This is a genomic window from Photobacterium rosenbergii, from assembly GCF_033022775.1.
GTDB classification, from domain to species: Bacteria; Pseudomonadota; Gammaproteobacteria; order Enterobacterales; family Vibrionaceae; genus Photobacterium; species Photobacterium rosenbergii_A.
In genome coordinates, this window is record NZ_JAWJZI010000010.1 from 1 (window position 1) to 57,671 (window position 57,671).

Consider the following 57,671-nt stretch of genomic DNA (forward strand, 5'->3'; position numbering starts at 1 on the left):
GGTCCTGGGTCCTGGGTCCTGGGTCCTGGGTCCTGGGTCCTGGGTCCTGGGTCCTGGGTCCTGGGTCCTGCAAAAGCATTTGCTCGTAGCTAAACGATGTCAAGCTCTTCGCTATTCCCGCTTCTCCTAGGACCTCGTTTTCGCTTTTCCTAGAACCTAGGACCAGCTCTTCCCAGTTCCAGCTCTTTCTATTCAAACATCCCCGCCACTAGCGGCTCTACCCCGTAATGGCTTCGTAGTGCGTCCGATAAAGTTTTGGCTCGGGCTGGCATGCCTTCTTGAAGGTAAACCAACACCTGCTTGCGTACTTTGTTTGTAAACCCTACTCGGTCTGGTTCGCAATTTCCGCTTAGGTTATCACAGCTCACTTGGAAGCGGAAACCACAGCTTGCCGCAAGGATCCATTCGACGGCTTGGGGTTTGATTTCAACCTTTTCGAACTCAGCTTGTACTTCAGCTGTTCGACCATCGGGCTCATACCAATAGCCATAGTCCTCCAACAATCTGCGCTGTGGGCCGGCGATACACCAGTGGGCAATTTCGTGCAGTGCCGAAGCAAAATAGCCACGGGCAAAAATAACCCTATGGTGAGGGTACTGATCATCAGCCGGCAAGTAAATCGGCTCGTCACCACCAAGGATAAGTTCGGTGTTGAAGGAGTCTAAAAATGTTTGGTTGAAGATGTTGATGATGTCGGTGTTTGAATGAACTAACAAAGCAGATCCTAGTGGCTGGGTCCTGGGTCCTGGGTCCTGGGTCCTGGGTCCTGGGTCCTGGGTCCTGGGTCCTGGGTCCTGGGTCCTGGGTCCTGTAGTATTAATTGCGAATGCAGCGATATTATCAAGAACAATCTGCTATTTCTAATCTTGATATTTCTCAGAGATGCCAAACTCAGAGACATCATAAATTCCGCTAGATTCTTTGACTTGCCCACTTCGAAATTTGATTAAACTAGCAATTTTTCGGCTAACAATATTAGCTCTTACTACTAATTCATCGGCTTCATCCTGACCGATATAGCCAAACTCCTTCGCCAACAGTAACTGTGTAACTAACTCACCACATGAGCCTTTAGCGTAATATAAGAAACGGACAGATTCCTTACGTGTTTCTCGTTCTTCGCCTTCTGCGATATTCGAAGGAACAGATACAGAAGACCGACTTATTTGATCTTTGAAGCCAAAATCCTTACATGAAACAAATAATCGATGAACGTCCACCGCTATCTGAAAGCTTTCCTGCCAAATATGAAGTTTTCGGTATTCCATTCCCCCTCCATGGGTACTGGGTACTGGGTACTGGGTACTGGGTACTGGGTACTGGGTACTGGGTACTGGGTACTGCAAGAAGATTCGAGAGAATGTACAGCTTTTCAAGCTCTTTTGCTCTTAATCTTTTCCCAGGAACTAGGGCCATTTTTTCCTAGAACCCTGCTCTCGCTCTCCCTAGGCCCTAGGACCCGCTCTTCCCAGGGCCGCTCTATCTAGGTTCTAGGTTCTCGCACCTGCTATTCCGCATCTATCTCGTCGAGGAAATCATCCAGATACGCTTCGTCTTCCTGCTCTAGCACCTCAATGTTGCCACCGGTGGCGCGGAAGTTTTTGTTCTGGATATAGGCATCTCGGGTAAAGATGTAGGAGTCAGGAGAGTCTCTCAAGATCGCTTCTTGGTTGACCAGTGCCGCCCTGTCTTCCATACCTTCGAAAATCCATTTGCCAAAGCTCTGCCAGAAGTTCAAAGCACTCAACGGCAAGTACAATCCGTCGACAATATCACCGGCACCTTCGCGCAATGTCAGCGGACCGTAAACAGGGAACATGAAGTACGGGCCGTTGGCGACGCCGTATTTGCCCATGGTGTCACCGAACTGTTTGTCGACAGGTTTACGGATATCAGCAGCAGAGGCAATATCAATCAAGCCAAATACACCGAAGGTGGAGTTGATCCAGAAGCGGTTGAAATGGCGCACGGCTTCTTCGCCGTTTAGCATCAAGGCGCTGTTGACCATGCTGGCAGGCTCATCGAGGTTCGCCAGGAAGTTCTTGATACCGGTGCGGATAAATGACGGGGTGTAATCTACGTAGGCCAATGACACCGGACGCGCCAAATACGGGTCAAAGTAGTCGTAGTTCAAGTTCCACATTGCGCGGTTAAAGCCTTCGAAAGGATCGTAAACACCGGGTACCCCATACTCTCCTTCGCCTTGCTCGACTTCTTCAAGCACTGCAGCGAGATCTTCGTCGTACTCTTGATCGTAATCGCCGAACTCATCAATACCGTTGGCTTCAGACGCGACTTCATCCGTTTCTACACCTGAATCAGTACCCGAGCCTGAATCTGTATCCGAGCCTGTCACATCTAGCTCTACCGTGTCATTTTGCTCAATAGATGATTGTTCACGATTAGTGATATCTGACTGTGTTTGTTCTTCCGGCGACTGCGCGCACGCTGTCAGTGTCAATGAAATGGCGATAGCAAGTAGATGTTTTTTCAATGTTCTTTCCATGGCATATCAGGCTGAAACCGCGCTCAATGGTAATATCAGCGCCCTCAAACATCTAGCACTTTTATGCTAAGTGCTCAGACATCAGTCAAATTTATGTATTAACTGACACAGCTTTCTTTATAGCTCAAAAAACAAAAGGCCAGTACTTAATAGTATCCGGCCTTTATTATCTCTACCAGCTCAAGTAATAGATTTTATTGATATTTTGTATTTATCACTACGTTGGTCGAACCGCCTAGTGAAATAACCTCACTTTGACCGTACCAGTCGCCATTGCGAGTCATCACGTTACCATCGGTATCGATACGGGCTTTAATGATCATATCCTGCAATGAGGTCATAGGACGCTCAGGGATCATGCTATCGTTGTCGTCCAGCGTAATAGTGAATGGGAATGCCGACAATGGTACACGGCGCGCAGCCACCGGCATCGGAGCACCATCAGCAGAATGGACAGAGACAAACACTAAGCCCTGCTCAGGCACTTTCACACTTGAATCTAAATCAACGGTCACAGATACCGATGTTGCGGTGTTCTTGCCACGATCAAGCTGAGATTGAGCACGAGCAATACTGCGATCAAGCATTTCGGCACGTGGGTCATCCGAACCGATTAGCTGCTTCATCATGTTCCAGTAGTTAATCGCCTGCTGGAAATCACTGCTTTCAAACGCATCGAAAGCCAGCAGCGACAATGCACGAATATTGGCATGATCGACGCGTAATACACTGCGAAGTAGTACACGGGCACGCTCGCTTTGTGCCGGATCGCCAATCATCATCAGCGTCTGGCCGAAGCTCAACATCACTTCAGGGTTGGTCGGATCAAGGCGGTAGGCACGATTCATCGCATCTTGTGCTGTTTCCGCATCACGGTTAGCCATACCTATCCGGCCCAGCAGAAGCCAACCCGTGGCATCGTTTGGATTGCTGTGCAGACGGGTACGCAGTGCAAGCGTCAGATCTTCCATCTCCTGATCGCTCAGTGGATTGGATTCATCCATCAAGCGCTGAGATAGCTCAGGCAAACGGGCAACCGTGTCGTTCCACGCCTGAACCTTGTCCAAGCTCCCGACTTTCATGTACATACCAAAGCTCACACCGACCAACAGGATCAAGCCTGGGATCAGCATAGTCGTGCTTACTTTAGTTTTGGTCTGTTCAGCATTGGCTGGCACATCATCAAGCAGGGACTGTTGAAGTTCAACAACCAGCTCATCTCTGTTTTCAACCAAACCTTCGCTGCTTTCTTCTTTTAGCTCGTCCATACGATCTTTAAAGAAGGCTTTGTTCAGCTCATCTCGGCTGGCTACTTCATCTTGCTCTTTGCCTTTGTACATTGGCACGACAAAGATAGCCATTGCGATCAGTACCAAGAGGGCGGAAATTACCCAAAACATTGTCATTATTTCACCTTACCGTCTTGGTTAGTCTGCTGTGTGGACTTACTAGCTTCAGACCCATTTTCAGCGCTCATTTCTGACCCTATTTCAGACATGAGCGCTTTCAAACGCGCCTGCTCATCAACTTCCAAGGTTGTATCGGTCACTTTTTCATTGCCTTTGCGTGAGCGCATAACCAGCACTGTAAAACCAGCAACAATGAAGAACAGTGGACCTAACCAAAGGATTAAGGTTGAGGCCATCACCGGCGGGTTGTAGGTCACAAAGTTACCGTAACGGGCAATCATGTAATCCACAACATCCTGCTTGCTCTTACCTTCCTGAAGCAGCTCATAAGTCTTTTGACGCATATCTAGCGCCAAAGCCGCATTGGAGTCAGCGATATTGTTGTTCTGACATTTTGGGCAGCGCAGCGTTGCTGTCAGCTCTTGGAAATCTTTTTCCTGCTGAGCCGACTCGAAGTCATACACATCAGTGAATGCCAAGGCGGGAATTGACGTTGCAAGCAACGCCGTACCACCAAGCATCATCGCCAACGCTAATACTGGGCCCGTAAACAACTGGGCCATTCGACGAGAAATAATCATTTACCCCTGCGCGCCTCCTCAATCAAGGCTTCGTACATTGGTTTTAATGTGTCGTTCCAGTTACGGTCGTTGACATCACCAACATGGCGGTAGCGGATAATACCGTTGGCATCGATAAGGAAAGTTTCCGGTGCACCATAGACGCCCAGATCCATTCCCAACATACCGTTGCCATCAAACAAGCTGTGTAGGTAAGGGTTACCCAGCTCGTTCAACCAGCGAACGGCTTTCAGGCGCTCGTCCTTGTAGTTAAGGCCGATAATTTTCACGCCTTCGCTCGCCAGTTGGTTGAGGTAAGTATGCTCGGCATAACACGTCGGACACCATGTCGCCCAAACGTTAAGCAGTAGCGGTTCGCCCTTGAAAATATCTTGCTCGTAAAGCTTGCCCGCTTCGACCAAGTCTTCCAACTTGAACTGGGGAACAGGTTTACCGACCAATACAGATTCCAACTTGGTTGGATCGTCGCCGTCAGCGTTGCGGCTCAGCTGGATCATGAACATCACCACCAGCCCCAAGAACAGCACCAGAGGGATAAAAAGTAACTTCTTGTTCATTAGTTTGCCTTCGCCTCCTGCTTAGCGACCTTGCCAGCCTGCTCTGTAGACAGTCCCTTTTCCGCTTTCTTGCGGAAACGGTAGCGCTTGTCGCTGATAGCCAATGCACCACCCAGTGCCATCAAGGCAGCACCGAACCAAATCCAGTTAACAAACGGCTTGAAGTAAATACGTACCGCCCAAGCGCCATCACCTAGCTTCTCACCCATCGCCACATATAGGTCACGGGTGACACCGCTGTCGATTGCTGCTTCGGTCATCATCGACCCGGCTACCGAGTAGAAACGCTTTTCAGCGTGCAGCGTAGTGACACGCTTACCGTCACGGGTAATGTTGAAATCAGCAATGTAGCCGTCGTAGTTAGGGCCATCTGCATCGCGCAGACCTGCGAAATGGAAGTCATAACCCTGAACCTGTACGGTTTCACCCGGTGCCATACGCACATCGCGCTCGATATCGTAGTTCGATACCAGTGCAATACCAATGACAGATACAGCCAAGCCCATATGGCCCAGTACCATCGCCCAGTGACTGCGGCCTAGCTTGCCGAGACCCACCCACAAGCTATGACGGTGCGTCGCGCGCTCGTAGAGTTCAAAACCGTGCATCACAATGATCCAAATCGCCATCGCCATACCCAGAACCGCCATTGGCTCAAGGATATCTGTGAACAGCCATACCGACAGGAACGCCAACGGAACAGTGATAATGGCGGAGATAGTCATCTGCTTGCTGATACTAGACAGCTTGTCGCGTTTCCAGCGCACCAGTGGACCGATACCCAGAATAAAGGCAAATGGGATCATCAACCAAGTAAACAAGGTGTTGAAGAACGGCACACCGATAGAGACAGAACCTAAGCCGATTTGTTTGTGAACAAGCGGTAGCAAGGTACCAATCAAAACAACCAACAGCGCGGCAACCAGTAATAGGTTGTTCGCTAGTAGCAAGTTCTCACGAGAGAACAGGCTGTAGTTACCACGAGAGCGGATCTGAGCGCCACGTAGCGCGTAAAGCAACAACGAGCCACCGATAACCACCACAAGGAAACCAAGAATGAACATGCCTCGCGCCGGATCAGACGCAAAGGCGTGTACCGACACCAGTACGCCCGAGCGAACCAGGAAAGTACCCAGCAAGCTCAGTGAGAACGCCGAGATAGCCAGCAGTACGGTCCATGCTTTGAACGTACCGCGTTTTTCAGTCACGGCCAGCGAGTGCATCAGTGCCGTACCGGCAAGCCATGGCATGAAGGAGGCGTTTTCTACTGGATCCCAGAACCACCAGCCGCCCCAGCCAAGTTCGTAGTAAGCCCACCAAGAACCAAGCGCGATACCCAGGGTCAGGAATGCCCATGCCGCGATTGTCCAAGGACGAGACCAACGTGCCCAAGCGGTATCCAAACGGCCGGTCATCAGTGACGCAATCGCAAATGCAAACGCAACCGAGAAGCCTACGTAGCCCATGTAAAGCAGCGGTGGGTGAATGATTAGACCCGGGTCTTGCAGCAGTGGGTTAAGGTCACGGCCATCAACAGGGAAGAATGGCAGAGTACGCAGGAACGGGTTTGACGTTGCGATGATAAACAGCAAGAAGCCAATCGCAATCATACCCATCACAGCAAGAACGCGTGCCAGCGATTCTAGCGGCATACCGCGGCTAAATACCGCAACCGCAACGGCCCAACCCGCCTGGATAAGCACCCATAGCAGTAGCGAGCCTTCGTGGCCACCCCAAACAGCTGACAGGCGGTAGTACCACGGCAGCATAGAGTTCGAGTTACTGGCGACATAAACAACCGTAAAATCGTTAATGTAAAATGACCAGCTAAGGATGATAAACGACACTAGGATCATGCCGAAAATACCATAAGTTAGCGGACGGGCCATTCGCATGAGCGCCTGGTTGCCGACGGATGCACCGTACAGCGGATAAATGCTGACTAGGATGGATAATCCCAGTGCAACAATCAGGCTAAAGTTGCCTATTTCTGCAATCATTATTGAGCACTACCCTGCAATTGTTCATCGGTGTACTGAAGCGGCGCGTGTGTTTTCTGCATCGCTTCTGCCACTTCCGGTGGCATGTACTCTTCATCGTGCTTCGCTAATACTTCGTGGGCCTGGATAGTGTTGGCATCTACCAAAACACCCTGAGCAACAATGCCCTGCCCTTCACGGAACAGATCAGGCAGGATACCGTCGTACTTGATGGTTACCGCCGGGCCAATATCAGCCACGTCGAAGGTTACCTGCAAAGACTGGGGATCACGTACAACCGAACCTTCAACCACCATGCCGCCAATACGCAAACGCTGGCCGACTTCTGGCTTAGTACCGTCTTTCTTACCCTGAACCAACTCAGTCGGGGTATAGAACAAATCCATATTCTGGTTCAGTGCATACAGCAGCAACCCGATGGTTGCACCGAGGCCTACTACCAACGCCAATACCAACGTCAGGCGCTTTTTACGTCTCGGGTTCATAATGTGTTCTCCAGTTTTTCCGCATCTTTAATGCGCTTCTCACGCGCAATTTTATTCTTGATCTCGGCCGCTAGGCGGCGTTTGGTATTCAGGCTTGAAATCATCAACCACAGCAAGGCGCCAAAGGAGATACCGTAGGCACTCCATACGTAAGAGGCATACCCGCCCATCGCCAAGAAGTCGCTAAAAGAGTCAAAATGCATAATGGCCTCACTTCATCAGGGCACGCACCCAAGGGCGGTGGCTTTCACGGGCAATAATTTCGTTACGCAGACGCACCATGGTCAACGCACCAAAGAAACAGGCAAAACCGATAATGTTCAACAGCAGTGGCCACAGCATGGTGGTCGCGATTGATGGCTTGGCAAATTTAGTGATCGTGGCACCCTGGTGTAGGGTATTCCACCACTCTACCGAGAAATGGATAATAGGTAGGTTAATCACACCAACAATCGCCAGGATACCGGCCGCTTTACCTGCAGTTTTTTGATCGTCGAAGGCGTTGTAAAGCGCGATCACACCCAGGTAGAGGAAAAGTAGGATCAGTTCAGAGGTCAAACGGGCATCCCATACCCACCATGCGCCCCACATCGGCTTGCCCCAGATAGCGCCGGTCAACAAGGCGATAACCGTAAATACCGCACCGATCGGCGCCATAGCAAGCGCTGCCATGTTCGACAAGCGGATCTGCCATACCAAACCGATAAAGGCAGCGATTGCCATCGACATGTAAGCCCCCATCGACCAGATGGCCGCAGGAACGTGCAGGTAAATGATACGGAAACTGTCACCCTGCTGATAGTCTGTCGGGGCATACATCAACCCCCATACTGTGCCTATCAGGATGGATAACAAAGCGATGATGGAAAACCAAGGCAACAAGGTACCGCACAAACGGTAGCAGTTCTCAGCTTTCGCGTAGGGATGTAACCACTTCCACATATTTCTGCTCTACTCATTTAATATAATAATTACGTATCTAAACAACACTTGGCTCAAATACCTGTCCTGGACCGCCTAAGGTGCTGCTTATCATTCGACGACTTTCTACCTAGGCGAACCTAGGTATAAGCATCTGGTGTCAAAGGGCTTTCTATCACCCCATCATCCAGAATGCCACGCCAACCTAAATACCCCTTAAGGGGTAATGGGTTAGTTATCGTCCGCTTCCTTGTTCTTGCTCAAAATTGTCTCATGAGATCCAATCTCATGAGACAGCACAAATCTTAGTTAATTGTAATCAGTTATTGCACACTAATGCGTAATGAAGCTGCGACAGCAAAGGGAGAAAGTGTTGCAGACGCCACTAACATCGCCCCCATCAGTGCCAGCTGGCCGTTGTAAGGCATACCCAAACTGGCCGCATCTATTGCGGAGGTCGCGAATATAAGCACAGGAATATAGAGCGGCAAAATGAGCAAGCTCAATAAAACCCCACCTTTTCGCAATCCCACCGTCAGGGCAACCCCAATCGCCCCCAGAAAGCTTAACGTCGGTGTCCCGATAAGTAGGGTCAGGACAACCGCCTTCCACGTATCCCACTCCAAGGAGAGCAAAATAGCCAGCAACGGGCTAATCAACAGCAGTGGCAAGCCTGTCAGCATCCAGTGCGCCAGCATTTTGGCAAAGGCCAGAACCGGCAATGGCGTTGGCATCAGCAACATTTGCTCTAGTGAACCATCGACAAAATCGTCACGGAACAAACGCTCCATAGAAAGCAAAGCCGCCAACAACGCAGCGACCCAAACAATGCCCGGCGCAATACGTGCCAACAAGTTTGGCTCAGGACCGACACCGAGTGGAAAAAGCGTGATAACAATAATGAAAAACCACAACGGATTAAAGACCTCAGCCTGGCGGCGGAAGGCTATCAAAAGTTCACGGCGGATCACATGAAAAATCGCACTCATCGTCTATTACTGCCCCAACTTGATTTTTCGTAGCTGATCACTGTCTGTGAACATATCTTGGTGAGTGGTCAATACCACAATTCCACCTCGCTTGGCATGAGCCAGGAACAAACCCTCCAGCACCTTGACCCCTTGCTTATCTATCGCGGTCAGGGGTTCATCCAAAATCCACAGCTTATGGTTACTCAGCCACAGTCTTGCCAGCGCAACCCGGCGTTGCTGACCAGCAGAGAGCTGCCCGGCAGGCACGTCCTCGCGCCCTGCCAAACCCACTTGGGCCAATGCCTGCCATAGGCTGTCTTTGCCTGAGACCTGAGGTTCGCCATTTAAATCTGACTCTTCGTTGCACAGATGCATCGATTGAAAGTAAGCCAAGTTTTCATACGCCGTCAGCTCACGTTTGACCCCTGTCTGGTGGCCGAGGAACAAAAGCTCTTGATGGTAATCTTCCCGTGCTGATTCGATATCTTCGTCAAGCCAGCAAACACGGCCATCATCTGCACGGCCAAGCCCTGCCAGAATACGTAACAAAGTGGTTTTACCGGCACCATTGTGGCCTTCGATCTGAACCAGTTCTCCCGACGAAACCGTGAAATGCAGGTTTTCAAACAATACCCTTTCGTCTCGGGTACAACTTAACTCTTCAACAGACAACATAAAAATGATGCATCCTAGGTGTCACAATTTGACTCGCATAGTACCACAGCGGCCTACCCTGTTGTTAGAGAGCAGAGGCTGTAATTGTGACTTCCATACTGCGCCTAACCCAAGCACTCAGTTTCCAAAATCTACCCATAGCAAAAATGGACAAGCAGACATAAAAAAAGTGCCACAAGAAGCTTTAAAAATAGTAAAAGGTGTAACGGACCGCACACTTTCGTCGCAACTTACTATTTTTTAAGACAAATGCACTTGTTAATGGATGTGAATAGAATGAAAAGAATGGTTACAAGTTAGAAGCAGGCGATGGGCGATGGGCGATGGGCGATGGGCGATGCAAAATTCCCCTCACTTAGGTTAAAGTCAAAGGGAATTATATTGACATTGACTGATAGGCTGTGAGCTCTTGACCACTTGCCTATAGCCAATTGCCCCTCGCCTACCGACGAGAATGATGCATCTGCTGCAGTCGCAGCAGCAACTCGGCTTCGGCTTTTGGCAAGTCGCACTCACGCATCAGCTCGTTGACGTCAGCACCGAGTTCAACCATTTTACTGGCGCGGCTGTACAGACGGCTATCGGGATCCTGCATGGCCAACTCGCCTTGGCGATCGGACAGCTCTTCTAGGTGTCGAGCCATGTCCGCCAATTTTTGGCTCATTCCCATGGTGCCCGCTCGCAGTTCGTTAAACTGTTTAACCAAACTTTCCTGCTGCTGACGGGCATTTTTCAATACCAACTCTGTCGCTGCAAATTTGGTTTCAAGGGCCTGGCGGGCAACACGCTCACGTCTTACCATCAACCATGCGACCACAATCGCCAACAGCGACAAGGCCAGCGGTAACCATTGCAACAACATCTCTAGCATTATAGGTACGCCATCTCGTCCCATTCTTCATCTGATAGTAGCTTATTCAGATCAACCAAGATCAACAGCTGACCATCACGGTTGCTAACCCCCTGAATAAACTTGGCGCTCTCTTCCGTACCGACGCTTGGCGTGCTGTCGATTTCTGAGCTGCGCAGGTAAACGACTTCAGCCACGCTGTCTACCAGAATACCAATCACCTGCTTTTCAGCTTCGATGATCACGATGCGGGTGTTGTCGGAGATCTCGCCCGGCATCAAGCCAAAACGTGAACGGGTATCGATAACGGTCACAACGTTACCACGTAGGTTGATGATACCCAGTACGTAGTCAGGTGCGCCCGGTACGGGTGCGATTTCGGAATAACGCAACACTTCACGTACCTGCATCACGTTAATACCGTAGGTTTCATCTTCCAGCTGGAAAGTTACCCACTGCAGGACTTGATCATTACTGTTTTCTTTTTGTATTTCAGCGACACTCACCTGTGACATGCTGTTTCCTCTTTGATCTATTTTGCTGCATTCAGTTAGCTACCGGATGATACCGCAGCCTTTCATGATTGCCTAAGTTTGGTATTAACATCTAATCCTGCTTTGAGCATGGAAATTAGCTCACTAACATGAATTAGCGCACACATTTTTTCTTTTACCATGCCCGCCAGCCAAGGGCGCTTCCCGGCTTTCTCTCGCCAACGGACACTGTGCTCGGATAGGGTTTCGGTTCCCAGCAAAGCATTGCACGCCAGACCCCATGAACTTTCGCCCAGCACCACTACATACTTGTATTGCTCACGGTAGTCTTCGCCATCGAGCTTATCCGGCATAGCCCAGCAAGCCGTGTCGACCACATCCAGCTGATGCTCACGGCTGCTCATCAGACCGAGATACCAGGGCGGACGCCCAAGCAGGCGGTTAACATCACCCAATTGATGGATCCCACCCAGTTCGGTCAGCGGCACCGCAAAAGTCACCCCGTTGACTTCAAAGAACAGGGCTTGGAACTCATCCCCCTGATGGATTTGCTGTGACCAATTATCAGGCGGTAGATTCTCGGAAGTTTTGGTCTCAAGCTCGTAGCTGACTGCCTGGCCTTGTTCCAAATCTGATTGCTGATGTTGCTCTTGAACAGGCTGAGACTCAGCGACCTCTTCCTCAGGCTGTTCAACGTCAGGAACACTTTCCGAGGTACTTGTCTGCTCGTGAGCCATCACCTGCTGCCAATCATTTGCCAGCTCGGCATCGATAGTCGATGACGGCTCTTGAGCTGAAACCGACGGTTTCTCTTGACTGACCTTATTAACCTGATTCAGCAAACGCTGGACGTTATCCAGCATTGGCGATGGCATACTGCGCGGATTATTGCGAACGTCATCATCCATGCTGGCAAAATCAAACGGCTTGGCGGCCGGCATGGCTGCTTCTGCCCGTTGCACGGTCTCTGCTCGTTGTGGCGCTTCGCTTGATTCAGTTTGAGAAGCATTCACTTCAGCTTCAGGAGCGCTCAGCAGCCCAGCATCTTGAGATAATTGGCAATCTGGCCTGGGCGTCTCTTCACCCAGTTCTGAAGCACCAGAATCGACTACGCCAGACTCTTCAACAGAAGCTTGTATCGCTTGTGCAGACAGCTCGGAATTGGCTTCGTTGCTCGTAGCCGTTCCTGTGCTAGGTTCGCTCTTCGTTTCAGGCTCTGGCTCTGGCTCTGGCTCTAGCAGTAAATCAACAAAATAGTCTTCCAGCGCCTGAGTGCTGGACAAACGGGTATTATCGCTCATCCTGTTGCAGACGCCCCAAATAATTCAATAACGTTTTATACGCAAATACCCCACGGCTACTCCGGGAGTAGAGTGAAGGCGGCATGTGTTTGATACTGGCATCGCGGAATTTCGTATCAATCGGCACGGCTGACGCCCAAACTTGGTCCGGGAAGCGTAACTTCAGCTCCTGCAAGGTCTGCAGCGACGCCCGTGTCCGTTTGTCGTACATCGTCGGTACGATGGTGACTTTAAAGGGTGAACGACGGGACTTTTGCATGATCTGCAACGTGCGCATCATGCGCTCAAGGCCTTTCATCGCCAGAAACTCTGTCTGGACCGGGATCAGGATACGGTCACTGGCCGCCAGTGCATTGACCATCATTACCCCGAGGATCGGCGGACAGTCAATCAGCACATAATCATAATCTTCGGCCAGGCACTGCAGGGCTTTTTTGAGGATCAACCCCATACCACCACGGTTACCCATTACCCTATCCAGCGTTGCCAGCGACATATGGGCAGGGATGATATCAATATTGTTGAACTGGGTACGCAGGATCACCGGTTTCACCGTATCGCGGGTAATCTCGGGTAACTGGAACAGATCAAACAAGCTGGCTGAGACACCATCGGCATCAAAATTAAGATAGGTGGTCAACGACGCATGGGGATCAGTATCGACGAGCAGAACCCGTTTGTTACGCTCACTCAGCAGCCCGGCTAGGGATACCGTAGTTGTGGTCTTACCGACGCCACCTTTCTGGTTGGCAATACTCCAGACTATCAAGGCAAACTCCCTACGCCAGCCCTAGCTCAACCGAGATACGCTCAGCAATTCTTTCCAATGGCAGATCTTCTGAAGAAATCCCTGCCTTGGCTACCGCCTGGGGCATGCCGTAAACCACACAGCTGTCTTCGTCCTGTGCCCAAATGGTCGCACCGCTGTTTTTCAGCATTCGCGCTCCTTCACGGCCATCGGCACCCATACCGGTCAGTACCATCGACAGCACCTTGTCATGGTACACCTTGGCCGCCGAGCCGAAGGTCACATCGACACAAGGCTTGTAATTCATCCGATCACCGCCATCGATAATGCGCAAGCGCACCGAGCCCGGGCGACCATCCAGCATCATCTGCATACCACCGGGCGCAAGATAGGCCATCCCCGGTTTCAAAACATCACCGTCCTGTGCCTCTTTGACGCCAATCTTGCAGAGATTATTCAAGCGGGCAGCGAAAGCCGCGGTGAAAGTCGCCGGCATATGCTGGATCAAGACAATCGGCAGCGGGAAGTTGGCTGGCAATGCCGTTAATATCTTTTGCAGTGCTACCGGGCCACCCGTCGAGGTACCAATTGCCATCAGCTGGTACTTCTTCCCTGATGGCTTGAAGCGAGCAGCCGGTTTTGCCGCTGTCGGCCTCGCAGCAGGCTGGCGCAACGCCGAAACAGGATTGGCTGATTTGAGGTTGGATGTTGATAAGCTCTGACTTCCCACTGCGCTTCTTGCCGCCGACAATGGACGCACAGGCTCAGGGGAGTTATCTCGCGATGCATCACGGAGTGTCGTTGCAGTACGAGCCGGTCGGCGCATAAATACCCGTTTACGGGCAAGTTCTGTCACACGTTTTTGTAGCAGACTTACCGCTTCATCGCGGTTACGCGCAATGTCTTCGAATTTTTTCGGCAGGAAGTCCAACGCTCCGGCGTCGAGGGCATCCAGTGTGGCCTTTGCCCCTTCATGAGTCAGTGAAGAGAACATCAAAATTGGCGTGGGATTGGCCTGCATGATTTCACGGACTGCAGTGATCCCATCCATCACCGGCATTTCAATATCCATGGTGATGACATCAGGCTGCATACGCCCCGCCATCTCGACTGCTTCCTTGCCGTTTACAGCATTGCCGACGACTTCCAACCTTGGATCAGCATTAAGAATTTCGCTCACGCGCCGGCGGAAAAAGCTTGAATCATCCACCACCAATACTTTTACTGCCATGCTATTTCTATCCTATTGATGACAAACCTTGCGCCTTCGGACAGGCTTTTATGAGTTATGGTTTTATTTCGGTCTTAAAGCTATTGCTTTGTGACAACAAAGGCCTCCCGGTTCAAAGGGAAGCCATTGAGGTCTTTGTTGTTTTATTTAGCGACCAGCATAATGCTTGAGCAGGTTAGGCACATCAAGGATCAGCGCAATATGACCATCGCTGGTAATTGTCGCACCTGCCATGCCCGGCGTTCCCTGAAGCAGTTCATCCAATGGCTTTATCACCACTTCTTCCTGACCTATCAGGGTATCGACCACAAAACCAATTCTCTGGTGGCCGATCTGAACAATCACTACATGGCCATGGTCGCGTTCACGCTGCGGCACACCCACACCCGATAACCAATCTTGCAGATAGAACAGCGGAATGGCTTTATCGCGTACGATAATGGTCAGCTGACCGTCAACCGTATTGGTCTTGCGCAGATCCAGATGGAAGATCTCATTCACACTTGCCAGCGGCAGGGCAAACGGCTGTTCAGCCACACCCACCATCAGGGTCGGCAAAATTGCCAGCGTCAGTGGAACCTTAATATCAATACGCGTGCCTTTACCCAATGCCGAGTCAATAGAGATTGAGCCGTTGAGCTGGCTGATACCGGTTTTCACCACATCCATGCCGACACCACGGCCGGAAATATCAGAGATCTCTTTCTTGGTTGAGAAACCTGGGGCAAAAATCAGGTTATAGCATTCGGTATCGGTCAGGCGAGACGCCGCATCGGCGTCCATAACACCACGTTCAACCGCAATGCCACGCAGTTTATCCGGATCCATACCGCCACCATCATCCTCGATGGTCAACAGAATATGGTCACCCTCTTGGGAGGCAGACAACAGGACGGTACCGACACGCGGCTTGCCGGCTTTCTCGCGGGCATCCGGCATTTCAATACCGTGGTCAACCGAGTTGCGTACCAAGTGGATCAATGGATCGGCCAACGCCTCAACCAAGTTCTTGTCCAGATCGGTTTCTTCGCCGCGCATCTCCAACACAATCTCTTTGTTGAGGTTGCGTGCCAAATCGCGAACCACGCGAGGGAAACGGCCAAACACTTTCTTGATTGGCTGCATGCGGGTTTTCATCACCGCGCCCTGCAGATCGGCTGTGACAACATCCAAGTTGGCAACCGCTTTGGACATCTCTTCATCGTTGGTATTAAGACCAAGACTTACCAGGCGGTTTCGCACCAGTACCAGCTCACCGACCATGTTCATGATGGTGTCTAGGGTTGAGGTATCAACACGTACGGTGGCTTCTGCGACTTTACTCTTTTCCTTCGCCGCAGGCTTTGCCTTTCTCTCAGCCGCGGGCTGAGGGGCTGCAGCTGGCTTAGGCGTTGGGGCTGGTGCCGCTTCTTGTTTAGCGTGAACAGGTTCAGGTTGTGCTTGGGCCGAAGTTTGGGCTGTAGGCTGGGACTCTTGCAGCATATCAGCCACTGATTTAGTGGCCATATCCAGCTCGTCTTCAGAGGGTCCTTTGCCAACACCATGCAGCTCATCGAGCAAACGCTCGAATTCATCGTCGGTCATCAGGTCATCATTGCTGCTGTCGGCCGCTGGAGCCGGTGAGGCAGCCGCAGATGGCTCTGGCTGCTGTGGCTCGTTAGCAACTGGCGCACTGTAATCACTGCTGCCCGGGCCTTTACCCGCACCGTGCAGTTCATCGAGCAGGCGCTCAAATTCATCGTCAGTAATGTCACCGCTTTCAGACTGGATCTGATTAACGATATCTGTTTCCGCAACAGGGGAAAGGGAAGCTGGGGCCGGCTCTTGTTCAGATGCCGCAGAAGGCCCACGCCCTTTACCGTGCAGCTCATCTAGCAGGCGGTCAAATTCATCCTGGGTAATATCGTCAACAGAATCACCCGCAATGGCTGAGTCAGCCGAAGTGTCTAAAACAGGCTTAATGTCAGACTCAGGCTGTTTGCCAAAGTCTGGAACAGGCTCAATGCCCGGCGCGGCCATCGCAGTTTCAAGCGCGACTTCAACCACGGTTTCCGGATCGCTCAATGGTGGCGTATTTACCGGTGCCAACTCTTGCTCTGTCGGCGGCTGGCTGAAACGGTGCAACGCTTCAAGCAATGCAGGCTCAGCCGGTTCAACCGGTTCACGGTCCTGCACTTGGCCAAACATGACATTGATGGTGTCCAGCGCTTCTAGGATCACATCCATCAGTTCCGGTGTGACCGTACGTTTGCCGGTTCTCAGCAAATCAAAGATATTCTCGGCGCCGTGACACGCGTCCACCAGCTCAGTTAGGGAAAGGAACCCCGCCCCGCCTTTTACGGTGTGGAAGCCACGAAAAATCGCATTGAGCAGATCCGAGTCTTCCGGACTACGCTCCAGCTCAACCAGCTGCTCGGAAAGCAGCTCGAGGATCTCTCCTGCTTCAATCAAAAAGTCCTGTAGGATATCTTCGTCTAAATCAAAGCTCATATTGTTCCCTTAAAATCCTAGGCTCGACAGCAGGTCGTCGACATCATCCTGATTGGACATGACATCCTCACGCGTGTCGCTGTTGACGATCGGTCCTTCCGGAGAAAGGGTCCGCTCTTCACGCAGCGCATCGGTTCGGTCTTCTTGTTCCATGCCAAACGCTTTGAGAATTTCCACCAATTGGTCTTCAACCTCATGCACCAGTTCGATCACCCGGCGGATAATCTGACCGGTCAGATCCTGGAAGTCCTGAGCCATGAGAATTTCAGTTAACTGGGTGCGCAGTACATTGCTATCACTCTCGACCTGAGTGAGCAACCCGTTGATATCGTGGCAGAGCGACTTAAATTCAGTAAGTGCGATCTGTCCCCCCATCAAACGCTGCCATCTTGGATAAACCTGCTGTAAGGTATCCCCGAGTTGCTCTGCCAGAGGCTGGATACTATCAACAGCATCCATGGTTTTATTGGCGGCGGATTCGGTTTTATCTATGACATAAGTCAACCGGTCGCGAGCATCAGGAATTTCCGTTTTTGCTAAATCGGTAATGCGGGGATCAAGGCGAAAATTAGCCAGCGAATCGTGAAGTTGGCGAGTCAGTTTGCCCACTTCTTCATAGACGGGATCACGACTATCTGACACCAGTCGGGTAAATAGTGTATTTGCTCCATCCTGATCGCCGGATTCAAGCAGACTGACAAGCTGTTTTGCCTGTTCGAGTGTAATCATTGTTATTATTGTCCTTTGATGCCCGATAAGTGTCTTACTGCATACGCTCGAAGATTTTATCAAGTTTCTCTTTCAGCGTTGCTGCAGTAAATGGCTTCACAATGTAACCATTAACACCGGCCTGGGCAGCTTCGATGATCTGCTCGCGCTTGGCTTCCGCAGTGATCATCAGCACTGGCAGGTGCTTAAGTTCGGCATCGGCACGGATATGCTTTAGCAGATCAATCCCCTGCATGCCTGGCATGTTCCAATCTGTAACGACGAAATCAAAACCGCCCTTTTTAAGCATAGGTAGCGCAGTCAATCCATCATCCGCCTCCTGGGTATTGTTAAAGCCCAAGTCACGCAGCAAATTCTTTACGATTCGGCGCATTGTTGAAAAGTCATCAACAATGAGGATTTTCATGTTTTTATTCAAAGTTGCCCCCACTGAATTATCAGTGTCTTATAGTGTGATTATTACGAAGTCCACGCAGTCAACTTGGACCGTAAACGTTGCATCGCCTGACTGTGAATCTGGCAAACTCGGGATTCACTCACCCCGATAACCGCCCCTATCTCTTTGAGGTTTAGCTCCTCGTCATAGTACAGGGACAAAACTAATGCTTCTCTTTCTGGCAGCGTTTTTATCGCTTCTGCCAAGGATTGGCGAAAATTATCATCCACAACCCCCTGAAAGGGAAGATTTTCTTCAACCGATTCTTCATTGGCGACAGCATCTTCCGAGACACCTAGGTCATCCATACCCACTAAACGACCACAATTAACATCATTTAAGGCCTGGTGGTACTGTTCTAGTGTCATTTCGAGATATGCCGCAATTTCCTGATCGTTCGGATCGCGGCCGAGGGTACCCTCAAGGGCTGAAATGGCCTCTGAAATACGTCGGTTGTTTTTGTAAACAGAGCGGGGAACCCAATCCCCGCGGCGGATATCATCCAGCATGGCTCCACGAATACGGATACCGGCAAAGGTTTCGAAACTCGCCCCTTTGGTCGGATCGTAGTTCTGCTGTGCCTCAAGCAGGCCGATCATGCCAGCCTGGATAAGATCTTCCAGCATCACGCTCGGCGGTAGGCGGCCCATAAGATGGTGGGCAATACGCTTTACCAGAGATGAATACCGTTCAATAAATGCCTGTGGGCTTTGCTGGTAGCGCCCATAGGTTAATGCCTTATTCACCGACCGGCACCTCCCGCGGACGACGGTTGTTCACCAACAACCTTTCAACGAAGAATTCCAAGTGACCACCCGGGCTCTGCGGCACCGGCCACATTGCGGCTTTGTTGGCCAGCGCTCCCAAGGCAAGTGCCGCCGGGCTTCGCGGGAAGGCTTCGACCACTAGCTTCTGGCGTTTCACCGACTGGCGAACGCGGTCGTCAAGCGGGATACAGGCGACTAGTTCGAGATTGGCATCAAGAAAGCGCTCGGTCACCCGGGTAAGCTTAATGAACAGCTCTCGCCCTTCGCGGTAACTGCGTACCATGTTGGCAACAATCTTGAAGCGCTGAACGTCATATTCCCGGCTGAGGATTTTGATCAGCGCGTAGGCATCGGTAATAGAAGTCGGCTCGTCACACACCACGACAACGACATCTTGGGCGGCACGTGAAAAGCTCAGTACCATGTCCGAGATCCCTGCCGCCGTGTCGACCAGCAGAACATCAATATCTTCCTCTAGGGTACTGAACGCCCTGATCAGCCCCATATGCTGAGCGGTCGTCAGCTCCGCCATATTCTGGGTACCCGACGCAGCCGGCACAATCTTCACGCCGTACGGGCCTTCGACGATAATGTCTTTGAGCTCGCACATACCAGACAATACATGCGACAAGTTACGCCCTGCTCTCAGGCCCAGCATGACATCGACATTCGCCAGGCCGAGATCGGCATCCAGTACCATCACCCGTTTACCCTGGCGGGCCATAGAAATCGCCATGTTAAGGGTGACGTTGGTTTTACCTACCCCCCCCTTACCGCCTGTTACGGTAATCACTTTGGTTGAAGTTAGCTGTGTCATACGGCGTAAACCGCTAGCTTGATCGTACATGGCGTTCTCAGTCATAAAAGTCTGCCCCCTGGCTCTCAGAGCTTTCGCTACTCCAGAAGTGGGTTTGCTGGCTTAACTCTTGTTCAAGTAATTCATTTGCCCGAGCAACCAAGTAGTTACCCGTGGCGACCTTAATGTCTTCCGGTACCCGCTGGCCATCCGCCAGATAGGCAATCGGCAGTGCGTGCTGAATAGACACACTGATCACCTCTCCCAAGCTCAGTGACTCATCCAGCTTGGTCAGTACACAGCCCGAAAGCGGAATACGGCGGAAGTGCTCAATGGTTTCATGCAGCACCCGGCGCTGCGCGGTGGATGGCAACACCAGGTAACTGCGGATTTGCGAGCCGCTGTTTTGCATCAGGGTATCGAGCTGCTCGGATAGCCTGATATCACGCTGTCCCATACCCGCGGTATCAAGCAGGATCAAACGGCGATGACGCAACTGGTGTAATATATCGGCCAATTCCTCGGCATCTTTAGCCACTCTTACCGGACAGCCCATAATTCGACCATAAGTGGCGAGCTGCTCGTGGGCACCAATACGGAAGGTATCAGTGGTGACCATGGCTATTTGGTCCGGACCAAACTCCATGGCTGCACGTGCCGCCAGCTTGGCTATCGTTGTGGTTTTACCCACCCCGGTCGGCCCCAGCAGCGCAACAACGCCGCCGGTTTCCAAAATACTGTCTTTGGTCGTAATAATCTGATCGGAAAGAAGATTGAGCAATGCCGGCCATGCTTCATTCGCCGGGACATCTTCAGGGATATAGCACGCGAGCTGATCGGCCAGCTCGTCTGACAACCCCATTTTCTTCAATCGCTTGATCATCATCGCCCGCATCGGTTCACGGCGTTCCATTTCCTGCCACATCAAGCCAGAGACTTGGTGCTCAAGCAATCGGCGGATAGAGGCCATTTCATTGCGCATGGCGTCAATTTCATCGGCACTGTGACTGCGCGCTTTCGGGTCGTAGCGACTTGGGTCCAATCGATTCTTAGGCTGTTGCGACGAACCGAACCGTGACTCAGAGCGATGAGGGTCATGACGGCCATCTGCAGAACGGGAAACTTGCAGAGGCTCAGCCTGAGGTACTGATGGACGACGATAATCACCAATATCAAGTTGGTGTCTGCCAGGCTGGCGGCCATTTGGCTGACGTTCGTTTTGCTGGCGCGCCGAGTCATTGAAATACGACTCTGGCTGGCGACGATGCGGTTCCTGTAAGCGGCCACCTCCCAACGAGCTTCGGTCACCATAGCCCCGGGTAGTTGCATGATTGGCAGCATGGTTATTTGACTGCTGAGACTCTTCATGACGGCTATAACGTGGCTCTTCACCATAGTGCTTCGATTGGCGATGCAACAATGCCGACAGTGAATCAGCTTCGTTGCCCTGGCCTCCACCCAGTTCGTTATCGTCAGGGTGACCGGTGAAGTTATTCAGCACTTTGGCAAAACGGCTCGAAGCAGACTGGAGCTGGACTTTATCGTCCGCCAGCTGCCGCTTGGCACTGTCGAACTGGCCGGCGAGCTCTTCGCGTGTCTTGTTCGCCGCAGGCGACAATTGAGCACGCGGCTCCTCGCTGTCGAGCGCGGCCACAATCTCCACCCCACCGGTGACTTTTTTATTCGACATGATAACCGCATCCGCACCCAGTTCTTCCTTAACTTGGGTCAGCGCAGCTCGCATGTCCTTGGCAAAAAAACGTTTAATTTTCAATGTGACCTTCCCGTTATATCAGGCTCATCATCGCCGTAACCGTCATTACGAGTTACCTACTGCATTAACAATACGGATCTGTTTCTCATCAGGAACTTCCTGATAAGACAACACGCGTAATGAAGGAATGGTGTTCTTAACAAATTTCGCGAGCGTCAATCTCAATACACCCGACGTCAACAAGACAGCAGGCTCGCCCTTAAGCTCTTGCTGCTGAGTGGCATCGACCAATGAACGCTGCAGGCGCTCAGCCAGACCCGGCTCAATCCCGGTCGACTCGCCGCCGGAAGACTGCATAGTTTGATGCAAGATCTGCTCCAATTCTGGCACCAAGGTAATGACGGGCAATTCAGGCTCTATGCCATTGATTTCCTGACAAATTAGTCGTTTCAAGCTCACCCTTACAGCCGCTGTCAGGATGTCAGGATCTTGACTCTTGGTCGAATATTCCGCCAATGTCTGAACTATGGTGCGAATATCCCGAATAGGAATTGCCTCGTTAAGCAGGTTCTGCAGCACCTTAACGATAACACCGAGACTAAGCTGATCCGGCACCAAGCCTTCCACCAAGCGAGGGGCAGATTTGCCCAGCAAGTCAAGGAGGTTCTGGACTTCCTCGTAACCGATCAACTGGGCGGCACGGTTAGTCAGAATCTGGCTCAGGTGGGTGGCCAGCACGGTGGCTGAATCAACTACGGTATAGCCCAGTGCTTGGGCATGTTCTCGCTGGGAGTCGTTGATCCATACCGCTTCAAGACCAAAGGCTGGATCGACCGTACGTTCACCGTCGACATTACCAAAGACCTGACCCGGGTTTATTGCCAACTCACGGTTAGGGTGAATATTGGCCTCGCCGCAAGCGACGCCCATCAAGCTGATGCGGTAGGTATTCGGCGGTAGTTCGAGGTTATCGCGGATATGTACCGCTGGGATCAGGAAGCCAAAGTCCTGAGACAGTTTCTTCCGCACTCCCTTAACACGCTCAAGCAGCTCACCACCTTGGTCTTTGTCGACCATAGGGATCAAGCGGTAACCCACTTCCAAGCCGATGACATCGATCGGTTTTACGTCGTCCCAAGACAATTCTTTCGGTAGTTGCGGCGCCACCACATCCGTCGAGGCTTGCTGCTCTTTGGTCTCTGCCGCTTCGCGCTGGGCCTTGATACGCCAGTAGGCCACGGCACCAATAAGCAGGGCCAGCAACAGGAATGGGATATGCGGCATACCCGGCACAATACCCATCACGAATAAAATACCGCCGGTGATGATCAACGCCTGCGGGTTGTTGAACATCTGGAATATCATCTGCTGGCCCATATCCTCGTCAGTATTTTGACGCGTCACCATCATGGCGGCACCGATGGACAGCAACAATGAAGGGATTTGGGCAACCAGACCATCACCGATGGTCAGCAGGCTGTAGATCTCGATGGCTTCACCAAAGCCCAGGCCGTGCTGGCCCATGCCAATCACCAAACCACCGATGATGTTGATGCAAAGAATAAGAATACCGGCGATGGCATCACCTTTTACAAACTTGGATGCACCATCCATCGAGCCGTAAAAGTCGGCTTCCTTGGTCACTTCGAAGCGGCGGGTACGGGCCTGATCCTGATCAATCAAACCGGCATTCAAATCGGCATCAATCGCCATCTGCTTACCAGGCAATGCATCCAACGTAAAGCGGGCACTTACCTCGGAGATACGCCCAGCACCTTTGGTTACCACCATGAAGTTGATAATCATCAAGATCAGGAACACCACCAGGCCAACGGCATAGTTACCGCCAATCACCACCGAGCCAAACGCATCGATCACCTGACCGGCAGCATCCGGGCCTTCATGGCCATAAAGCAAAACAACACGGGTCGAGGCAACATTCAGGGCCAATCGCAGCAAGGTGGCGATCAGCAACACGGTCGGGAAAGCGGCAAAATCTAGCGGGCGGCGGGTATATACCGTCACCAACAGCACCACCAGCGCAAGCGCTATATTGAACGAGAAGGCCATGTCCAACAGCAATGGTGGCATTGGCAAGATCACCATCGCCAAGGTGGCCAGTACCATTACAGGCGCACCTATTGCAGGCATCGACTGCAAACGGGCAGGATTAAACTTATCGGCGAAAGGTAAAGAAAGCTTCATGCAATGTCTGTAATGGTTCCATTCCCGCTAAACCAAGGCACCTTCAATAGAACGCTAACCATCAGGATGCGACACTGTATTGAGTGGGATCTGCGAGGGGTGTTATAAGATTTTCGGCATTATTTTGCCGTTATTGTATCGTTATCACGGTAAACAAAAAGTGACCGACAACAATCATTAATCAAGTTTACAGCGATTATAAAGCAATTATCATGCCTTATTTTTGTGTCATTTTCTTGACACGCTTTGTAAAATATTGAGGTAGGTCATCCTATCCAACGAAATAAATCCAAGAGCGATGAGATTAGTAGCGGAACTCGTTTGGAATATCAGAGGCTTCCTTCGATAACGACGGACGGCGCCCCCGCCCTTTCTGGAACTGTTTGAGCTGATAGATATAAGCCAGCACCTGTGCCACAGCGGCAAATAACCCATCAGGGATCTGCTGCTCGAGCTCGGTTGTGTGATACAAGGCCCTCGCCAGTGGCGGCGCCGGGACAATCTCTATCTCATGTTCATTGGCAATTTCACGAATTTTCAATGCCAGAAAATCCGTTCCCTTAGCAACAACTACCGGGGCCGTATCTATTTTGGAATCGTAGCGCAGCGCGACCGAGAAGTGCTCGGGGTTGGTGATCACCACATCGGCCTGCGGGACATCCGCCATCATCCGGCGCTGTGCCATCTCGCGCTGAAGCATCCGGATACGCCCCTTCACTTCAGGCTTACCTTCCGAATCCTTGAACTCATCTTTCACTTCCTGCTTGGTCATCTTAAGCTGTTCATTGTGCTGCCAAACCTGAAAAGGGATATCGATCGCCACCACTACCAGCAAAGAGCAACTGATCAGCAAGATAAAGTTGAGCAAGATATCGAGCGCATGGACAATATTTTGCGGATACATTTCACGACTGAGTTGGTAAAAATCCGTCAGGCTCGCCTTGAGCAAGAAAAACGCCACACCGACAACCAGCAATACCTTGAGGATGGATTTAACCAACTCTACCAAGCTTTGCTTGCCCACCATTCGCTTGAAACCATTGAGCGGATTCATCTTTGACAGCTTCGGCGCTGCCGCCTGTGACGAAAAGCGGATCCCACCAAGGCCAGTGGCCCCGATAAAGGCAGCAACATAGACAAACAGCAGGAAAGTGAACAGTGGAAACAGCACGTTACCAACCGCTGACATAATCAACGCAAACAGCTTTGATAGGTCAAACACTTCTTCACGGGTCAGGCTGAACAGCCGGGTCATCACCTCGCCCAAGCCACGGCCGATCGCTTCACCAAACCACATGAAGCCGACAGCCCCTGCAACCAGTACAGCAATCGATGCCAGCTCCCTCGATCGGGGAACCTGTCCTTTTTCGCGGGCCTGCTCCCGCCTTCGGGGCGTGGCCTCTTCGGTTCTTTCTTGTCCGTCAGACTCTGCCATAGATAATCCTCAGCAATCCAACCGAATTAAACGACATACCTGCTCGACACCCACCTGCCAAATCGCTTCGTAATGCGGCAAGATCCCACCAATCAAGAACCAGCTGATCACAAAACCAAGTAGCAGAGCAAAGGAAAAGCCGAGCGCAAAAATATTGAGCTGGGGCGCTGCCCGGGTCATCACCCCAAATGACATATTGACCACCAGCAAAGCAACCACACCGGCAATTGCCATACTCAAGGCAAACTTGAACATATGGCCAAACCACAGCGCCATTTGATAGTAATCGCCGGCCTCGAGCATCGACTCACCAACCGGCAAGGTATGAAAACTCATCGCCACCAGTTTCAGCATCATCAAATGCCCATCGCTGGCGAGGAAAATCATCACCACTAGGAACATATAGAACTGGCCCAGCACCGGCGTGTTTTGACCATTGGATGGGTCCACCATGGACGCAAAGCCCAAGCTCGACTGCATACCAAGAATTTGCCCCAATAAAATAAACGTCTGAGTAACGAAAGTGGTCACTGTTCCCATAGCGACACCAATTACCACCTGCTGGCCGGTGGTAATAAAGCCTTGTAGTGACAGCAATGGAATATCGACCGGGGCTGCCGGCAGTACGGGTAACAGGGCAAAAGTGAACAGCAGTGACACATAGAGCCTGATTTTGGGCGCGACATAACGGGCACCGAAAAAGGTCATCACCATCAACATCGATGAAATGCGGGTCAGCGGCCAGAAAACCGTTGCCAACCAATCCAACAACAGAGGCGCTGGATAGTTCATCAGTGCAGCAACCGAGGGATGTAGTCAATCATCTGGTGGAAATAGTCCATCAGCATCTGGGTCATCATGTGGCCGAAAAACATCAGGGCCAGCAAGGTGACAACCAACCTCGGCAAGAAGCTCAGGGTCTGTTCGTTAATCGAGGTCGCCGCCTGGAAAATCGCTACCACCAGGCCGATCAACAGGCCCGGTATAACGATGGCACAGACCATGATCAGTACCATATACAGTGCATCTTGGAAGATTTCGACAAAAAACTCCGGCGTCACGTACCAAAACTCCCCGCCAAGGTCGAAAGGATCAAGTTCCAGCCATCGACCAGCACAAACAACATCAACTTGAACGGCAGCGACACTATCATCGGCGAGAGCATCATCATCCCCATCGCCATCAACACCGATGCCACCACCAGGTCAATGACCAAAAACGGCAAGAACAGCATAAAGCCTATCTGGAAGGCGGTTTTCAGCTCGGACGTCACAAAGGCCGGGATCAATACCGTCATCGGCACTTCCTGCGGATCGGTGGCTGTTGAGCCTGACATCTCAACAAATGTCTCCAAGTCCTTGACCCTTGTTTGCTTGAGCATGAACTGGCGTAGTGGATCTTGTGCCGCTTCCAGCGCTTGCGCTGCGGTCATTTGCTCGTTGATGTAAGGCTGGACGGCCTCGGTATTAATCTTGTCGAGCACCGGCGACATCACGAAAAAGGTCAGGAACATGGCAATACCGATGATCACCTGATTCGACGGCGTCTGCTGCAGGCCCATGGCCTGGCGCAAGATAGACATCACCACCACGATACGGGTGAAGGAGGTCATCAAGATAACGATCGCAGGCAAGAAGCCCAATGCGGTCATCAGGGCGAGGATCTGCAAAGTGACCGAATAGTCCTCGCTGCCATCTGGATTGACAGTAACCGAAAAAGCCGGGATCCCACTGCCACCAGCCTGGGTCAGCGACATCTGGGTCGAGCCTGATTCGTTCTGCATCTCGCTCAGCGTCACACCCGGCGCAGCTATCGCTCCAGCACTGCCGTCTTCTGTTTCAGCTGCTGCAGGTAAAACCAGCAAAAGCGAAAAAGCCGCCAATAAGGCGGCAATGAAATTAGTTCTTAGCATCTTTTCTCAACAGCCTACCCAACTGGCTGGCAAACTCCCCGCCATCCTGGCCCTGCTCTGCAACAATGGGAGAATCGAGTTTTCCGAGCAATGAAATATTGTGTTGTGTCACCCCAACCAGCATCTGCTCTTCGCCGACCTGGAGTAACACAATGCGCTCCCTCTGACCGACAGGTAGCTGGCGCAGGATACGAATCGCACTGTCGCCACCTTGCAGGCCAGGTAACTTCATTCTTTTCATCAGCCATGCCAACAAGACAATCACTGCAATAACAAGAAGCAGTGAGGCCAAGGTGGTGGCTAGGTTTAGTTCTGGCGCCATCATTAACGTAACTTCTTGATGCGCTCAGTCTGGCTGATCACATCAGTCAGACGGATACCGAATTTGTCATTGACCACCACGACTTCACCGTGAGCAATCAAGGTACCGTTGACCATCACATCCAGTGATTCACCGGCCACGCGATCGAGCTCAACCACAGAGCCCTGGTTAAGCTGCAGCAGGTTTCGAATACTGATCTGGGTACGGCCAACTTCCATTGAGATAGTCACCGGAATATCCAAGATGGTATCGAGCTTGCGGCGCTCATCATCACCAATCGGTGCCGACTCATCGGTCAGCTCTTCCAACGGCGCTGGCTGCGCCCCTTCGTCACTGGCCTGTTCCGCGAGTGCCGCCGCCCAATCGTCGGCAATTTGTTGGTCATTATTAGACATGTCTTGTACCTATTCGGATCTCGTCCTTAATTGTCTGTATCGTCACTGTGGAGGTTCAACAGTGCCGAGCCTAATTCATCGCGATCGAGAAAAGCCAAGTCGCTCTTCACCATATCCGGACGTTTTAATTTTTCAGTGATCTTAAGTGCGATGTTCTCGCCCGCCTTACCCATTTTTGCGCGGTAAGTCGGCAGATCTTCGACAAATACCGTTGCCGCCTCAGGCATATCAATCGGGATCACATCACCCGGTTGCAGCTCCATCAGATCACGCAGCGTCAGGTCTACATCAAGCAGTTTTGCCCGCATGTTTACCGGAACATCCATAATTTCATCGCGCAGGGCCTTGCTCCAGCGAACATCGGTGTCCATCTTGTCACTTTGGACACCGGCATCAAGCAATTCGCGGATAGGCTCCACCATGGAGTAAGGCATCACCACATGGAAGTCACCGCCGCCGCCATCGACCTCGATATGGAATGAGCTGACCACAATCACCTCAGTCGGGCTGACAATATTGGCCATGGTCGGGTTCACTTCCGAATCAAGGTATTCAAACTCAACACCCATCACCGGAGACCAGGCTTCACGGTAGTCTTCAAACACCAGCTTGAGCAGCATCTGGACAATACGACGCTCGGTCGGGGTGAACTCACGCCCTTCGATCTTGGCGTGGAAACGGCCATCACCACCGAAGAAGTTCTCCACCAGAATGAACACCAGTCTCGCTTCCATGGTGATCAGTGCCGTGCCTTTGAGCGGACGGAAACGCACCATGTTCAAACTGGTCGGTACATACAAGGTATTCTGATACTCACCAAACTTGAGCATCTGTACCCCATTGATGGACACCTCAGCGGTCTTTCGCAACATATTAAACAAGCTGATCCGCATATGGCGGGCAAAACGCTCGTTAATCAGCTCCAGTGTGGGCATCCGCCCACGGACTATCCTGTCTTGTGATGAAAAGTCAAAAGCAACGACACCCGTTTCACTCTGGCCACCGTCATCATCATCATCGACATCATCAACGCCATGAAGTAGCGCGTCAATTTCGTCCTGGGTTAATAAGTCACTCACATAAAACCTATTGCATTACAAAACCAGTAAACAGCACCCGTTCAACCGCTTGTCGACCGGATACCTTCAGTAGCGCACCTTGGACCGCCGCCAGCGATTGGCCGCGTAGTTCCAATCGCCCTGTCGGGGTTCTCAATTGCTCGACCGTTGCAGCACCAAAGGTCTGCAGCAGTGTACTTTCTATCAGCGGAATATGCTGCTGGGCGATCGCTTCATTGCTATCTCCCCGAACCATCAACTGTACTTTTACCTGTACCAGCCGGTCACGGGCATCCCCCGTCACATTGAAGATAAATGGCTGGGGAAGAATGACATAATACGCCGATTCCACAACTGCCGGTGCCGCTTGGGAGCCAGCACTACCGGACTGCGCAATTTCAGGTTCAGGCGCAGAATCATTCAAGAAAAACCACGCCGCTGCACCACCGCCAGCAAGCAGAACAACAGCCAGCACGGCAATAATAATGAGTTTTTTCTTACCGCCGGGTTGCGCATCATCTGCCATATTCAAATCGTCCTTTGTCGTTCTTTATTGTTGTTGGGCATAAATACTTGGCCAGTTTAACAGACTGAACCGCTAGGCATAATAATCAACACCGTCTTTTGGTGCTGTCATCCACAAATCCGCCGAGTGTGATTGCGCCGCTGTACCATTTGCGAGCTCATGGGGTGTTCCCTGACCACTGCCCGGCTCTCCATGCTGCGATTGAGAGCCCGCCTGACCATTCATTTGCTGCTGCGAACCACCCGCAAACTGACGGCTGCTATCTTGCTGTACGCTGCTCTGGGCCAACTGCAGCCCCTGTTGGTGTAATAGTTCGCGCAGACGAGGCATTGCCTGTTCTACCAAGTCTCTTGACTGTTGGTTGGCGACGGTAATTTGCACCGAGGCCTGATCGTTGTTCATCGACAGTTTGATCTGCAGCTTACCAAGTTCCGGCGGGTCAAGGCGGATATCCACATGCTTGAGGTTCTTCGACATCATCATCTGCACCCTGTCAGCAAGCTGGTCACCCGCCTGCTCTTTGGCCAGAAGCAAAGGAGGCTGGGCATTACCCGGCTTTTCGCCTTCAGCGACCACCATGCCAGCTGCAGCTGTTCGATGAGCAGCATGCAAGCCTTGGGTTTCCCCAACGCTGGTTCCCAGCCCATCATCGGTTCCCGATCTCATTGCACCGTCAATTGCACCGTCCGTTATACCGGCCATAGACGCCGCTGCAAGTGCACCGGCACTGCCTTTGGTCATCAAGGTGCCTTTTGGCGAACTCGCTGAGGCCGATAGGCCCATCAAAGCGGCAACATCACTTTTGGCCGATGACGTAAGCGCACCATCAGCGGCCAAAGCCTGTGATAGCGGCGATGTCCCCTGGCCATTTTTCAGCTCGGCAAGATCTGCGCCTGACAACGTCATGCCAGCTAGCGCGACTTTGCCTTGGGAATCAGCTTTTGCCGCCGGATCTTTAACCAAAAGCTCTTTTGCCAATAGCTCTTTAGCCAAAGCATCTTTACTTGAGCCGTCTTTACCTTGAAGCTCTTTGCCAAGAGCTTCTTTGCCAGCAGCGCCTTCTTTGGTTGCAACTCCCTCTTTAGCTAGGGGGGCGGATAACTGCGCTTTATTATCAGAACCGGCAGCCATGGCATCAGGCGGCAACAATTTGCCATCTGCTCCTTTTCCTGGCCCAGAAGCTGAATGACCTGCGAGCTGACTGCGTGATGCCGATAGGCGCTGGAGTAATTCCTCCCCCTCACTCATCGAGCTCTTGGCATTATCAGAAGAAGCCAGAGCAGAACCGACCTGCTGGGCAGCGACATTGACACTGGCATCATCACCTGACTCGGCATCATCTACCTCAGCAGCTTGACCTCTTGTTTTGTTCTCTGAAGAGGTTGACTGGGCGACGTCATCACTACTGCCTTCCTGAAGTAGCTCAATATTATCAGTACCCTGGGCAACTTTATTGACGGCCTGCCCATCGGTAGCTTTTGAGTCCGTTAGCTTGGAAGAGTCGTCTTTATTCTCTCCTCCAAGCTTTTTCTTCCCTTCAGAAGTGGATTCGATGTTACCCGAAGCACCAGTAGAACCGGTTTCAAACGCATCTTTTAGCGTGTCGGTAAATCCCTTGGAAGAAGCCGATGACGTGCCATCCTTCGCCTGGCTTTCAGCAACAGACGAAGTCTTTGACGCTGGCGCTGAAGGCGCCGACGCAGTATCCGCTGATAGAAATTGAGATAAAAACATAATGATGATCGCGCTTTGACTATGGCCTATAACGAATGAAATGCAAAAATTACGCCAAGTGGTTTCGCCCGAGCTGGGTTAGCGGCTCATTTGCCGGCGGGCATATTGCATCGTGGCAAACTCATCCATCATTTTCTGCTCTTGCTTATCCAGCAGGCGCTGTCGCTCCGTTTGCTTCTTCTCGATCAACCACTCAATCGAGCGTCGTTGTTTTCGCATTTCCTGCCAATGCTGGCTGCATTGCTCAACTTGCTGATCAAAATGCGCACCCGCACTCTTTTGCTTTACCAGGGTTTCATCAAGCTGATTCAAAAACTTCTGCAGATGATTGTAAGCACTGGCTGTTAGCCCTTGCTGGCCCCGTTCAGACAACTGACGACAGTAATCCAAGCGGTACTGCTCAATCTGTTGTAATTGCTGCAGATAGTTTTCACGTTCAATACGGGCTTGGTTGAGTGCCAGCGACGCCTTATGCTCCGCGTCAGCGGTCTGATTCAAAATCAGCTCCAGTGCACTATCGGCTGCCATGACTTACTCCTGAAAATTATTATCCGCTTAGCTATTGCCCGCTAAGAACAGCACGCAGCATGTTGACACACATCTCGTATGGGACGGCTTCTTTCATCGACTGCTGCATGTAACCATCGAGCCGTGGTTTCAAGGCAAACGACTGATCGATGGCCTGATCGGTACCAGGCTTATAGGCGCCGATAGACACCAAATCCTGGTTCTTGCGGCAAATAGACAATACCTGCCTAACGGCTTTGGACATCATCATATGCTCTTCGCTGACAATGGCTGGCATCACACGGCTAACCGAGCGTTCGACATCAATCGCTGGATAGTGACCGGCATCAGCCAGCTCGCGCGATAAGACAATGTGGCCATCCAAAATGGCCCTCGATGCATCGGCAATCGGATCTTGCAGATCATCCCCTTCCGTCAGCACGGTAAAGAAGGCGGTAATGGAACCCTGATGTTCGCCACCGTTACCGGCACGCTCCACCAAGGCGGGTAACTTAGCAAATACCGAAGGCGGGTAGCCTTTGGTCGCTGGCGGCTCGCCTACGGACAGGGCGATTTCACGCTGTGCTTGGGCAAAGCGGGTTAATGAGTCCATTAACAGCAAGACATCCAGCCCTTGGTCACGGAAGTACTCCGCTATCGTTAGTGCGGTTTGGCACCCCTTCAGGCGCATCAAAGGTGATGCATCTGCCGGTGCAGCAACCACCACAGCACGCTGGCGTCCTTCGCTACCGAGGATCTCATCAATGAATTCTTTCACTTCTCGGCCACGCTCACCAATGAGCCCGACCACGACAACCTGTGCCGTCGTGCCCCGCGTCATCATACCCAAGGTCACGGATTTACCGACACCTGAGCCGGCAAACAGGCCGATACGCTGTCCTTTACCGACAGTCAGCAAACCATTGACTGCCTTCAAGCCCACATCCAGCGGCTCTTTAATTGGTTTCCTGGCTAGCGGATTGATCGGCTCGGCATTGAACGCCGCTCGATCGGCGGTGAAGATATCACCGAGGCCATCAAGCGGGTTACCCACGCCGTCTATTACGCGGCCAAGCAGCTCCATACCAACCGGGATCCCGCCAGCTTCGGTAATTGGCGTTACTCTTGCTCCTGGCATTACCCCGGTCAACTGCTCACTGGGCATCAAAAATAGGGTTTCTCCCGAGAAGCCAACGACTTCAGCTTCCATATCACCCGTTAGGGTCTCGACTTTGCACAAGCTGCCTACCGGTGCACGGCAACCAATCGCTTCCAATGTCAGCCCTACCACACGCACCAAGCGGCCAGATGCCACCGGTCGACAGGCAGTGTTAGCCGTTTGGTAACGGGATAAACGCTGAGCCAGGCTGGCCATTACGCCTCTCCGGACTCTTGTTGAGATGACGGTTGAGGCTGAGACTGGCTGTTAAGGCCAACAAACTGCTCGAGCAGATGTCTTAGCCGAGTTTCCATCTGGTAGTCAACGGTCGAGTTGCCTGATTCAACGAACAAGTCACCGCGATTCATGGCTGGCTCGGCCTGCAAAGTCCACCGGCGTTCAGCCAAGTTCTCTTCACCGTAAGCCTGTTTGATAAGCTCTAAATCTTCCGGGTGCAGCTGAACAGTCGTTTGCTGTCCGGCCATCGGCAACGCCGCGATACCTTCTCGAAGCGTCTGTAAAATCACTTGAGGGTTAGTCTTGAGTTCAACCTGGATCAACTCTCGGGCCAAGCTCGTGGCCAAAAACACCAACTGCTGCTCAACGGCGTCATCGACCTGCTGCAAGGGTGTAGCCAACTTTTCAATCAGCTGCGAGAGGTGGCCGACTTGCTCGTCAATTTGGCCCTTGCCTTGCTCCAGCCCCTGCTCCAAGCCTTGAGCCAAACCTTGTTCAAGCCCTTGCTGCAAACCTTGCTCCATCCCCTGCTGCATACCTTGCTCGAAGCCTTCACTGTGACCGGCAGCACGGCCTTCAGCGATCCCTTCTTCGTAGGCAGAGTGGCGGATATCATCAAGATCGGCGGCAGTAAGCGGTGGTAATTCCGGCTCTTCGTCGAGTGGCTCGACTTGCCATTCAGGATCATAATTGAGGGCATTTTCTGTTATGCCCTCATGCTCAGGGGAATAATCTGGATAAGCCCAGCGCTCAAGCTCTTGCGCCTGATGCTCAGACACACGCAAGAAACCGCGACGGCGATCCATTGGGCGATCAGAAGACATAGTTTGCCTTTACACAGCAAGAAGCCTTGACAGCATTAGAGGAATTCATCCGCACCGCCTCCGGTCAACATCAACTCACCCGCATCAGACAAGCGACGGGCAATCGATAGAATTTCTTTCTGAGCAGACTCCACATCGGCCACACGGATCGGCCCCATAGCCTCAAGATCATCTTGCAGCATTTCGGCAGCACGCTTGGACATATTGCGCAAGATCTTCTCGCGCAACATATCGTCAGCCCCTTTAAGGGCTTTCTGCAACAGATCTTGCGGTACATCACGCAGCAAGGTCTGGATGCCGCGATCGTCGACTTCAGCCAGGTTATCGAAGACAAACATCAGATCTTCAATCTGGGTAGCCATGTCTTCGTCGTTGTCACGGATTTGATCCATCAGCGCACCCTCAACATTGTTGTCGAGGTAGTTCATGATTTCGGCAGCCGCCTTCAGGCCACCAATTTTCGCAGCCTGTGCACCGGCCTGACCGGCAAACTGTTTCTCCATGATATCGTTAAGCTCATGGAGGGCTGCCGGCTGGACTTCTTCGAGGTTGGCAATACGCATCATCAGATCCAAGCGGACCCGTTCAGGGAACTGTGCCAGGATCTCTGCTGACTGCTCAGGCTCAAGATATGACAAAACAATGGTTTGGATCTGCGGGTGTTCATTAAGGATAATGCTCGCCACCTGACGGGGATCCATCCATTTCAATGAATCAAGACCGCGCGAGCCGCTGCCCATCAAGATCTGATCAACCAAATTATTGGCTTTATCTTCACCCAAAGCCGCAATCAGGGTATTTCGAACAAAGTCTTCACTGCCCATACCGATGCTGGTGTATTTCTGGATATCTTCCAGAAAATGGCGGTGAACTGCCGACACTTTTTCCTGGTTTAGATCGGCCATTTGTGCCATCACACCACCCACACGCTGAACCTGCTTGGGTTCAAGATGGCGGATAATACTGGCTGCATCCTGCTCATTGAGGCTAAGTAGCAAAATCGCAGCTTTATCAGCCCCGGTCAGGGTCGTGATATCAAATTTCTTGTTGTCTGTGGTTGCTACTTCATTAGCCATCTTCAGTTACCCAACTCTTAACAACCTGCGCAGCGAGATCCGGCTCGTTGGCAACCAGTGCACGAACCGCTTTCAGCAGATCTTCATCTTTATGCAGGTTTGGTAGATCCAAGTTGCTGCTGCTTAGCTCCAGCGTTTCAACGCCATCAAGCTCGCTACCAATTAGATCAATGGAATCTTGACCACCAGCCGGTACCGGCAAACCATTTTCATCCAATGGCGTTCCGTCTGAGGCCTGATTTGGATACAGCAACTTGCGCATCGCTGGACGAACCATAACGACCATAATGACGATAATCACCAATGCCGCTGCCAACCAACGTACCCAAGTATTGAAATTCGGATGATCCCAGATCGGCAGATCGGCCACCATTTGCTCTTCAGGAACAGCAAATGGCACTGAAATCACTTCCAGCATATCGCCACGCATTTCAGAGAAGCCAACGCCGCCTTTGAGCAAGCGGGCAATTTTTGCCAGCTCGGCTTCACTTAGGGCAACACGCGTGACCTCACCGCTTTCGGGGTTAACGACTTGTTTGTAATCAATAGCCACGGAGACCGTCTGGCGATCGACCGTGCCAGTTTGGGCGCGGCGGTGCCTAATGGTGGTATCCAGCTCATAGTTACGGGTCGCTTCACGGTGCACCGAGTTATTGCCCGCACTGCCACCAGATTGTAATTCTTTGACTTCCTGAGGGATCGCGCTGTCAGCCGGGGGCTGATTGCTCAACGCACCCGGAATACCCGCGACCATGCTGCCGTTGTTGATGTCTTCCAGCGTATATTCACTGCGGGTTGACTGGGAGGCCGGATCATATTGCTTGCGGGTCTCTTCCACGGCGCTGAAGTCCATTGAGACATCGACCTGAGCGGTATAGTTACCCAACCCCAAGACAGGGATCAGGATGGCGTCGATTTTCTCGCGCAGCGCTTGCTCTTGCTTGCGTTCCAGCTCGTACTCTTTGCGACGTGCGGTTGCCTGAGGATCTGCCGTGCCCGAACTCAGCAAGCGGCCATGCTGATCCGTTACCGTAACACGGGTCGGTTTAAGTCCCGGTACCGCAGTGGCCACCATATCGACGATAGAGTCAACTTCTTGCTGGCCCAATGAACCGCCTGTCGATAAGGTCAGAAAGACAGTGGCTGACGCTTCCTGGTTATGGCGGACAAATACACTTTGTTTTGGCATCGCCAGCAGTACCTGGGCTTGGCGAACCTGCCGGATCTGCTCAATCGCCCGAGCTAACTGACGCTCACGGCTGAGCTTCAAGCGTTCTTGCTCAAGGCGCTGAGACACACCAAAACCCATGTCCTGCAGCAGGATATCGTCGCCTACTGCCACGGTCTGGTTTAACCCGGCCCGGGTCAATTCCAGCTTGATGGCCGAGAAGTTATCCGCCGGCACCCGGATGGTATTACCATCAAGGGTGTAGCTGATTTTCTTCTGATCGAAATGATCGAGGATGGGGATCAGCTCTGCGGTTTCATAAGTGCCCAGCGGTCGCATTTCTGGCTCTTTGATCCAAGAGACGACAAGGACAATCAAAGCGACACAGATAGCCACCGACAGAACCAGAACGACCTGACGCAGGACATCAAGATTACCCAGCATGCTATCAACACGCGAGGCACTCTTTTCTCCCGCATCCGGGCTCTGAAGCTCCAGTTCGCTATCTGCCATTACCGCCGTTGACGGTGAATTGCCAGCAACGGCGAGCTCATTGTTAGTTGATGGTTCCGACACGCACTACTTTCCTATTAAACCGGCATATTCATGAGTTCTTTGTACGCTTCGACCATTTTATTGCGCACTTGTACCGTCGCTTCGAAGGCAACACTCGACTTGTTCCGGGCGATCATGACATCAGACAGGGATACACTGCGGTCCCCTTGGTCGAAGCGGGTGGCTAACTCACTGGATTGCGACTGAAGCTGATTAACGCCTTTGATGGCATCACCCAGCATAGCGCCAAAATCTGCACTGACTTGTTGTCCAGTTGCCGGGCGGGAAGCGTTGGTGGCTTCCAGTTTCATTGCCTGCATTTCGGCCTGAAGTCCATTTACTTTCATTTGTCTCTCCTACCCGTCAGAAACTTGTCAATCCAACAAGTTGTCAGCCTAATTTCTTTATTAATATGAGTATGAAGGAAATCATCCTTCAATGCGGTGATCAAACTGGGATGTCTATCCCAGCATCACGCATTTTTGCCAATTTATAGCGCAATGTCCTTGGGCTGATCCCTAATTTTTCCGCAACATCCTTGCGTTTGCCATCACAGGCACGAATGGTGTCTAGAATAATCGAAAACTCTTGTTCCCGCAGCTCATTTCCTAACCCATCTGCTGGCATCGCAGGATTTTGTCTCTCGGCATTTTGCTGCTCTGTCGCCACATTTGGCACAACAGCGGATTTATCATTGGACCCAGAATGTGCCATCGGCTCAAAAAGCGTCTGCAAGCCATCAGCTTGTAACCAATCAAGCCCTTCAAGCAAAATGTCCGACTCGGCAACCGCTTGCCCCTGACACAGAATCAATGCCCGCTGGATAACATTATCCAGCTCTCGCACATTCCCCGGCCAGCTGTACTGCTTGAGCTTAGCAACGGCTGCCATTGAAAATTCAGGTACCGATTGTCCTTGCTTGATACAGTGTCGCTCCATCAGGTACTGAGCCAGCGGCTCGATATCTCCCGGGCGATCCGACAGAGCCGGCCACATCAATGGAAAGACATTGAGGCGGTAATACAAATCCTCACGGAAGTTACCTTGCGCGACATACTCTTTGAGATCGCGGTTACTGGTTGCCAGCACGCGCACATCCAGCTTGATGCTCTTGCGGCTGCCCAAACGCTCGACTTCCCGCTCTTGCAATACCCGCAGTAGCTTGGCCTGCAAGTTAAGATCCATCTCGCTGATTTCATCAAGCAGTATCGTTCCGCCCTGAGCTTGCTCGAACTTGCCCGGACAGGCCTGGATCGCTCCGGTAAACGCCCCTTTCTCATAACCAAACAAAGTCGCTTCTAGCATGTTCTCCGGAATAGCCGCGCAGTTAATGGCAACAAATGGCCCTTCGCTGCGGTTAGAGTTCTGATGAATGTACCGTGACATCACTTCCTTACCCGAACCGCTCGGCCCCAATACCATCACACTGGCATCGGTTTTAGCGACTTTTTCAGCCAAAGCCAATAACTTAAGTGATTTTTCATCAGCAGCAATAGTTTGCCCGCTTTCGCTTTTTACCGGTGCATAGCGGCTGACCATATTGAGCAGTACTTCCGGGGCAAACGGCTTGGCCATGTAATCAATCGCGCCTTCTTTCATCGCCGAGACGGCATCTTCAATATTGGCGTAAGCGGTCATCAGCAATACAGGTAATTTGGGCCAGTTGTGCTTGATACTGCGGAGCAAACCCAGGCCATCCATACCCGCCATTTGGACATCAGATACAACAATGTCTACGGAATTGGCTTTTAGCACCAACAAAGCCTGCTCGGCACTGTCAGCTTCCAGAGAGTGGTAGCCGGCCAAAGCCAATGTGTCTACCAAGGCTTCTCGCAAACCTTCATCATCCTCGACAACTAATACTCGGCTTTGGTTCATAGGGTCACTCCTGTCGGCTCAATGTGTTGTCCGTTTTGTTCTTGTAATTGCTGTTGTGATTGCTCTAAAGGTGCTTTAGATATCTGCTTTTTTTGCTCACTCGCGCCCTGCTCATCGGCTTGCGGTAATGACAGGGTAAAGCACGCTCCCTTGCCTGGCACAGATTCCAAGCTCAAGCGGCCTTTGTGCGCATTGGCCACCATCTGTACCACAGCCAGTCCAAGGCCAGTACCCTGCTGGCGAGTGGTAAAAAAGGGTTCTAAGATTTTCTTATGCATCTCTGGCGCAATACCCGGACCGTTATCCAAGACGGCGAGATGTATCCACCCTCCTTGGGCAACAACCTGTACCGCAACCCGGCATTGCTTGCCTGCCATCTGGATGGCATTGGTGATCAGATTACTGATCGCACTGGCCAGTGCATTGGCATTACCCAATAAAGTCAGGGACTCATCATCACAGTCGATACTGAAATCGACATTGTTATTGATCACCTGCGCTTCCACCATGCTATCCAACTCATTGAGCAAGGTTTCGAGGGTAAAGCACTCTATCACCTTGTTATCACCGCCCTTGGCAAACAGCAGCATATCGTTGACCTGCTTCTCCAAGTCATGCAGGCGATCAACAAGCTTTCCCTGAAACCGCTCTCGCATCGGCGCCGTCAAATTAGGCGCAGCCAAGTTCGAGGCATACAGCATGGCACTGGATAGCGGCGTTCTTACCTGGTGAGCCAGCGAGGCAACCATCTTGCCGAGCGATGACAGACGCTGCATCTCACTCACCCGCGCTTGTAGCAGACGGGTCTCGGTCATGTCAGTGATAAAGATCAGCTGGCCACTATTGGAAGCAGAAATCGCCAATTTAACCCTGCGGCCATTCTTTAGAGAGATCTCATGGCCGTCATCTTCGCGCGGCGAGAAGGCACGCTGGATGACATCCACCCAACGCTCATCAATAAGTGGCTGCTCCAGCAAACGGATTGCTTCAGGATTCGCTTCACGGACGATACCGCCAGAATCCAAGAAAATCACCCCAGACGGCATCACATCCAGCACCTGCTGGTACCGGCTGACTTGTTGTGACAATGTGCCCAAAGCAGGATCGGAACGTTGAGATATGCTCTGTGCAGGCTGATTATCATCCATGGAAAACCTTGATCTGTATGCTGTCAATTACTGAATAATGCATGAATAATGCCAAGATTATATCTTTATTATCAGCACTTTATCTACAGAGAGGAATATAACATGACGCCATTTTTTTGGCGTCATGTTTTTGAAAAGCGTTTTTTGAAAAGAATGTTTTGCGAAGAGTGTTTAAGGCTTTATTAACGGCTCAGGCCATATTTGCGCATTTTCTCAACCAATGTGGTTCGGCGCATACCCAGCATATCAGCAGCGCGAGCGACTACCCCACCCTGTGCTTCCAGTGCTTGGCTGATCATGTCAATTTCCAGCTCTGCCAGCATTTCCTTCAAATTCACCCCTTCCGGCGGTAAATCACTGTGACTTTGTACTGTCTCAAGATCGGAAGCTTGGCTGCTGAACATGTCAGCCAGCGCCATCCTTTCATGATCATCCACAGACATGAAGTTTTCTTCCGGCTGGAATTCTGGGAACTGGCTATAGCGGTACTTCATCGGTAGGTGGCTGATATCCACCATCTCTCCCGGATAAAGTATGATCAAACGCTCAACCAGGTTGGCAAGCTCACGGATGTTCCCCGGCCAGTCGTGCTCCATCAGCGAGGTCACAGCACGTGGGGTAAAGTGAATTGGCTTCGCACCCTGGGCTTCCATACGCGCCAGTAGCTCTTGGAGCAGCAACGGAATATCTTCCATACGCTCACGCAGTGCTGGCATTTCAATCGGGAAGACGTTCAGGCGGTAGTAAAGGTCTTCGCGGAACTTCTCTTCGGCAATCATGGATTCAAGATCGCGGTGAGTCGCTGCGACAATACGTACATCTGCCTTAATGGTTTCACTGCCACCCACACGCTCGAAACAACGTTCCTGCAGCACACGCAGCAGTTTCACCTGCATTGGCATTGGCATATCGCCAATTTCATCAAGGAACAGTGTGCCACCTTCAGCCAGCTCGAAACGACCTTTACGGGTAGAAACGGCGCCTGTAAATGCACCTTTCTCATGGCCAAAAAGCTCACTTTCCAGTAAATCCGGCGGGATTGCACCGCAGTTCACCGGCACAAAAGGCCCCTTACCACGGGTTGAATGGTAATGGATATTACGTGCAACCACTTCTTTGCCGGTGCCTGATTCGCCAAAAATCAATACGCTGGCATCGGTTGAAGCGACCTGCTCCATCAAGTGACGGATCTCGCTAATAGCCTCGCTACGGCCAACCATGCTTCTGAACAAAGTATTCTTGCGACCGAATGTCGGCAATTGGAAGGTCTGTTTGCCCAGGAACTCTTTGCAGTGGCGGAAGGCATCCATCAGCTGACCGTAATGGATAGGCTTATCGAGGTTACCCACGTAGTTCGGCAGCGCGGCAAGTTCTGCTTCATGCTCACCCATGGAGATCACCGGGATATGGTGATGGGTGCGCAAGAAATTCAGTAGATTGCTTAGCGACTGGCTTGAGGAAACCTTGCCGAGTAAACAGGCGCCCCACTCTTTTTCCCAGTGCGAACTGTTAACCTCTTGAGACGAATAAGCCTCATACTGCTCACCGATAAAGGTAAGGATCACGCTTAAATCATGGCGATGCTGTTGGTCATCATCAATAACGAGGGTATGAACTTGCATAGAAAAGAGTTTGCCTGCCTACTTAAGAGTTATTTCGTGCTGGCATTATCAACATTCATATTTAAAAATTATGAAAAAAACTGCGTAATGCGACGAGAAACCACTTCAAATCTTATCTGACCATTGTAATTAAAGTACAGAATAAGGCAACCGACGGCGGGCAAAAGCTGTGAAGCTATCCCAATGAAAAGCAAGCTTGGGATAGCATTTGGCTGGATTTTATACTGGTGAGGAGATCACAATGCGTCACAGCCTTACTGTGGCAATTTTATGATTCCTCGGCCAAGTGATGATACTCAGCAGGGATTTGCTCCCACGCAGACTTGATTTCACGCAGCAAGTCGACCACCTCTAGGAAGTTTTCCGGCTTGTTGTTTGAACTGCCGTCAATAATATGACGCAACATAAAGTCATATAGGTTATCCAAATTTGTCGCCACCTCACCGCCGTCTTCCATCGACAGGCTATCTTTCAAGGTACCAATGATCGCCAGTGCCTTAGACACTCGCTCACCTTTCATGGCGACATTGCCTTGATCCATTGCCGCCTTGGCCTGGATCAAGCGCTCAATGGCTCCCCCTAATAGCATCAGTACCACACGGTGTGGTGACGCACTGGCCAACTGGGAGTTAACGGACACTTGCTTATATGCCTGAAGCGAACCACGCATAATTCTTTCCTATTTATTTTTGATACATTTGATAGACAGACACTGACTTCTTGCCTTGCTTGGCGGTCAGTAGCTTCTGCCGTATCCGGGCTTTGTTCTGTTCTAAGAGCACTTTCAAATTGCGGGTACGTTGCTGGACGTCTTCAAAGGTTTCCCGGCTCAACTTATCACGGTCTGCCAGGATCAGTTTGACCCGCTCATGCCTTGCCGCGACCAGTTGCTCGAGTTGCTCGGGAAAATCGTCAGGGTATTCCTCAAGCTCAAGCAAGGCTTTGATATGTTGTTCTAGTTTCGCTAACTCTTGCATGTTTCACCTTTAGAAAACCAGCATACTCATCATAGTGCTGAGTTCGTTGTTCATTTTGTAGATGGCGGCATCCATGGCGGAGAGCTGTTTGTACATTCGCTCTTCATACGCTTTCATCCGCTCATCCAGTGTCGCCAGATCATCATCTAACCGACTCTGTTGTTCTTTTAGGCTGTCTTCCCGACTGGTGATTGTACCTTCCCGTCCGACAAAGCTATCAAGCAAGTCATCGGCTTTTTTTAGAAAGCCCTCATCGCCATTAAAAAAGCGGCCAAAATTAACAAAATTATTGTCAAGTTGCTCTTCGAGAATGTCATCATCAACTTCGAGCTTGCCATAACGATCAGTGGTCACACCAAACTCTGAAAGCAAATAACTTTTTCTGTTAACCTCAACAGGTTCATTTAGGAGATTACGCAGTTGGCTGAGTAATGAGCGAGATACACTATCACCGACGAGCGGCCCACCACTCTCTTCTTCTACATTGTATTTTGACTGAGAGTCGACCATCTCGAACAAGCTATTGTACGCTTCGACGAATGAATCAATCGCTGATTTAGGCTTATCGGTATCATTTTCTATCTCGATAATGGCATTTTTAACTTCAATATCATCGGTGTCATTACCCGTGCCATAGGTGCCGGTAATCTTCTTTGCATCCAGCGTTACACCTTCAATCGCATCGGTAAAGGTATTCGTGCTGTTTGTTACCGTCGAGAAGCCATCGATCACAATCACAGCATCTTTGGCTTCCTGCATTTCCTGCATATTTGGGTTGCCGGTGATGTTATCCGGGTCAAAGTCCAAATCGCCCAAATCCCCGGTAGCCCCTGACGCATCGATACTGATCTTGTTTTCTTCACCCGTCTTGGTGCTTGAAAAAATCAGTTTGGCACCCGTGTCATCGGTGATGATAGTCGCTGTAATTCCAGGGTTATCATCAGCATCGTTAATCGCCTGAACCACATCTTTGAGGCTACTCTTGTTGGCCGCGATACTGATTGTCATGGTGTTAGAGCCAACACCAATAACCAAATCACCAGAGCCTAAGCTACTATCCGGATCAGCGGTTAGGCTATCACTGGCCACCTTATGGGTCTCGGCTAGTTGCTTAACTTCAACAGAGTAACGACCGTTCTGTGCATTACTTTCTACAGTCACGCCTAAGTAGCTGCTTTCAGATGATGAAGCGTCTTTACTGGAAAAAACCTCATCTTCATCAAACGATTCGAACATGTCTTGTAGTGAACTTGCCGAGGACTTCACCAAACCGTAGGCACTCAGGCTAGCGTCGACTTTCGACTTTTCATTAGTAATACGGATTTCTTTTGGCGTGCGCTCAGCCGCAACCAGCTGTTGGGTCATTCCAGCAACATCAAGACCAGAGCCTAAACCACCAACTGATAAACCTGCCATTCGTAACCTCTATCCAATTCAGTCTTTATGACTTGCCGCCTGCAGCAGACACAGATTTAATGCAAAAAACAAGCCAAGCTAAATTTTTTCTTGAAATGAACTCACGGAATATTTCGATAAATTTTCGTTTAGATCCAACAGCTCCTGCGCCGGGATCTGCCGAATTAAATCACCGCTGGTCTTGTCATAGATATAGACGACCTGTTCACCATGCTCCTCGTCAAATTCAAACTTGAGCTCACGGTTGATCCGCTGCGACAAGGCTTCGATTTGCTCTCGGTGAAACTCATTGAGTTCATCTGCAGAGGATTCGTGCTTGAGACGAGAGTTATCTACCTTCTCTATTTGGGTAACAGTGCTGTTCAACGGTAATTCTGTTTGGGCTGCATTAGTGTGCTTTGATGACCCCAATTCATTGGGTAAGAGAGTCGGCTTTGTGTGTACAGTAGCCGCTTTAGAAATAGAAGAAGCTGCGGGGTTATCTGATAGTTTATCCATGATAATCACTTCTCCTATGTGATATTAGCGCATTACAGAATAAAGGCATGGCCTGTAGCCATGCCTCTTTTCTTTCAATGAATTACAGTAGGCTCAGCGCTGCCTGTGGATTCATTTTCGCCTGAGCAAGAATTGAAGTTGACGCCTGCTGTAGGATCTGGTTCTTGGTCAAATCCGTTGTTTCTTTAGCAAAGTCAACGTCTTTGATGCGGCTGTTTGACGCATTTACGTTTTCGTTGATGTTTGCCAGGTTGTTCAGCGTGTGGTTAAAACGGTTCTGTACCGCACCTAAATCTGCACGTTGTGAGTCAATCTGGCCAATTGCCGCATCGATAACATCAATCGCATCCTGTGCGCCAGTTGCCGTCGAAATATCAACATCGCCAACGGAGTTCAAGCTAGATGCAGAAGCTCCGAAAATCTCTGTTTCGTCAGCCGTACCATCATTTGAAACAGAGAAGCTGCCTGGTGAGCTTAGCGAAATTTCAGCATTCACAACACCAACTTCACTGGCGGCAATTGCATTACCGTCAAGTGTGGCATTACTGTTTGTGCCCGCAGTCAGCTTGATACCGTCAACATCTGTTGCTGAGATTTGAACACTGCCGTCATCTTGCATTACGGCTGAGTAGCCGGCTTTACCCAGATCAGCCGCTAGTGCTTCTTGAGAGCCGTTATATTTTGCCAGATCGAAAGTATCACCACCAATCTCAAGCGTACCATTGTCAGCACTTGTTAGGCCATCAAGATTCGTCGTTACGGTAGTTTGAGCTTTAATGCCTGTATTTGCATTATTAACTTTATCTTTAATATCTGTAACGGTATCTGTAGCAGTAATTGCTACTACAGCATTACCGTCAGGACCAGCAAAGGTCAAGTCACCAGCGGTTGCACCAACGGTGTAGTCTTCAGCAGCACTTGTTGCAAAGCCCGTACCGAAGGTTGAACCTGCGCCAGTAACCGTATTGTTACCGATCGCATTTGCCGATACGTCACCCAACGTCACTTCGATAGTTTCATTGGCGTTAGAACCCACCTGGAAGCTTTGTGTGCCGTAGCTACCATCAAGCAGTTTCTGGCCACCGAAGGTGGTTGTTTCAGAAATACGTGTTAGCTCCTGCTGCAGTGCAGTGACTTCTTTCTGCAGTGCCGAGCGGTCATCATCAGAGTTCGAACCGTTGGCAGCCTGAAGAGACAGGTCACGCATACGCTGCATGATGTTGGTCGATTCCTGCATTGCCCCTTCAGCAGTCTGGGCAATAGAGATACCGTCGTTGGCGTTACGCATTGCCACGTTCAAGCCGTTGGTCTGGCTGGTTAGACGGTTAGAGATTTGCAGACCCGCCGCATCATCTTTGGCACTGTTGATACGCAAGCCAGAAGACAAACGCTCCATGCTGCTGCTTACGTTGTTAGTGGCATTACCTAGGTGACGCTGGGCCGTCATCGCTGAAACGTTAGTATTTACGGTAACAGACATATTTCGCTCCTTGTTGAGTTACAACCCAGCCTAAGCGGGGGGTAAATATCTCTTTTTGTTTAAGTACTTCTATTAACGGCACGAGCAAAAATACCTTTAGGAATTTTTTAAAAAAATTTTTTTATGGGCGATGGGCGATGGGCGATGGGCGATGGGCGATGGGCGATGGGCGATGGGCGATGGGCGATGGGCGATGGGCGAACCAGATTGTTTGCAAGAGCCAGACACAATCAAGTTCTTTCTTAGCTCTTCCTAGCACCTAGGGCCCGCTCCTCCTAGAGCCGGGCTCTCCTTCCTCTCCTCAAAGCGGCAAAACTCTGCCGCTTTAATCCAGAGAAGCGAGGAGGCTTACAGGTAGTTAAACAAACTGAGCTGCTTGGTTTGGTTAAAGGCAGCCTGGGAGGCCTGAAGGGCCAGCATGTCTTCGTTGAGCTCGATGATTGCCTTGCTGTAGTCCAGATCTTCCAAGCTTCCCTTAGCCTTGTTGAGGCTCAATTCGAAGTCTTGATGCTGGGCCTCATAGGTTTCGAGCGTTTTCAAGCCAGTGCCGACTTCTGCCCGGCGTTGGTTCATATGGACATATGCTGCATTTAACTCTTCGATGGAACGCTGTAAGCTAGCTCTCGCTTCAGGAGATGAAGACGGTGACTCAGAGAAGTTGATCGCATCATTCATTGTCTGGAACAGATCAATGGTCGATGTCTTGTCCAAGGTGACGCTATCCCCCGGCTTTAGTTCACCATCAAATTTGATATCCAAATTCGCTTCATTACCTGGCGTGTTATCAATAAACTGAATACCCTGTGAAGGGTCATACGGTTGAACCCCCTGAGAATTACCATCACGAAACAACTCATAATCGAAGCCGCCATTACCATTATCATGAAAATCAACACGGTAAAGTGAGTTATCGTTCAACTCCGCGTTCGTAGCTGAAAGCATCGATAGCTCTGAGCCATCTTGCAACCCGGCATAATCAGGGCGATAGTCACCAAATGGGTTTTCTATTCCCATAAAGACATGATCTCCTGCCTGACTTGTTTGCACGTGAACAGAAGTGTCTATACGCGCTTCACGATGACCACTATCACCAAGGTATTGAACTTTACCATTGGCATCTTCAACGAAGGGTTGAGTGCTTGATTGGTGACCAGCAAAAACATAATTGCCACCTTCATCTTGCACATTCGCTAAATTCATCAAGCCGCCATATAAGCTTTCTAGCTCATTTTTAAATGCGGTTTTATCATCGCCAGCCATCGCACCATTAATCATGCCAATCAGCTTCTGTTTGGAGCTATCAATGTGGCTTTCAACATTCTTGAGGGAGGTCTCAAGGGTGCCCAAACGGTTATTGGCCAAGGTAATTGACTTCTGAAACTGTTCAATTTGTACCAATTGTTGTTTGTAATTTTGAGTTGATACTGATGCAACAGGATCATCACCGGCGGTTTTGATACGCTTGCCCGTTGCCAGTTGCTCATTGGTGTTGTTTACCGCCCCTTGCTTGCGCATAAGGTTAGAGGTCAGGTTCTGATACTGGGAAAATGTTGATACACGATTGATCATAACGCCTCCTATCCTTAAACAGCACGCAACAGCGTATCAAAGGTTTCGCGGGCCACGCTCATAATGCGGGAGGAAGCCATATATGCCTGTTGGAACTTCATCAGGTTTGCTGCCTCCTCGTCTAGGTTGACACCGGACACACTGGCGACCCGCTCAGTGGCAGCATCAAAGTCAAGCTGGCTGATCTGGCCAAACTTCTCGGCATTCATTTTTTGGATACCGACATCAGTGGTGAGTGTCTGGAACAAGTCAATCACGCTAGAGCGGCCGTTGTTCATGGTTTTCTCTGTTTGCAGGTGCTGCATTTCCAGCAAGTTGCTGTTATCGCCTTCCGCAGGCGTTGCACCTAATTGCACCATATAGCTGTCATTGGCTGCCGCACCGCTGCTAAGCGCCAACGTCGGCACAGGATTATTCAAGGCGTCCGCAAAGTGGATAACACCATTGGTTACGGGATAGTCAATAGCCGTACTCGGTGGCAATGCGTTGCCCTGAGCGTCATAACCAATCAAGTTGATCGGGTTGCCTTGGTCATCCAGTACCGATAAAGAATCACCGGTGTTACTGATCGACACCTGATAGCTTCCACTAACTTGCGCTGTAGGTAGCGGCTCTAGATGCGCCGTTCCTTGGTTTGCCTCTGCTGCCGTAACTACCCGCTGAGCGGCAATATCCGATGCTTCTGTTGCATTCATGGCCATCTGTGCGCCGCCAAGCCGCACAGGGCGAATGGTAAAGGTTTCATCAGATGGGGCTGCTGATAAATTATTGACGTTGATTTGCATGCCATCCGCTTGCAGTACTTGCGGGTCAGTTGCTGCAATGGTTTGGTTCAAGACTTCTTCGCCTTTGGCATTAAACATCTGATAGCTATTGGTTATCCCATCAGTGCTCGCCTTTAGCTGGTAATCACCCACTTGAAGTTTGGAGACATCATCAATGGCTACGGTCATATCGGCACTACTGCCTACCGGTTTAAGCACCCGCTGCTGCATCGCAATAGGATCATTGATATCGGCAAACATGTTCTTGCCCTGCTCACCTTTCAAATCCAAGCCCTGGCGCTGGATGGTATTCACCTGCCCGGCAAAGCCGACTGCCATCCGCCCAACTTCATCGATACTGCGTTCGACAACATCACGGCGAAACCCCACCATCGCACCAAGAATACCGCCCATATTATCGGCATCCAGCGGGGTGGCATTGTGGCCATCATCGACTGCAATTTGTGTCTGCAGCGGGTCGGGCTCACCGGGAATAACTGTCAGACGAGAGGACTCCGTGCCTGACACTAGGGTTTGGCCATCACCGATGATCACTGTATTCGCCAGGTTGTCTTTGCCTTTGAGTACCGTCACTTTGGTGTACTGTGCCAATTCGTTGACCAAGCTCTGTTGCTGGTCAAATAGGTCATTTTTCTCCCCAGCAGGGTTTTCCTGAATACGCTTGTTCAAGGTGGCAATTTCTTGCCCTAGGGTATTGACCCGATCAACCGTCGCAACAAGCTTATCATTCACATCACGCTGCATACCGGCAAGGGTATCGTAGGTACTGTTAACGGTTTGGCTTACCAATGCGGCATTTTCCAGCACAGCTTTACGCGAACCTAGATCATTGGGATGGTCAGCAAGACTTTTCACTGAATCGTAGTAATCGTTCATGCTGGAGATTGTCTTGCTGGCATTGTTGGAAATGAACTCATCCATCACAGCTAGCTGGGCATGGCTTTCATTGGCTTGGTGGAGATTGGTTGTTGACTGGGTCAGTTCACGGGCGGCGAACTGATCATAAGCACGACGCACGTTATCGATGTAGGCACCGGTACCGTATTGGCTGCCACCTATCCAGTGTGCATCATCCGCTTTTTGCTCTGCACTCTGGCGGCTGTAACCTGGAGTATTGACGTTACTAATATTATGACTGGTAACATTGAGTTGTTTCTGAGAGGTTCTCAGCCCACTCATACCAATATTAAGCAAATCTAACGCCATGCACTTATCTCCAGCCAGTTCCAGCGGCAATCATAACCACCCATAAGACAGATAATGCAAATATTAAGCCAAGAATAAAAATACAACTTCGAACGCTGACTGTTTGATACCAGTGTTTCTATAACCACTTCGGGCCTGAACACTTAAAATAATATATATGGTTATAAAATGTGCTAGCTATATATCAAACTACCGTTAAGACATTAGTAGCCCGGTTGTATATCACCAGGCAATATTCAGCACCCCATACTGTTTATTTCAAACGCTGAAATAACCAACTAAGAAATAGAGTTCAAGTTCTAGCAAAAAAAGCAAACGTTTAAACAATGTTTTTAGATTTTTTCAGAAGGAAAACCATAACATTAGCTTCATACTCTTATTAAAACCTCCCCTCACACAACACACACCACTGATTTTTAAGAAGTAAAAGTCAAATCGAACACAACACTTAAGATCTAGCCCACCAATCTTATTTCATCTATTTTTTATCTAATTTATATTAACCACCCACAAAGACACACTTTTGCTACATTTATTTCATTAAATGCCAACCAGATCCAACATTGATAAATAAATTCACACTACACTAGATAAACAGTACAGCTTATATATATAATTAACAGACATACCAACAAGCACTTTATAGGCAGCAATTATGAATATTGGCATTGCAACACTACTTGGCTATGCAATAAAAGAAATTATCGCACCTGTCATTCTGGATAATGTTCGGGAAGGTAATCAGGCAAAAGTAGAAAGTAATGAAATACAGTCAGCGCTGTCCGAAAGTGAAGATACATTGAAGATTATTTCTTCAATTGTCGATGTGTTTGTTTAGTTTTTATCTGTTGCTGTTTTAACGCTATTTTTCCATTAAATCGTTCACCTGATCAAATACCCGCATCACTTTCTCGCTGTACCTTGGATCGGTCGCATAACCCGCTTTGTGAATTTCGTTAATAAACGCTTTCGGATCTTGCGTATTTTCTAGCGCTACCGAATATCTTGGGTTCTGTTTCAAGAACTCTGCATAATCATTGAAGCTTTCATCAAAAGAGTCATAAGAGCGAAACGCTGCGCGCTCCTGAACAGCAATACCTTGATGGTACTCCAAGGTTTGCGTCGCCATTTTATCCCCTTTCCAACTCGGATCTGCCTTAATATTGAAAAGGTTATTGCTGTTACCCGCAGCATTGCTGATCACTTTCTTGCCCCACCCGGTTTCAAGAGCAGCTTGAGCAATCAATACCGCGGGATCAACGCCTAGCACATTGGCAGTACGCCGGGCATACGGCGCCATATGGGTAACAAAAGCTTGTGGAGAATCAAAACTTTCAGGTCGTTGGGCAGATCCCAAGTCTGAGGAGACACCATTAGCCATATTACGCTCGACAATGGCTTTGTTCGCTATCTCGGTGATCTGCTCTTCACTGATTTCAGGTTTTGGACTGGCAATAGTAGAATAACTCAGCTGATTGGCAGCCAAGTGATCACTTGCTTTAGCGTCTTGCCGCTCAAAAGGCAGGTATTTGCCGCCCTTGTCCAACTCAAAAGATGGCTGTTCTTTAACCAGCGTACCATCACTTTGCTTGTCTGAGTCAGCTTCTTGGTGAGCACCAAGCTGCTGAACTATCATATCGGCCAAGCCCAAAGAGTTGCTGCGACTGAGTTCGCTAGCCATTTGTTCATCGTGCATTTGTTCGAAGAACTTGGCATTGCGACTGCTCATCAAATCCGACTCGAAGGCCGAATTGGCCTCGCGCATTGACTTAAACATCATCTGGGTAAAAATGGCTTCGAACTGCTCGGCAGCCGCACGCAGGCTGGCCTGCTCCCCGTCTTTACCGGTTTTCACCCCGGCACGGAGCCTATCTAGGCTCGAGATATCAAGAACAAAGCTAGTATCAGTCGGACTTTTCATCTTGCTCTCCCGTTAGATGATGATCAGCTGGCCTTCAATGGCACCGGCTTGCTTCAGGGCTTGCAAAATCGCCATTAAATCTGACGGCGCAGCGCCAACCTGATTCACCGCACGGACTAAGTCATCCAGCGTCACACCCGGCTCGAACAGGAACATCCGCGAGTCTTCTTCAGTCACGGTAATTTCGCTATCCGGCACCACTACCGTTTGGCCACCGCCAAAGGCATTCGGCTGGCTAGCCGATAGGTTTTCCTTAATCGAAACCGTCATCCCACCATGGGTGATCGCCGCTGGTTTCAAGCGGACATGCTGACCGATCACTATGGTGCCGGTACGTGAGTTAACGATAATCTGTGCGCCGGAATCCGCCGTCTCGAACTCGACATTTTCAATGGTCGATAGGAAAGCCACACGCTGGCTGACATCACGTGGCGCGCGAACCCTAACCGATGCGGCATCCATCGCCGAGGCAACATCCGGGCCAAGGAAATTATTGATGGCATCGACCATGTTCTGCGCGGTGGAAAAGTCCGGTTCGAACAGGTTGAAGGTTAGGAAGTCACCTCGACCAAATGGGTTTGGCACTTCCTGCTCGACAATCGCGCCGGAAGGGATCGTACCAACGGTCGGGGTATTGCTGACAATACGTGAGCCATCTGCACCATCAGCGGTAAAGCCGCCAACCACCAGGCTGCCCTGTGCAACGGCGTAAATGTTACCGTCCAAACCTTTGAGGAAGGTTTGTAGCAGCGTACCGCCACGCAGGCTTTTTGCCGATCCGACCGAAGAAACCGTCACATCAATTTGCTGACCTTGCTTGGAGAAAGGCGGCAGTTTTGCATGGACAGCCACAGCCGCTACATTTCGGGTCCGGAAACGCTCACCTTCAGGGATGTTAATGCCAAAGTTATTCAGCATGGCCCGGAAGCTTTGCTCGGTATAGTAAGCCGATGACGATTCGCCGGTACCCGGCAGGCCGACCACCAAACCATAACCCACCAACTGGTTATCCCGGACGCCGGCCACAGCGGCAACATCCTTGATGCGGGCAGCATGCGCTTGCGATGAAACGACAGGCACTACCGACACCATCAACAAGCTAAATAGCACTGACTGAAAGAACTTTTTCATGATTTACATCGCCGCATTGAAGAATCGGGCAAACCAGCTCGGGGTTTGGGTGTCCTGACGATCACCGGTTGCCGAGTATTGGATACGGGCATTGGAAATACGCGTTGACGGAATCGAATTTTCCGAATCGATATCGTCAGGGCGAATCGTCCCGCTGACCCGGATATACTCATCACCGCTGTTCAGGGTCAGCCACTTCTCTCCCCTCACCAGCAAATTGCCATTCGGCAGCACTTCGATCACCTCGACAGAAATTGAGCCGGAGAAACTGTTGCTTTGATCCGACGACAGGCTACCGGAGAATTTGTTATCGTTGGTCAGGGCGTAGGACAAATCATAGCTACCGATATTGACCGGACGTCCGCCCAGCATAATCGGCTGCATGTTCATATCGGTCGATTTGCCCAAATCCGAGCTGGCACTCTTTCTGGCCTGGGTATTTTCTTCCAGCAGCACAGTGACGATATCGCCAAGGCCTGTTGGCCGGGTGTCGTTATACAGCCCCATAGAGTTGGTATTGCTAAACAGTGACCCGGTTGAAGTCGCGTAATGCTCTGGCTTTTCCGGCGGGCGTACCGAAGACCAGTTAGGATCACCCTGCACCGCATCTTCACGCGTTCTGACCAAACCGATAATGCCATCGCTTTGCTCGGTCGTACCTTCCACCGCATCAACATCGCTGACAGCGCTATCGAGATCCGATCCGGTATCAAAATCCTGTGCACAACCCGACAACAACGCCACCAGCAGTGCCACCCACAATACAGGCCAATACTTACCCATACCTTACTCCCTGTTATAGCTGCTGGTTGACGTAGCTCAGCATCTGGTCAACGGTTGAGATCACCTTGGAGTTCATCTCGTAAACGCGCTGTGCCTCAATCATATTGACCAGCTCTTCAGTCACATTTACGTTAGAGGTTTCCAGCATTGACTGACGTACGCTACCAAAACCGTCAAGACCCGGGATCCCTTCCTGCGGGTCGCCGCTCGCCCCAGTTGGCAGGTAAAGGTTCTGGCCAATCGGCTCCAAACCGCCTGGATTAATAAAGTTAGTCAGGTTGATCTGTCCCAGCACCTGGTTTTCCTGCTGATCCCGAATACGGGCTGAGACTTCACCATCAGTACCGACGGTGATGGCCACGGCATTGTCGGGAACAACAATTTCTGGCTCCAGGACGTAGCCTGCGCCTGAAGTCACAATCTGGCCTTCGTTACTCACCGTAAATTGACCGTTGCGGGTATAACCGATGTTGCCGTCTGGCAGCATCACTTGGAAGAACCCGTCGCCTTCGACCATCATATCGAGGGCATTGTCGGTGGTTTGGGTATTACCCTGAGTAAAGACTTTCTGGGTCGCGACGACCTTAGAACCGGCGCCCAGCATCAAGCCGGACGGCAAAGTGGTATCCTGTGTCGCCTGGCCGCCTGGCTGGTTAATATTTTGGTAGAACAAGTCTTCAAAAACCGGACGGCTTTTCTTAAAGCCCACTGTCGAGGCGTTAGCTAGGTTGTTTGAAACCGTTGAGATATTGGTTTGCTGGGCATCAAGACCAGTCTTACTGACCCAAAGAGCTGGATGCATTGGTTAACTCCTCGCTATTATCCGATACGCATTAGAGATGAAGACGCTTTGTCCATGTCTTCTGCGGTTTTCATTAATTTGACTTGCATTTCAAAGTGGCGCTGCAGGTCTATCATATTGACCATTTCACCGACCGCATTGACGTTGCTGCCCTCCAGAGCACCGCTTAGCAAGGTCACACCTGCATCAGCTTCCAACCCCTGCGGGTTTGGGTTTGTTGCCTTGAACAGTCCGTCGACATCTTTGTACAAGCTGTTATTTTCAGGGTTAACCAGTTTGATCCGGTTAATGGCCACCATGGCTTCCGGTGGCGCACCCTGCGGCAAGATACTCACTGTGCCGTCTTTTTGGATCTCAATCTTGTTGATAGGAAGCGGGACGAAAATTGGCGCATCGGCATCGCCCAAAATTAGCTGGCCGTTGCTGTTTTGTAGCATGCCCATTTCATCAATCTTCAAGTGACCTGCACGGGTATAGGCTTCTTGGCCTGAGGCATCTTGCACGGCCAACCAACCATTGCCTTCAACCGCCACATCCATGGCACGCCCGGTCATTTTTACCGAACCTTGCTCGAAGTTGTTGCCCGGGCGCTCTGTCATTGAAAACACTCGGGTCGGCAATCCTTCACCATAGGCCTGCATGCTTCTCGCCTGCTGCAGATCTGCGCGAAAACCCGTGGTATTCACGTTCGCCAAGTTATTGGCCGCAACCTGCATGCCGTACATATCTTGTTTGGCGCCACTCATGGCGAGAAATAATGCGCGATCCATCTAACCGTCCCCTATATCGATAAGCAACAACAAAGCAAAATGCATACCAACATAGCATTAGGCGCTATAGTGCTGATTTTAAAGAAAACAAAGCAAAAAAAAGAAGTTAAGCATGAAGAAGAGGAAAAGAATTGCCGCTTAGCTGACGGTTATGGTCAAAGAACAAACAACCATCAGGAACAGGAGAAATACACTGTCAATAAATTGACTAAAAATATAAAGCCCATAACGAAAGTCGTCATGGGCCTATTACAGCAGGTCTATTAATTAGCGGATCTGCAAGATGTTCTGCTGCAGCTGGTTGTTCACATCCAGGGCACGCGAGCTGGCCTGGAAGTTACGCTGAGCGGTGATCAGATCCACCAGCTCCTGGGTCATATCGATATTCGACTGCTCCAGGGTACCGTTCTTGATAGAGCCGAACGAACCTTGTGACGCATCGCCCCATACTGCCGCGCCAGAATCCTGGGTCACGTTCCATAAAGTACCACCCAGTTGGGCCAGGCCTTGCTCGTTGGCCACACGCGCCATTGCTACTCGGCCAATTACTTTGTCCTTGCCGTTCGAGTATGAGGCGAGAATATTACCGTCAGAATCGATATCGACATTTGACAGGTAGCCCGTGGTCGCGCCGTCTGAATCTTCCAGCTTGCGAATCTCAAACGGTGCCGCGTATTGAGTAGGTTCGTCATAGTTGAAGATCAGATTCTGGGTACCGTCTGCGCCACCAAGCTGAATACCCGCGGTTTGGAAATCTACCGTTTGGAAGTTTGGCGGATTGGTCACCAGCTGACCGCCCGCATCAAACTGTAGCTCATGACCTAAATGGCCGTTACCACTGCCAATGCCATTTTGAACATCAAGGGCTTTTTCACCGCCGCTGTCACTCACTGTATAGTACACACTCCAAGTATTTGGAGCCACCCCCGGCTGGGTATCATCTTGCTTGACATAATAAGCCGACATTTTCAACGGATTACCCAGTGAATCATAGATCGTCGAAGAGGTCGCCTTGTTGTAAGAGTCTGGATTGGAGAAATCAAACGGTGTGCTCTTCGGCGTTGCCTCACCACTAGGCAAGTTCATCGCAATGTTCATGTTCTTCGACATGTTCGGCTGGCCAAACGTGTCATCGATTGCCATTGGCTTGGGCTCGTAGGAGGCAACCGTATTGGTGTCCTGGTTGACTTCATAGCCAAGCAGGTAGTTGTTGTCGGAGTTTACGATCTCGTTGTTGTTGTTCAGGTGGAACGCACCGTTTCGGGTCAGATTGTTGTTCGCCGGCTCTGCCTTGTTCGGCGCGACCGCAAAGAAACCGGTACCCGAGACTCGCAAGTCCAGCGGGTTGTTGGTGTAAATACTAGACCCTTCGTGGAACTGCTGGGCGACTGTTGCCGTCTGTACACCGCCGCCAGTTGTTGTCTTTGAGTTCGAAAAAATAGAGTTAGAATACACATCGGCAAACTCGGCGCGAGACTCCTTGAAGCCGTATGTATTGGCATTGGCGATGTTGTTACTGGTTGTGTTGAGATCTTTTTGGGCCGCACCCAGGCCACTCAAGGCAATATTCATGCTCATAATTGATTATCCTTTCGCTTGTGCTTTTCCGACCTGAAGTACATCAGCCAAATTGAATTGTTTGTCGAGACCAGCAAGGTTGAGTAATACCTGGCCGTCTCCCTGCCCCATTACCACGCTGTTAACATTGGCATGGGTAAATACGTCATAGTTCTGTGTTTCGCCGCCGACAAGGCCAGAGACTCGAATGGTGTATTGCCCCTCCGGCATCATCTTGCCTTGCTCGTTCTTGCCGTCCCACTCAATATCGTGATCGCCGGCTCCCTTGGCACCAAGGTTAATCGTACGAACCAACTCGCCCTGAGGGGTTTCCACTCGCATCATGGCTTGATCGAGCGAGTTCGTCAGACGGACACGACCACTTAAGCCACCTTCTGTCACTTTCATCCCGGTCGCACTTGGCACCAATACATCCTGCCCGACCAAGGTCGAAGCCTGCAGCGCTTGGTTCGACGTCATCGCGGTGTTGAGCAAACCGAACTGCTCGTTCATCTGGTTGATGCCGTCTACTGTGGCAAACGAAGCCATCTGCGCGATCATCTTGTCATTGCCGACTGGCTCGAACGGATCCTGCTGTGATAGCTGTTTGGTCAGCAAGGATAGAAAATCCTCTTGTTTCAACTGGTTCTGGCCAGTGGTTTTCTGCTCTTCCTGAACCTTCTTTTCCTGCATCGACTTTAGCTGGTCGAGGTAAGAAAGGTTGTTTGAACCTGCACCGTTAATACTGCTCATTGCCGTTACTCCCTACCTTACTTACCCATCTGCAGTGTTTTCATCAGCATCTGCTTGCTGGCATCTGCCACCTGGACATTGTTCTGGTATGAACGCGATGCCGAAATCATGTTGGCCATTTCTTCCATTACATTGACATTCGGCTTGTAGATATAACCTTCCGCATTGGCCAGCGGGTGATCCGGGTTGTACTCGGCACTCAATGGTTTTTCGCTTTCGACAATAGCTTTCACCTGCACCGGGACACTTTCACTGCGCTTGTAACTCGCGCTTTGCAGCTCTGCTGCAAACACCGGGTGCCTTGCCTTGTAGGTTTCTTCAGCTGAGCTACTCACACTGTTGGCATTGGCAAGGTTACTGGAGGTGGTATTCAAACGAACCGATTCCGCGCTCATGGCCGATCCCGTTACGTTGAAAATATTAAACAAACTCATTCATTAATCCCCTTTCAGTGCCTTGCTCAGGTTTTTGAATTTTGATCCGAGAAAATCCAACGATGCCTGATATTCCAGTGAGTTCTGCATAAACAGGTTTTGCTCCAGCTGGGCATCAACGGTATTGCCATCACCCGTGTCCGGCTGGGTAGGAACACGGTACTTTT

60 protein-coding genes (1 of these 60 running past the window's edge) are annotated in these 57,671 nt (G+C 50.8%); 2 read left to right on the forward strand and 58 right to left on the reverse strand.

All coding sequences use genetic code 11. The features are described from left to right. Positions 1-188: 188 nt before the first annotated feature. The 49 genes from R2X38_RS18975 to flgK form a co-directional block, all read right to left on the reverse strand. Positions 189-716 carry an elongation factor P hydroxylase gene (locus R2X38_RS18975; protein WP_317523914.1) on the reverse strand — a complete coding sequence of 176 codons (528 nt, stop codon included), beginning with the start codon at positions 714-716 and terminating at the stop codon, positions 189-191. Positions 717-860: 144 nt separating this feature from the next. Continuing rightward, a complete protein-coding gene (locus R2X38_RS18980; RefSeq protein ID WP_317523915.1) occupies positions 861-1,268 on the reverse strand; it encodes a four helix bundle protein in 408 nt (135 codons plus the stop codon). Between the two features lie 239 nt (positions 1,269-1,507). Further along, positions 1,508-2,275 carry a VacJ family lipoprotein gene (locus R2X38_RS18985; RefSeq protein ID WP_411185576.1) on the reverse strand — a complete coding sequence of 256 codons (768 nt, stop codon included), beginning with the start codon at positions 2,273-2,275 and terminating at the stop codon, positions 1,508-1,510. Between the two features lie 425 nt (positions 2,276-2,700). Continuing rightward, entirely contained in the window at positions 2,701-3,912 is a 1,212-nt protein-coding gene (gene ccmI / locus R2X38_RS18990; RefSeq protein ID WP_317523917.1) for a c-type cytochrome biogenesis protein CcmI, read from the reverse strand. Further along, complete coding sequence (locus R2X38_RS18995) at positions 3,912-4,439, reverse strand: cytochrome c-type biogenesis protein (RefSeq protein ID WP_317524041.1); 528 nt, start codon at positions 4,437-4,439, stop codon at positions 3,912-3,914. The genes ccmI and R2X38_RS18995 overlap by 1 nt, the downstream gene beginning before the upstream one ends. Positions 4,440-4,492: 53 nt before the next feature. Then, positions 4,493-5,053 (reverse strand): DsbE family thiol:disulfide interchange protein, encoded by a 561-nt coding sequence (locus tag R2X38_RS19000; RefSeq protein ID WP_317523918.1) that lies wholly within the window; start codon positions 5,051-5,053, stop codon positions 4,493-4,495. After that, positions 5,053-7,053, reverse strand: a complete 2,001-nt coding sequence (locus tag R2X38_RS19005) for a heme lyase CcmF/NrfE family subunit (RefSeq protein ID WP_317523919.1) — start codon at positions 7,051-7,053, stop codon at positions 5,053-5,055. The genes R2X38_RS19000 and R2X38_RS19005 overlap by 1 nt, the downstream gene beginning before the upstream one ends. After that, positions 7,053-7,538, reverse strand: coding sequence for a cytochrome c maturation protein CcmE (gene ccmE, locus R2X38_RS19010; RefSeq protein ID WP_317523920.1), 486 nt, complete (start codon positions 7,536-7,538; stop codon positions 7,053-7,055). Before ccmE ends, R2X38_RS19005 begins: the two co-directional genes overlap by 1 nt. Continuing rightward, positions 7,535-7,741 carry a heme exporter protein CcmD gene (ccmD, locus tag R2X38_RS19015; RefSeq protein ID WP_317523921.1) on the reverse strand — a complete coding sequence of 69 codons (207 nt, stop codon included), beginning with the start codon at positions 7,739-7,741 and terminating at the stop codon, positions 7,535-7,537. Before ccmD ends, ccmE begins: the two co-directional genes overlap by 4 nt. Before the next feature lie 7 nt (positions 7,742-7,748). Further along, positions 7,749-8,480 carry a heme ABC transporter permease gene (locus tag R2X38_RS19020; protein ID WP_317523922.1) on the reverse strand — a complete coding sequence of 244 codons (732 nt, stop codon included), beginning with the start codon at positions 8,478-8,480 and terminating at the stop codon, positions 7,749-7,751. 302 nt (positions 8,481-8,782) lie between these two features. Beyond that, complete coding sequence (gene ccmB / locus R2X38_RS19025) at positions 8,783-9,448, reverse strand: heme exporter protein CcmB (protein WP_317523923.1); 666 nt, start codon at positions 9,446-9,448, stop codon at positions 8,783-8,785. Positions 9,449-9,454: 6 nt separating this feature from the next. Further along, a complete protein-coding gene (gene ccmA, locus R2X38_RS19030) occupies positions 9,455-10,105 on the reverse strand; it encodes a cytochrome c biogenesis heme-transporting ATPase CcmA (RefSeq protein ID WP_317523924.1) in 651 nt (216 codons plus the stop codon). A 442-nt stretch (positions 10,106-10,547) separates the two neighbouring features. Then, complete coding sequence (locus R2X38_RS19035; protein ID WP_317523925.1) at positions 10,548-10,976, reverse strand: DUF2802 domain-containing protein; 429 nt, start codon at positions 10,974-10,976, stop codon at positions 10,548-10,550. Further along, on the reverse strand, positions 10,976-11,470 hold the full coding sequence (locus R2X38_RS19040) for a chemotaxis protein CheW (protein WP_317523926.1): 495 nt from the start codon (positions 11,468-11,470) through the stop codon (positions 10,976-10,978). The genes R2X38_RS19035 and R2X38_RS19040 overlap by 1 nt, the downstream gene beginning before the upstream one ends. Before the next feature lie 62 nt (positions 11,471-11,532). Further along, positions 11,533-12,750 (reverse strand): chemotaxis protein CheW, encoded by a 1,218-nt coding sequence (locus tag R2X38_RS19045; protein WP_317523927.1) that lies wholly within the window; start codon positions 12,748-12,750, stop codon positions 11,533-11,535. Continuing rightward, positions 12,740-13,519, reverse strand: coding sequence for a ParA family protein (locus R2X38_RS19050; RefSeq protein WP_317523928.1), 780 nt, complete (start codon positions 13,517-13,519; stop codon positions 12,740-12,742). The genes R2X38_RS19045 and R2X38_RS19050 overlap by 11 nt, the downstream gene beginning before the upstream one ends. A gap of 10 nt (positions 13,520-13,529) precedes the next feature. Next, positions 13,530-14,729 (reverse strand): chemotaxis response regulator protein-glutamate methylesterase, encoded by a 1,200-nt coding sequence (locus tag R2X38_RS19055; RefSeq protein ID WP_317523929.1) that lies wholly within the window; start codon positions 14,727-14,729, stop codon positions 13,530-13,532. 147 nt (positions 14,730-14,876) lie between these two features. Continuing rightward, on the reverse strand, positions 14,877-17,219 hold the full coding sequence (locus R2X38_RS19060; RefSeq protein ID WP_317523930.1) for a chemotaxis protein CheA: 2,343 nt from the start codon (positions 17,217-17,219) through the stop codon (positions 14,877-14,879). Between the two features lie 9 nt (positions 17,220-17,228). Next, entirely contained in the window at positions 17,229-17,948 is a 720-nt protein-coding gene (locus R2X38_RS19065) for a protein phosphatase CheZ (RefSeq protein WP_317523931.1), read from the reverse strand. Positions 17,949-17,982: 34 nt separating this feature from the next. Beyond that, positions 17,983-18,354, reverse strand: a complete 372-nt coding sequence (cheY, locus tag R2X38_RS19070; protein ID WP_039467413.1) for a chemotaxis response regulator CheY — start codon at positions 18,352-18,354, stop codon at positions 17,983-17,985. A 53-nt stretch (positions 18,355-18,407) separates the two neighbouring features. Next, the gene (locus R2X38_RS19075) at positions 18,408-19,130 is read right to left on the reverse strand and encodes an RNA polymerase sigma factor FliA (RefSeq protein WP_039467409.1); all 723 of its coding nucleotides are present in this window, start codon (positions 19,128-19,130) and stop codon (positions 18,408-18,410) included. Then, positions 19,123-20,013 carry a MinD/ParA family protein gene (locus R2X38_RS19080; RefSeq protein WP_317523933.1) on the reverse strand — a complete coding sequence of 297 codons (891 nt, stop codon included), beginning with the start codon at positions 20,011-20,013 and terminating at the stop codon, positions 19,123-19,125. The genes R2X38_RS19075 and R2X38_RS19080 overlap by 8 nt, the downstream gene beginning before the upstream one ends. Beyond that, a complete protein-coding gene (flhF, locus tag R2X38_RS19085; RefSeq protein WP_317523934.1) occupies positions 20,006-21,721 on the reverse strand; it encodes a flagellar biosynthesis protein FlhF in 1,716 nt (571 codons plus the stop codon). Before flhF ends, R2X38_RS19080 begins: the two co-directional genes overlap by 8 nt. 45 nt (positions 21,722-21,766) lie before the next feature. After that, on the reverse strand, positions 21,767-23,866 hold the full coding sequence (gene flhA / locus R2X38_RS19090; protein WP_317523935.1) for a flagellar biosynthesis protein FlhA: 2,100 nt from the start codon (positions 23,864-23,866) through the stop codon (positions 21,767-21,769). 304 nt (positions 23,867-24,170) lie between these two features. Beyond that, positions 24,171-25,301, reverse strand: a complete 1,131-nt coding sequence (gene flhB / locus R2X38_RS19095; protein ID WP_317523936.1) for a flagellar biosynthesis protein FlhB — start codon at positions 25,299-25,301, stop codon at positions 24,171-24,173. 9 nt (positions 25,302-25,310) lie between these two features. Then, entirely contained in the window at positions 25,311-26,093 is a 783-nt protein-coding gene (gene fliR / locus R2X38_RS19100) for a flagellar biosynthetic protein FliR (RefSeq protein ID WP_317523937.1), read from the reverse strand. After that, positions 26,093-26,362, reverse strand: a complete 270-nt coding sequence (gene fliQ / locus R2X38_RS19105; RefSeq protein WP_317523938.1) for a flagellar biosynthesis protein FliQ — start codon at positions 26,360-26,362, stop codon at positions 26,093-26,095. The genes fliR and fliQ overlap by 1 nt, the downstream gene beginning before the upstream one ends. Continuing rightward, positions 26,359-27,213: a flagellar type III secretion system pore protein FliP gene (gene fliP / locus R2X38_RS19110; protein WP_317523940.1), complete on the reverse strand. Its 855-nt coding sequence runs from the start codon at positions 27,211-27,213 to the stop codon at positions 26,359-26,361. Before fliP ends, fliQ begins: the two co-directional genes overlap by 4 nt. Next, complete coding sequence (gene fliO / locus R2X38_RS19115; RefSeq protein ID WP_317523942.1) at positions 27,200-27,538, reverse strand: flagellar biosynthetic protein FliO; 339 nt, start codon at positions 27,536-27,538, stop codon at positions 27,200-27,202. Before fliO ends, fliP begins: the two co-directional genes overlap by 14 nt. Beyond that, complete coding sequence (gene fliN / locus R2X38_RS19120) at positions 27,538-27,930, reverse strand: flagellar motor switch protein FliN (protein ID WP_107299325.1); 393 nt, start codon at positions 27,928-27,930, stop codon at positions 27,538-27,540. Before fliN ends, fliO begins: the two co-directional genes overlap by 1 nt. Positions 27,931-27,956: 26 nt before the next feature. After that, the gene (gene fliM / locus R2X38_RS19125; RefSeq protein ID WP_107299324.1) at positions 27,957-29,009 is read right to left on the reverse strand and encodes a flagellar motor switch protein FliM; all 1,053 of its coding nucleotides are present in this window, start codon (positions 29,007-29,009) and stop codon (positions 27,957-27,959) included. A 7-nt stretch (positions 29,010-29,016) separates the two neighbouring features. Next, a complete protein-coding gene (gene fliL / locus R2X38_RS19130; RefSeq protein WP_317523943.1) occupies positions 29,017-29,520 on the reverse strand; it encodes a flagellar basal body-associated protein FliL in 504 nt (167 codons plus the stop codon). Between the two features lie 66 nt (positions 29,521-29,586). Beyond that, entirely contained in the window at positions 29,587-31,248 is a 1,662-nt protein-coding gene (locus R2X38_RS19135; protein ID WP_317523944.1) for a flagellar hook-length control protein FliK, read from the reverse strand. 78 nt (positions 31,249-31,326) lie between these two features. Then, entirely contained in the window at positions 31,327-31,776 is a 450-nt protein-coding gene (fliJ, locus tag R2X38_RS19140) for a flagellar export protein FliJ (protein ID WP_317523945.1), read from the reverse strand. Between the two features lie 31 nt (positions 31,777-31,807). Then, on the reverse strand, positions 31,808-33,130 hold the full coding sequence (gene fliI, locus R2X38_RS19145; RefSeq protein WP_317523946.1) for a flagellar protein export ATPase FliI: 1,323 nt from the start codon (positions 33,128-33,130) through the stop codon (positions 31,808-31,810). Further along, the gene (gene fliH, locus R2X38_RS19150; RefSeq protein ID WP_317523947.1) at positions 33,130-33,975 is read right to left on the reverse strand and encodes a flagellar assembly protein FliH; all 846 of its coding nucleotides are present in this window, start codon (positions 33,973-33,975) and stop codon (positions 33,130-33,132) included. Before fliH ends, fliI begins: the two co-directional genes overlap by 1 nt. A 35-nt stretch (positions 33,976-34,010) precedes the next feature. After that, complete coding sequence (gene fliG / locus R2X38_RS19155; protein WP_317523948.1) at positions 34,011-35,051, reverse strand: flagellar motor switch protein FliG; 1,041 nt, start codon at positions 35,049-35,051, stop codon at positions 34,011-34,013. Then, positions 35,044-36,795 carry a flagellar basal-body MS-ring/collar protein FliF gene (fliF, locus tag R2X38_RS19160; RefSeq protein WP_317523949.1) on the reverse strand — a complete coding sequence of 584 codons (1,752 nt, stop codon included), beginning with the start codon at positions 36,793-36,795 and terminating at the stop codon, positions 35,044-35,046. The genes fliG and fliF overlap by 8 nt, the downstream gene beginning before the upstream one ends. Before the next feature lie 14 nt (positions 36,796-36,809). Continuing rightward, positions 36,810-37,121 (reverse strand): flagellar hook-basal body complex protein FliE, encoded by a 312-nt coding sequence (fliE, locus tag R2X38_RS19165; RefSeq protein ID WP_281025432.1) that lies wholly within the window; start codon positions 37,119-37,121, stop codon positions 36,810-36,812. Between the two features lie 100 nt (positions 37,122-37,221). Next, on the reverse strand, positions 37,222-38,652 hold the full coding sequence (locus R2X38_RS19170; RefSeq protein ID WP_317523951.1) for a sigma-54 dependent transcriptional regulator: 1,431 nt from the start codon (positions 38,650-38,652) through the stop codon (positions 37,222-37,224). Then, entirely contained in the window at positions 38,649-39,800 is a 1,152-nt protein-coding gene (locus R2X38_RS19175) for a PAS domain-containing sensor histidine kinase (RefSeq protein WP_317523952.1), read from the reverse strand. Before R2X38_RS19175 ends, R2X38_RS19170 begins: the two co-directional genes overlap by 4 nt. A 182-nt stretch (positions 39,801-39,982) precedes the next feature. Beyond that, positions 39,983-41,422 carry a sigma-54 dependent transcriptional regulator gene (locus R2X38_RS19180; RefSeq protein ID WP_317523953.1) on the reverse strand — a complete coding sequence of 480 codons (1,440 nt, stop codon included), beginning with the start codon at positions 41,420-41,422 and terminating at the stop codon, positions 39,983-39,985. 268 nt (positions 41,423-41,690) lie between these two features. Next, on the reverse strand, positions 41,691-42,092 hold the full coding sequence (fliS, locus tag R2X38_RS19185; RefSeq protein ID WP_317523954.1) for a flagellar export chaperone FliS: 402 nt from the start codon (positions 42,090-42,092) through the stop codon (positions 41,691-41,693). Positions 42,093-42,105: 13 nt separating this feature from the next. Beyond that, on the reverse strand, positions 42,106-42,399 hold the full coding sequence (locus tag R2X38_RS19190) for a flagellar biosynthesis protein FliS (protein WP_317523955.1): 294 nt from the start codon (positions 42,397-42,399) through the stop codon (positions 42,106-42,108). Positions 42,400-42,408: 9 nt separating this feature from the next. Beyond that, positions 42,409-43,815, reverse strand: coding sequence for a flagellar filament capping protein FliD (gene fliD, locus R2X38_RS19195; RefSeq protein WP_317523956.1), 1,407 nt, complete (start codon positions 43,813-43,815; stop codon positions 42,409-42,411). A 78-nt stretch (positions 43,816-43,893) separates the two neighbouring features. After that, positions 43,894-44,313, reverse strand: coding sequence for a flagellar protein FlaG (locus R2X38_RS19200; protein ID WP_317523957.1), 420 nt, complete (start codon positions 44,311-44,313; stop codon positions 43,894-43,896). Between the two features lie 82 nt (positions 44,314-44,395). Next, positions 44,396-45,793: a flagellin gene (locus tag R2X38_RS19205; RefSeq protein ID WP_317523958.1), complete on the reverse strand. Its 1,398-nt coding sequence runs from the start codon at positions 45,791-45,793 to the stop codon at positions 44,396-44,398. Positions 45,794-46,141: 348 nt separating this feature from the next. After that, positions 46,142-47,362: a flagellar hook-associated protein FlgL gene (gene flgL / locus R2X38_RS19210; protein WP_317523959.1), complete on the reverse strand. Its 1,221-nt coding sequence runs from the start codon at positions 47,360-47,362 to the stop codon at positions 46,142-46,144. A gap of 14 nt (positions 47,363-47,376) precedes the next feature. Beyond that, positions 47,377-49,353: a flagellar hook-associated protein FlgK gene (gene flgK / locus R2X38_RS19215; protein ID WP_317523960.1), complete on the reverse strand. Its 1,977-nt coding sequence runs from the start codon at positions 49,351-49,353 to the stop codon at positions 47,377-47,379. Positions 49,354-50,008: 655 nt separating this feature from the next. Here flgK and R2X38_RS19220 point away from each other — a divergent pair. Beyond that, a complete protein-coding gene (locus R2X38_RS19220; protein WP_317523961.1) occupies positions 50,009-50,191 on the forward strand; it encodes a flagellar hook protein in 183 nt (60 codons plus the stop codon). Between the two features lie 24 nt (positions 50,192-50,215). On the opposite strand, the gene flgJ is transcribed toward R2X38_RS19220, so the two are convergent. Genes flgJ through flgF form a run of 5 tightly spaced genes read right to left on the reverse strand, consistent with a single transcriptional unit; the run spans position 50,216 to position 54,760 of the window. Beyond that, complete coding sequence (gene flgJ / locus R2X38_RS19225; RefSeq protein WP_317523962.1) at positions 50,216-51,274, reverse strand: flagellar assembly peptidoglycan hydrolase FlgJ; 1,059 nt, start codon at positions 51,272-51,274, stop codon at positions 50,216-50,218. Between the two features lie 12 nt (positions 51,275-51,286). After that, positions 51,287-52,366 (reverse strand): flagellar basal body P-ring protein FlgI, encoded by a 1,080-nt coding sequence (locus R2X38_RS19230; RefSeq protein ID WP_411185578.1) that lies wholly within the window; start codon positions 52,364-52,366, stop codon positions 51,287-51,289. A 42-nt stretch (positions 52,367-52,408) separates the two neighbouring features. Next, complete coding sequence (locus tag R2X38_RS19235; protein ID WP_317523965.1) at positions 52,409-53,188, reverse strand: flagellar basal body L-ring protein FlgH; 780 nt, start codon at positions 53,186-53,188, stop codon at positions 52,409-52,411. Positions 53,189-53,201: 13 nt separating this feature from the next. Further along, the gene (gene flgG, locus R2X38_RS19240) at positions 53,202-53,990 is read right to left on the reverse strand and encodes a flagellar basal-body rod protein FlgG (protein ID WP_044624008.1); all 789 of its coding nucleotides are present in this window, start codon (positions 53,988-53,990) and stop codon (positions 53,202-53,204) included. A gap of 17 nt (positions 53,991-54,007) precedes the next feature. After that, a complete protein-coding gene (flgF, locus tag R2X38_RS19245) occupies positions 54,008-54,760 on the reverse strand; it encodes a flagellar basal-body rod protein FlgF (protein ID WP_317523966.1) in 753 nt (250 codons plus the stop codon). A 69-nt stretch (positions 54,761-54,829) separates the two neighbouring features. Between flgF and R2X38_RS19250 the strand changes: the two genes are divergently transcribed. Beyond that, positions 54,830-55,027 carry a hypothetical protein gene (locus tag R2X38_RS19250; protein ID WP_317523967.1) on the forward strand — a complete coding sequence of 66 codons (198 nt, stop codon included), beginning with the start codon at positions 54,830-54,832 and terminating at the stop codon, positions 55,025-55,027. Here R2X38_RS19250 and flgE read toward each other — a convergent pair whose 3' ends face one another. The 4 genes in view from flgE to flgB are tightly spaced (at most 17 nt apart) and all read right to left on the reverse strand, a layout consistent with a single transcriptional unit that may run on beyond the window. Beyond that, complete coding sequence (gene flgE, locus R2X38_RS19255; protein WP_317523968.1) at positions 55,028-56,338, reverse strand: flagellar hook protein FlgE; 1,311 nt, start codon at positions 56,336-56,338, stop codon at positions 55,028-55,030. 6 nt (positions 56,339-56,344) lie between these two features. Next, positions 56,345-57,070, reverse strand: a complete 726-nt coding sequence (locus tag R2X38_RS19260; protein WP_317523969.1) for a flagellar hook assembly protein FlgD — start codon at positions 57,068-57,070, stop codon at positions 56,345-56,347. A 17-nt stretch (positions 57,071-57,087) separates the two neighbouring features. After that, positions 57,088-57,504 carry a flagellar basal body rod protein FlgC gene (gene flgC / locus R2X38_RS19265; RefSeq protein WP_317523970.1) on the reverse strand — a complete coding sequence of 139 codons (417 nt, stop codon included), beginning with the start codon at positions 57,502-57,504 and terminating at the stop codon, positions 57,088-57,090. Between the two features lie 3 nt (positions 57,505-57,507). After that, positions 57,508-57,671 carry the 3' portion of a flagellar basal body rod protein FlgB gene (flgB, locus tag R2X38_RS19270; protein ID WP_317523971.1) on the reverse strand. Its footprint extends 232 nt past the window's final position, so only the last 164 of its 396 coding nucleotides appear in the window; the start codon falls outside the window, past its right edge — the gene reads right to left on this strand; the stop codon is at positions 57,508-57,510.

Coding starts and splice junctions, on each gene's coding strand:
- R2X38_RS18980 (WP_317523915.1), bottom strand. CDS start 1,268: ATGGAATACCGAAAACTTCATATTTGGCAGGAAAGCTTTCAGATAGCG.
- ccmI (WP_317523917.1), bottom strand. CDS start 3,912: ATGACAATGTTTTGGGTAATTTCCGCCCTCTTGGTACTGATCGCAATG.
- R2X38_RS18995 (WP_317524041.1), bottom strand. CDS start 4,439: ATGATGCTTGGTGGTACGGCGTTGCTTGCAACGTCAATTCCCGCCTTG.
- R2X38_RS19000 (WP_317523918.1), bottom strand. CDS start 5,053: ATGAACAAGAAGTTACTTTTTATCCCTCTGGTGCTGTTCTTGGGGCTG.
- R2X38_RS19005 (WP_317523919.1), bottom strand. CDS start 7,053: ATGATTGCAGAAATAGGCAACTTTAGCCTGATTGTTGCACTGGGATTA.
- ccmE (WP_317523920.1), bottom strand. CDS start 7,538: ATGAACCCGAGACGTAAAAAGCGCCTGACGTTGGTATTGGCGTTGGTA.
- ccmD (WP_317523921.1), bottom strand. CDS start 7,741: ATGCATTTTGACTCTTTTAGCGACTTCTTGGCGATGGGCGGGTATGCC.
- R2X38_RS19020 (WP_317523922.1), bottom strand. CDS start 8,480: ATGTGGAAGTGGTTACATCCCTACGCGAAAGCTGAGAACTGCTACCGT.
- ccmB (WP_317523923.1), bottom strand. CDS start 9,448: ATGAGTGCGATTTTTCATGTGATCCGCCGTGAACTTTTGATAGCCTTC.
- ccmA (WP_317523924.1), bottom strand. CDS start 10,105: ATGTTGTCTGTTGAAGAGTTAAGTTGTACCCGAGACGAAAGGGTATTG.
- R2X38_RS19035 (WP_317523925.1), bottom strand. CDS start 10,976: ATGCTAGAGATGTTGTTGCAATGGTTACCGCTGGCCTTGTCGCTGTTG.
- R2X38_RS19040 (WP_317523926.1), bottom strand. CDS start 11,470: ATGTCACAGGTGAGTGTCGCTGAAATACAAAAAGAAAACAGTAATGAT.
- R2X38_RS19045 (WP_317523927.1), bottom strand. CDS start 12,750: ATGAGCGATAATACCCGTTTGTCCAGCACTCAGGCGCTGGAAGACTAT.
- R2X38_RS19055 (WP_317523929.1), bottom strand. CDS start 14,729: ATGGCAGTAAAAGTATTGGTGGTGGATGATTCAAGCTTTTTCCGCCGG.
- R2X38_RS19060 (WP_317523930.1), bottom strand. CDS start 17,219: ATGAGCTTTGATTTAGACGAAGATATCCTACAGGACTTTTTGATTGAA.
- R2X38_RS19065 (WP_317523931.1), bottom strand. CDS start 17,948: ATGATTACACTCGAACAGGCAAAACAGCTTGTCAGTCTGCTTGAATCC.
- cheY (WP_039467413.1), bottom strand. CDS start 18,354: ATGAAAATCCTCATTGTTGATGACTTTTCAACAATGCGCCGAATCGTA.
- R2X38_RS19080 (WP_317523933.1), bottom strand. CDS start 20,013: ATGACTGAGAACGCCATGTACGATCAAGCTAGCGGTTTACGCCGTATG.
- flhA (WP_317523935.1), bottom strand. CDS start 23,866: ATGAAGCTTTCTTTACCTTTCGCCGATAAGTTTAATCCTGCCCGTTTG.
- flhB (WP_317523936.1), bottom strand. CDS start 25,301: ATGGCAGAGTCTGACGGACAAGAAAGAACCGAAGAGGCCACGCCCCGA.
- fliR (WP_317523937.1), bottom strand. CDS start 26,093: ATGAACTATCCAGCGCCTCTGTTGTTGGATTGGTTGGCAACGGTTTTC.
- fliP (WP_317523940.1), bottom strand. CDS start 27,213: ATGCTAAGAACTAATTTCATTGCCGCCTTATTGGCGGCTTTTTCGCTT.
- fliO (WP_317523942.1), bottom strand. CDS start 27,538: ATGATGGCGCCAGAACTAAACCTAGCCACCACCTTGGCCTCACTGCTT.
- fliN (WP_107299325.1), bottom strand. CDS start 27,930: ATGTCTAATAATGACCAACAAATTGCCGACGATTGGGCGGCGGCACTC.
- R2X38_RS19135 (WP_317523944.1), bottom strand. CDS start 31,248: ATGTTTTTATCTCAATTTCTATCAGCGGATACTGCGTCGGCGCCTTCA.
- fliJ (WP_317523945.1), bottom strand. CDS start 31,776: ATGGCAGCCGATAGTGCACTGGAGCTGATTTTGAATCAGACCGCTGAC.
- fliI (WP_317523946.1), bottom strand. CDS start 33,130: ATGGCCAGCCTGGCTCAGCGTTTATCCCGTTACCAAACGGCTAACACT.
- fliH (WP_317523947.1), bottom strand. CDS start 33,975: ATGTCTTCTGATCGCCCAATGGATCGCCGTCGCGGTTTCTTGCGTGTG.
- fliG (WP_317523948.1), bottom strand. CDS start 35,051: ATGGCTAATGAAGTAGCAACCACAGACAACAAGAAATTTGATATCACG.
- fliE (WP_281025432.1), bottom strand. CDS start 37,121: ATGAAAGTAAATGGACTTCAGGCCGAAATGCAGGCAATGAAACTGGAA.
- R2X38_RS19170 (WP_317523951.1), bottom strand. CDS start 38,652: ATGAACCAAAGCCGAGTATTAGTTGTCGAGGATGATGAAGGTTTGCGA.
- R2X38_RS19175 (WP_317523952.1), bottom strand. CDS start 39,800: ATGGATGATAATCAGCCTGCACAGAGCATATCTCAACGTTCCGATCCT.
- R2X38_RS19180 (WP_317523953.1), bottom strand. CDS start 41,422: ATGCAAGTTCATACCCTCGTTATTGATGATGACCAACAGCATCGCCAT.
- fliS (WP_317523954.1), bottom strand. CDS start 42,092: ATGCGTGGTTCGCTTCAGGCATATAAGCAAGTGTCCGTTAACTCCCAG.
- R2X38_RS19190 (WP_317523955.1), bottom strand. CDS start 42,399: ATGCAAGAGTTAGCGAAACTAGAACAACATATCAAAGCCTTGCTTGAG.
- fliD (WP_317523956.1), bottom strand. CDS start 43,815: ATGGCAGGTTTATCAGTTGGTGGTTTAGGCTCTGGTCTTGATGTTGCT.
- R2X38_RS19200 (WP_317523957.1), bottom strand. CDS start 44,313: ATGGATAAACTATCAGATAACCCCGCAGCTTCTTCTATTTCTAAAGCG.
- R2X38_RS19205 (WP_317523958.1), bottom strand. CDS start 45,793: ATGTCTGTTACCGTAAATACTAACGTTTCAGCGATGACGGCCCAGCGT.
- flgL (WP_317523959.1), bottom strand. CDS start 47,362: ATGATCAATCGTGTATCAACATTTTCCCAGTATCAGAACCTGACCTCT.
- flgK (WP_317523960.1), bottom strand. CDS start 49,353: ATGGCGTTAGATTTGCTTAATATTGGTATGAGTGGGCTGAGAACCTCT.
- R2X38_RS19220 (WP_317523961.1), top strand. CDS start 50,009: ATGAATATTGGCATTGCAACACTACTTGGCTATGCAATAAAAGAAATT.
- flgJ (WP_317523962.1), bottom strand. CDS start 51,274: ATGAAAAGTCCGACTGATACTAGCTTTGTTCTTGATATCTCGAGCCTA.
- R2X38_RS19230 (WP_411185578.1), bottom strand. CDS start 52,366: ATGGTGTCGGTAGTGCCTGTCGTTTCATCGCAAGCGCATGCTGCCCGC.
- R2X38_RS19235 (WP_317523965.1), bottom strand. CDS start 53,188: ATGGGTAAGTATTGGCCTGTATTGTGGGTGGCACTGCTGGTGGCGTTG.
- flgG (WP_044624008.1), bottom strand. CDS start 53,990: ATGCATCCAGCTCTTTGGGTCAGTAAGACTGGTCTTGATGCCCAGCAA.
- flgF (WP_317523966.1), bottom strand. CDS start 54,760: ATGGATCGCGCATTATTTCTCGCCATGAGTGGCGCCAAACAAGATATG.
- flgE (WP_317523968.1), bottom strand. CDS start 56,338: ATGAGCATGAATATTGCCTTGAGTGGCCTGGGTGCGGCCCAAAAAGAT.
- R2X38_RS19260 (WP_317523969.1), bottom strand. CDS start 57,070: ATGAGCAGTATTAACGGTGCAGGTTCAAACAACCTTTCTTACCTCGAC.
- flgC (WP_317523970.1), bottom strand. CDS start 57,504: ATGAGTTTGTTTAATATTTTCAACGTAACGGGATCGGCCATGAGCGCG.